This is a genomic window from Kocuria sp. UBA5001, from assembly GCF_002398425.1.
GTDB classification, from domain to species: domain Bacteria; phylum Actinomycetota; class Actinomycetes; order Actinomycetales; family Micrococcaceae; genus Kocuria; species Kocuria salsicia.
Genome location: NZ_DGYR01000017.1, coordinates 57,672 through 101,888, shown reverse-complemented (window position 1 = coordinate 101,888; position 44,217 = coordinate 57,672). Strand labels below are relative to the sequence as shown.

Annotated in this window: 40 protein-coding genes, 1 tRNA gene and 1 pseudogene (1 of these 42 cut by a window edge); 17 read left to right on the top strand and 25 right to left on the bottom strand. The window is 70.1% G+C overall.

The genetic code is table 11. The annotated features are described in order from the left end of the window. Positions 1–16: 16 nt before the first annotated feature. The 3 genes from B3G12_RS10735 to B3G12_RS10725 all read right to left on the bottom strand — a co-directional run bounded on the left by B3G12_RS10735 (position 17) and on the right by B3G12_RS10725 (position 2,802). Positions 17–835 (bottom strand): DDE-type integrase/transposase/recombinase, encoded by an 819-nt coding sequence (locus B3G12_RS10735; RefSeq protein WP_290500294.1) that lies wholly within the window; start codon positions 833–835, stop codon positions 17–19. Between the two features lie 19 nt (positions 836–854). Next, positions 855–1,487 (bottom strand): recombinase family protein, encoded by a 633-nt coding sequence (locus tag B3G12_RS10730; RefSeq protein ID WP_058857604.1) that lies wholly within the window; start codon positions 1,485–1,487, stop codon positions 855–857. Positions 1,488–1,740: 253 nt separating this feature from the next. After that, positions 1,741–2,802 (bottom strand): AI-2E family transporter, encoded by a 1,062-nt coding sequence (locus B3G12_RS10725; protein ID WP_290500291.1) that lies wholly within the window; start codon positions 2,800–2,802, stop codon positions 1,741–1,743. 405 nt (positions 2,803–3,207) lie between these two features. Between B3G12_RS10725 and B3G12_RS10720 the strand changes: the two genes are divergently transcribed. The 4 genes from B3G12_RS10720 to B3G12_RS10705 all read left to right on the top strand — a co-directional run bounded on the left by B3G12_RS10720 (position 3,208) and on the right by B3G12_RS10705 (position 6,831). Next, a complete protein-coding gene (locus tag B3G12_RS10720) occupies positions 3,208–3,804 on the top strand; it encodes a recombinase family protein (protein ID WP_144943290.1) in 597 nt (198 codons plus the stop codon). 7 nt (positions 3,805–3,811) lie between these two features. Then, entirely contained in the window at positions 3,812–5,209 is a 1,398-nt protein-coding gene (locus tag B3G12_RS10715; protein WP_145011128.1) for a Mu transposase C-terminal domain-containing protein, read from the top strand. After that, complete coding sequence (locus B3G12_RS10710) at positions 5,206–6,024, top strand: AAA family ATPase (protein WP_145011125.1); 819 nt, start codon at positions 5,206–5,208, stop codon at positions 6,022–6,024. The genes B3G12_RS10715 and B3G12_RS10710 overlap by 4 nt, the downstream gene beginning before the upstream one ends. 252 nt (positions 6,025–6,276) lie before the next feature. Further along, positions 6,277–6,831 (top strand): DUF2617 family protein, encoded by a 555-nt coding sequence (locus B3G12_RS10705; protein WP_144943293.1) that lies wholly within the window; start codon positions 6,277–6,279, stop codon positions 6,829–6,831. A 143-nt stretch (positions 6,832–6,974) separates the two neighbouring features. Here the strand turns inward: B3G12_RS10705 and B3G12_RS10700 are convergent, their stop codons facing one another. Next, a complete protein-coding gene (locus B3G12_RS10700; protein WP_145011122.1) occupies positions 6,975–7,451 on the bottom strand; it encodes an acyl-CoA thioesterase in 477 nt (158 codons plus the stop codon). A 118-nt stretch (positions 7,452–7,569) separates the two neighbouring features. On the opposite strand from B3G12_RS10700, the gene B3G12_RS10695 reads away from it, so the two are divergent. The 3 genes from B3G12_RS10695 (at position 7,570) to B3G12_RS10685 (ending at position 9,440) form a co-directional block, all read left to right on the top strand. Then, entirely contained in the window at positions 7,570–8,208 is a 639-nt protein-coding gene (locus B3G12_RS10695) for a YdcF family protein (protein ID WP_232300204.1), read from the top strand. A gap of 98 nt (positions 8,209–8,306) precedes the next feature. Further along, a complete protein-coding gene (locus B3G12_RS10690; protein WP_145011119.1) occupies positions 8,307–9,170 on the top strand; it encodes a metal-dependent hydrolase in 864 nt (287 codons plus the stop codon). A 186-nt stretch (positions 9,171–9,356) separates the two neighbouring features. Continuing rightward, a tRNA-Leu gene (locus B3G12_RS10685) sits at positions 9,357–9,440 on the top strand. A 213-nt stretch (positions 9,441–9,653) separates the two neighbouring features. On the opposite strand, the gene B3G12_RS10680 is transcribed toward B3G12_RS10685, so the two are convergent. Further along, complete coding sequence (locus tag B3G12_RS10680; protein ID WP_290500286.1) at positions 9,654–11,435, bottom strand: hypothetical protein; 1,782 nt, start codon at positions 11,433–11,435, stop codon at positions 9,654–9,656. Next, on the bottom strand, positions 11,365–12,342 hold the full coding sequence (locus tag B3G12_RS10675) for a hypothetical protein (protein ID WP_144943297.1): 978 nt from the start codon (positions 12,340–12,342) through the stop codon (positions 11,365–11,367). The genes B3G12_RS10680 and B3G12_RS10675 overlap by 71 nt, the downstream gene beginning before the upstream one ends. 211 nt (positions 12,343–12,553) lie before the next feature. Between B3G12_RS10675 and B3G12_RS10670 the strand changes: the two genes are divergently transcribed. Further along, on the top strand, positions 12,554–13,711 hold the full coding sequence (locus B3G12_RS10670) for an IS30 family transposase (protein WP_144943298.1): 1,158 nt from the start codon (positions 12,554–12,556) through the stop codon (positions 13,709–13,711). On the opposite strand, the gene B3G12_RS10665 is transcribed toward B3G12_RS10670, so the two are convergent. Beyond that, positions 13,673–13,984, bottom strand: a complete 312-nt coding sequence (locus tag B3G12_RS10665; RefSeq protein WP_145011116.1) for a transposase — start codon at positions 13,982–13,984, stop codon at positions 13,673–13,675. The two genes, B3G12_RS10670 and B3G12_RS10665, sit on opposite strands and share 39 nt — an antisense overlap. Before the next feature lie 636 nt (positions 13,985–14,620). Next, on the bottom strand, positions 14,621–15,109 hold the full coding sequence (locus tag B3G12_RS10660) for an Lrp/AsnC family transcriptional regulator (protein ID WP_145011107.1): 489 nt from the start codon (positions 15,107–15,109) through the stop codon (positions 14,621–14,623). 165 nt (positions 15,110–15,274) lie between these two features. Between B3G12_RS10660 and hisC the strand changes: the two genes are divergently transcribed. From hisC to B3G12_RS10645, 3 genes are read left to right on the top strand one after another with little or no spacing between them, the layout of a single operon-like run. Beyond that, entirely contained in the window at positions 15,275–16,444 is a 1,170-nt protein-coding gene (gene hisC / locus B3G12_RS10655) for a histidinol-phosphate transaminase (protein ID WP_290500282.1), read from the top strand. Positions 16,445–16,450: 6 nt separating this feature from the next. Further along, positions 16,451–17,893 (top strand): amino acid permease, encoded by a 1,443-nt coding sequence (locus B3G12_RS10650; RefSeq protein ID WP_290500280.1) that lies wholly within the window; start codon positions 16,451–16,453, stop codon positions 17,891–17,893. A 12-nt stretch (positions 17,894–17,905) separates the two neighbouring features. Further along, the gene (locus B3G12_RS10645) at positions 17,906–19,603 is read left to right on the top strand and encodes a thiamine pyrophosphate-dependent enzyme (RefSeq protein ID WP_144943185.1); all 1,698 of its coding nucleotides are present in this window, start codon (positions 17,906–17,908) and stop codon (positions 19,601–19,603) included. Between the two features lie 131 nt (positions 19,604–19,734). On the opposite strand, the gene B3G12_RS10640 is transcribed toward B3G12_RS10645, so the two are convergent. From B3G12_RS10640 to B3G12_RS10620, 5 genes are all read right to left on the bottom strand, one after another. Beyond that, positions 19,735–21,246, bottom strand: coding sequence for an LGFP repeat-containing protein (locus B3G12_RS10640; RefSeq protein WP_290500279.1), 1,512 nt, complete (start codon positions 21,244–21,246; stop codon positions 19,735–19,737). A gap of 211 nt (positions 21,247–21,457) precedes the next feature. Next, on the bottom strand, positions 21,458–21,775 hold the full coding sequence (locus B3G12_RS10635) for a hypothetical protein (RefSeq protein ID WP_290500277.1): 318 nt from the start codon (positions 21,773–21,775) through the stop codon (positions 21,458–21,460). Beyond that, positions 21,775–22,200 carry an arylamine N-acetyltransferase gene (locus B3G12_RS10630; protein WP_186367312.1) on the bottom strand — a complete coding sequence of 142 codons (426 nt, stop codon included), beginning with the start codon at positions 22,198–22,200 and terminating at the stop codon, positions 21,775–21,777. The genes B3G12_RS10635 and B3G12_RS10630 overlap by 1 nt, the downstream gene beginning before the upstream one ends. Beyond that, positions 22,187–22,360 carry a hypothetical protein gene (locus B3G12_RS10625; RefSeq protein WP_290500275.1) on the bottom strand — a complete coding sequence of 58 codons (174 nt, stop codon included), beginning with the start codon at positions 22,358–22,360 and terminating at the stop codon, positions 22,187–22,189. Before B3G12_RS10625 ends, B3G12_RS10630 begins: the two co-directional genes overlap by 14 nt. Positions 22,361–22,411: 51 nt before the next feature. Continuing rightward, positions 22,412–23,563, bottom strand: a complete 1,152-nt coding sequence (locus tag B3G12_RS10620) for a DUF808 domain-containing protein (RefSeq protein ID WP_290500273.1) — start codon at positions 23,561–23,563, stop codon at positions 22,412–22,414. Positions 23,564–23,883: 320 nt separating this feature from the next. Between B3G12_RS10620 and B3G12_RS10615 the strand changes: the two are divergent. Further along, a pseudogene (locus B3G12_RS10615) lies at positions 23,884–24,989 on the top strand (type I restriction endonuclease). A gap of 55 nt (positions 24,990–25,044) precedes the next feature. Here B3G12_RS10615 and B3G12_RS10610 read toward each other — a convergent pair. Further along, positions 25,045–25,653 (bottom strand): class I SAM-dependent methyltransferase, encoded by a 609-nt coding sequence (locus B3G12_RS10610; protein ID WP_145011087.1) that lies wholly within the window; start codon positions 25,651–25,653, stop codon positions 25,045–25,047. Positions 25,654–25,855: 202 nt separating this feature from the next. On the opposite strand from B3G12_RS10610, the gene B3G12_RS10605 reads away from it, so the two are divergent. Continuing rightward, entirely contained in the window at positions 25,856–26,605 is a 750-nt protein-coding gene (locus tag B3G12_RS10605; protein WP_290500271.1) for a sulfite exporter TauE/SafE family protein, read from the top strand. 156 nt (positions 26,606–26,761) lie between these two features. Then, complete coding sequence (locus tag B3G12_RS10600) at positions 26,762–28,201, top strand: MFS transporter (protein WP_414672752.1); 1,440 nt, start codon at positions 26,762–26,764, stop codon at positions 28,199–28,201. Between the two features lie 269 nt (positions 28,202–28,470). Here B3G12_RS10600 and B3G12_RS10595 read toward each other — a convergent pair whose 3' ends face one another. Continuing rightward, complete coding sequence (locus tag B3G12_RS10595) at positions 28,471–29,697, bottom strand: MFS transporter (RefSeq protein ID WP_144943178.1); 1,227 nt, start codon at positions 29,695–29,697, stop codon at positions 28,471–28,473. Positions 29,698–29,779: 82 nt separating this feature from the next. Next, positions 29,780–30,535, bottom strand: a complete 756-nt coding sequence (locus B3G12_RS10590; protein WP_290500268.1) for a rhomboid-like protein — start codon at positions 30,533–30,535, stop codon at positions 29,780–29,782. Between the two features lie 207 nt (positions 30,536–30,742). Between B3G12_RS10590 and B3G12_RS10585 the strand changes: the two genes are divergently transcribed. After that, a complete protein-coding gene (locus B3G12_RS10585; RefSeq protein ID WP_144943176.1) occupies positions 30,743–31,282 on the top strand; it encodes a gluconokinase in 540 nt (179 codons plus the stop codon). Between the two features lie 30 nt (positions 31,283–31,312). Here the strand turns inward: B3G12_RS10585 and rlmC are convergent, their stop codons facing one another. Further along, positions 31,313–32,449 (bottom strand): 23S rRNA (uracil(747)-C(5))-methyltransferase RlmC, encoded by a 1,137-nt coding sequence (gene rlmC, locus B3G12_RS10580; RefSeq protein WP_144943175.1) that lies wholly within the window; start codon positions 32,447–32,449, stop codon positions 31,313–31,315. Between the two features lie 123 nt (positions 32,450–32,572). Here rlmC and B3G12_RS10575 point away from each other — a divergent pair, with 123 nt between their 5' ends. Both B3G12_RS10575 and B3G12_RS10570 read left to right on the top strand, forming a co-directional pair. Then, a complete protein-coding gene (locus tag B3G12_RS10575) occupies positions 32,573–33,568 on the top strand; it encodes a hypothetical protein (protein WP_244944831.1) in 996 nt (331 codons plus the stop codon). 597 nt (positions 33,569–34,165) lie between these two features. Next, a complete protein-coding gene (locus tag B3G12_RS10570; protein ID WP_290500264.1) occupies positions 34,166–35,929 on the top strand; it encodes an alpha/beta hydrolase in 1,764 nt (587 codons plus the stop codon). A 72-nt stretch (positions 35,930–36,001) separates the two neighbouring features. Here B3G12_RS10570 and B3G12_RS10565 read toward each other — a convergent pair whose 3' ends face one another. The 8 genes from B3G12_RS10565 to B3G12_RS10530 all read right to left on the bottom strand — a co-directional run. Beyond that, complete coding sequence (locus tag B3G12_RS10565) at positions 36,002–39,007, bottom strand: hypothetical protein (RefSeq protein ID WP_414672751.1); 3,006 nt, start codon at positions 39,005–39,007, stop codon at positions 36,002–36,004. Next, positions 39,004–40,092, bottom strand: coding sequence for a DUF1839 family protein (locus tag B3G12_RS10560; protein WP_290500260.1), 1,089 nt, complete (start codon positions 40,090–40,092; stop codon positions 39,004–39,006). The genes B3G12_RS10565 and B3G12_RS10560 overlap by 4 nt, the downstream gene beginning before the upstream one ends. Then, complete coding sequence (locus B3G12_RS10555) at positions 40,089–41,030, bottom strand: hypothetical protein (protein ID WP_290500258.1); 942 nt, start codon at positions 41,028–41,030, stop codon at positions 40,089–40,091. Before B3G12_RS10555 ends, B3G12_RS10560 begins: the two co-directional genes overlap by 4 nt. Then, the gene (locus tag B3G12_RS10550; protein ID WP_144943171.1) at positions 41,027–42,232 is read right to left on the bottom strand and encodes an acyl-CoA dehydrogenase family protein; all 1,206 of its coding nucleotides are present in this window, start codon (positions 42,230–42,232) and stop codon (positions 41,027–41,029) included. The genes B3G12_RS10555 and B3G12_RS10550 overlap by 4 nt, the downstream gene beginning before the upstream one ends. Next, complete coding sequence (locus tag B3G12_RS10545; RefSeq protein WP_094393431.1) at positions 42,225–42,476, bottom strand: acyl carrier protein; 252 nt, start codon at positions 42,474–42,476, stop codon at positions 42,225–42,227. The genes B3G12_RS10550 and B3G12_RS10545 overlap by 8 nt, the downstream gene beginning before the upstream one ends. A 127-nt stretch (positions 42,477–42,603) precedes the next feature. Next, on the bottom strand, positions 42,604–43,014 hold the full coding sequence (locus B3G12_RS10540) for a holo-ACP synthase (RefSeq protein ID WP_290500255.1): 411 nt from the start codon (positions 43,012–43,014) through the stop codon (positions 42,604–42,606). Beyond that, positions 43,011–44,177, bottom strand: a complete 1,167-nt coding sequence (locus B3G12_RS10535; protein ID WP_290500298.1) for an alpha/beta hydrolase — start codon at positions 44,175–44,177, stop codon at positions 43,011–43,013. Before B3G12_RS10535 ends, B3G12_RS10540 begins: the two co-directional genes overlap by 4 nt. Beyond that, positions 44,174–44,217, bottom strand: partial view of a hypothetical protein gene (locus tag B3G12_RS10530; RefSeq protein WP_290500253.1) — the 3' end only. Its footprint extends 1,600 nt past the window's final position; 44 of the gene's 1,644 nt are visible here — the last part of the coding sequence; its start codon lies off the right edge, out of view; the stop codon is at positions 44,174–44,176. Before B3G12_RS10530 ends, B3G12_RS10535 begins: the two co-directional genes overlap by 4 nt.

The following is a 44,217-nucleotide window of genomic DNA, read 5'->3' as shown; positions in this document are numbered from 1 at the left end:
TTAATGACGCGCGACACTAGGTGGTGATCGTACCGTAGAAGCGTTCGATCTTCCCCCGACCCTGCGGGACCCCGACACGGGAGTGGATCAGCCGGATGTGGGTGTCCAGGCAGACCCGCTCCAGCCGGGTGCTGGTGAAGTCGGCCCCGTGGTCGCTGTAGAGCACCTCGGGCAGCCCCTGCACCGGCCACCGCGGGTCAGGCTTGGCCCGCACCGCCTGGTGCAAGGCCAGGGCGGTCTGCTCGGCATTCGGGGCGCCGAGGAAAACGGTGTAGCCCGCGACCGCGCGGGAGTAGTCATCGAGGATCACGGTCAGCCACGGCCGCACCGGGCGTCCCCGGTGCTCGAGGATCTCGACGTCGAGCAGAGTGTGGTCGGCCTGCCACTGCTCATTGGGCCTCACCGCCGACCGCCGGTGCACCAGCTCGAACCGGTCCCGGTAGGCGGTGTCTCCTTCCAGGGCCAGGGTGCGCAGCCCGGGGTCGATGGCGGCGATCACACTGCGCACGCTCGAGTAGCTCGGGGGCGCCCAGCCGCGCTCCGGGGCCAGATCGCACACCCGGCGGTGGATGAACGTGGTCGTCGGTGCCGGCCTGCGCAGTGCCAGGGCCTCGATCACCGCGATCAGCTCCTGAGGCAGCCGGCGGTGACCGCGGTCGCTGCGGGCCTTGCGCTGCAGACCGGCTGCGGACGAGTCCGTCCGGTACTCGGCGGCCCAGCGCTGCAGGGTGCGGACCGAGACCTGGGCGTGGGCGGCGAGCCGGGTCAGCGGCACCCCCTCATCGAGGTGCTGGCACAGCAGTGCCGCCTTCTCCTGCGGACTCAGCTGCACCACCACCATCACCCCACGGGGGTCAGTCCGCCGGACCGGGCTCGAGCTCGGCGGCGGTGACCGACCCGGCCGTCACCGGCTCCGACGGACGCGGCGGGAGATGACGGTAGAGACTGGTGCGGGTGATCCCGGTCTTGGCCACGATCTCCGCCATCGTGTGCCCGCTCTCGCGCAGATGCGCCGCGTAGGCCAGCTTGTCCGGGTCCACCACCGACGGCCGCCCGATCCGCCGGCCCTTCGCCGCGGCCACCGACCGGGCATGAGCAGCGCGCTCGAGCGTGTACGTGCGTTCCATCTGCCCGAACAACGCCAGCAGCACCACCGCCAGCTGCGCCATCGGATCATTCGGGTTGGTGGAGTCCACCTTGATCGGATCCGCCAGGTTGCGCACCCCCACTCCCCGCTCGGCGAGGTCATGGATCAGGTTCAGGGTGTCGCGCACGGTGCGCCCGAGCCGGTCCAGGGTGTGCACCACGATCACGTCGCCCTCCCGGGCGTAGGCCACGGCCGCGGTCAGCCCGGGACGCTCCGTGGTGGCCCCGGACTTCTTGTCCACATAAATCCGCTCCGGCGCGATCCCGACCTGCCGGAGGGCATCGATCTGTCGATCGAGGTCCTGTTTGGCCGTCGAGACCCGCGCATAGCCCAATTCCATGCAGCCAGCGTACCGGAAGTCGACTCCGTACGGCTTAAACGAGACAACATTATGGGTCTAGCTTTTGGGACTTCAATCGCTATCCATAGTCCACAAGGAGGGATCTCGTCGCCGAGTGTCCCAGTACCTAGGAAGTGGGACGGCCAACGGGGGCCGGTCAAACCAGTGCTCACCTTGATCCGGACCCGTGGATGTCTGTCTCCTCATGGGGACGCCGAGGCGGCCATGTTGTGCGTAGCCGAGCTGATGGCGCTCAGGTGGTGGTGGGTGCCTCCGGGCTGGGTGGATCCGGCAGCACAGCACCTGGGCGCGCATTTTTTCCGGATAGAGCGTCCGGGGCTCTGGATGCCGGGAACCAGATCTGGATCAAGGCCCACCCCACGGCGGTCAACGGCACGGCCAGCACAGCGCCCACGACGCCGGAGAGAATCGCTCCGCCAGCCAGGGCGAGCAGCACTACCAGTGGGTGCAGGCTCAGTGCTCGACCCAGCACCATGGGTTGGAGCACCCTTCCGTCGAGCTGGTTGATGGCCACCACCACCGCCACGACGACCAGTGCGACCACGGGGCCGTTGGCGACCAGGGCCACCAGGACCGCGACGGCACCGATCAGAGCCGCTCCGACGATCGGGATGAATCCGCCCAAGAAGATCAGCACGGCCAAGGGCAACGCCAGCGGCACCCGCAGCACCACGAGGGTCACTCCGATGACTACCGCCTCAAGCAGGGCCACCAGGGCGGTGCCGCGCACATAGCCGCCCAGCACGTGCAGGGTCGTGGTACCCGAGGTCAGTAGCTTCTCCAGGTTCTCACCGTGGAAGCGGCACAGGAAGAACGCCCAGATCTTGGCCCCGTCCTGGAGGAAGAAGTAGAGGATGACGGCCACCAGCACCGCTCCGGTGATCACCTGGGTGGCCGCGAAGATGCCCAGCAGCGCCCCGGCGCCGAACTGGGGGCTGGACGTGAAGTCCACGACGGCGGTGATGGCCTCGTCCAGGGCCTTCTGGCCGATCGGGATCGGGCCCGCGACGATGAACTGACGCAACCGTTCCAGCCCACCCACCGCGGAGAGCACCAGTTCGTCCCATTCGCTGCGCACGGCGAAGACGATGCCGGTGACCACTCCGCCCAGCACCACGATCGCGGCCAGGAAGGTGATCCAGGTGGCCAGCGCCCCGGGCACGCCCCGCCGGCGCAGGAACCCCACAACAGGGTGCAGCGCCGCGGCGAGGATCAAGGCAATCAACAGTGGGATGACGACCAACTTGAGCTGGATCAACCCGTAGACCACCACGACGGTCGCAGTCAGCAGCACCAGTCCCTGCAGCGCACGTATGGTCGCCCGCCCCAACGCATCGGCCCACAGATCACGGGCGTGCGAGACGCTGCGGTGGCGAGGGCTCGTCATGGGAATCCGCCTCCCAGAGATCCTTCGACGACCTGGCTTCAGGATGCGCCCGAGGACAGCGATTGCCAAGCACCGGAAGTCACCGAGGCCATCCGAAGACTCTCGGGACGGCGCCGGGACGGGCCCTCGATCATTGTCCCGTGACTGTTTCGTGGAGGCTCGGTAGTGCCGAAGCCGCCATTTATTTCCGTCAGAAGGCCGCCATTAACCTCCAACAGCCACAAGGAACGACGGCACGCGTAGCGGGCTGTCCCGTAAGACCCGTCCGGTGAACCGTCCGGTGAAGGGAGGCTATGTGACACACTGGGGAGCATGTCCCCGTTGAAGGTCGGCTATGCCCGAGTCTCCACCGACGAGCAGGACCTGACCGCGCAGCGTGACGGACTCGCGGCGTTCGGCGTCGATCCCAAGCGCATCTACGTCGATCACGGGCTCACGGGCCGCAACGCCGACCGTGAGGGCCTGCGGCAGGCGCTGGCTGCCTGTCGGGACGGCGATACGTTCGTGGTCACCAAGCTCGATCGGCTGGCGCGTTCGGTCCGTGATGCCCACCAGATCGCCGACGACCTCGCGGCGCGGGAAGTGAAGCTGAGCATTGCCGGATCGGTGTATGACCCGACCGACCCGATGGGGAAGCTGTTGTTCAACGTGCTGGCGATGGTCGCCGAGTTCGAAGCCGACCTCATCCGTGCCCGCACCCGCGAGGGGATGAAGGTCGCCAAGGCCAAGGGCCGGTTGCGCGGGAAGTCACCGAAACTCACCCCCCGGCAGGAGGCTCACCTCGTCCAGCTACATGCCGCCGACGAGCACACCGTGGGCGAGCTGGCCGAGCTGTTCAGCGTGAGCCGCTCCACGGTCTACCGCGCCCTTCAGCGCGCCGAGCGCGGGCGCGAGAACGTCGTGCAGTAGGTGCATCGTGGACGCTCAAGCGCGGTGGCGAATCCTCAGGCTCCACGTCGAGGACCAGGTGCCCCTTGCGCGCTTAGCTCGCGAGACCGAAGTTGGGCTGCGGACCCTGGAGCGCTGGCACGCCCGCTACCGCGCTGACGGCTACGCCGGACTGGAGACAGCCTCACGGGCGGACGCCGGGACCCGCCGCCTTCCATCCGACCTCGTCGACTTGATCGAGGGCCTGGCACTGAGCAAGCCGCGGCCGGCCATCGCCACGATCCATCGCAAAGTCACCGGCATCTGCGCCGCCCGGAGGTGGCCGGTCCCCTCCTACTCGGTGGTGTGGGACATCGTGCGGACCCTGGATCCCGGCATGGTCACCCTCGCCCTAGAGGGCGCAGCGTCCTACCGCGACAAGCACGAGCTGGTGCTGCGCCGGCAAGCAGAGCTGCCCAACGCGATGTGGCAATCCGATCACACCATGCTCGACATCCTGGTGGTGGGCACCGACGGCAAGCCCGCACGGCCATGGCTGACAACGATCCTGGACGACTGCTCCCGGGCGGTCTGCGGCTACACAGTCTTCCTGGGCGCACCGTCAGCGATGAACACCGCCCTGGCGCTGCGCCAAGCGATCTGGCACAAGACCGACCCGGCCTGGCCGATGTGCGGCCTGCCCGACATGCTCTACGTCGACCACGGCAGCGACTTCACCAGTGACCAGCTCGCCCACACCGCCGTCGACCTCCATATCCGACTGATCCACTCCACCGTCGCCCGACCCCAGGGACGGGGCAAGATCGAGCGGTTCTTCGGCACCATCAACACCGAGCTACTCGCCACCCTGCCCGGACACATCACCGAAGGGGACCCCTGGCCGACATCGAAACTGTCCCTGGCCGACCTCGATAGAGCCCTGGAGGCGTTCTTGGCCACCTACAACGACCGCACGCACAGCGAGCTCGGAACCTCCCCGCGCAGCGCGTGGATCGCCGATGGCTGGCTGCCCCGAATGCCCGACAGCCTGGAAGACCTCGACGGATTGCTGTTGACCGTCGCCAAGACCCGCGTCGTGCGCCGCGATGGCATCCGCTTCCAGGGCCTGCGCTACGTCTCGCCGACTCTGGCCGGCTACGTCGGACGTTCGGTCGTGATCCGCTACGACCCCCGCGACATCACCGAGATCCGCGTCTTCGATCACGACGAATTCGTCTGCAAGGCCGTCAACCAAGAGCACCACGACCAGAAGGTCAGCCTCAAGGAGATCCAGGCCGCGCGCAACGCCCGCCGCCGAGCGCTGCGAGCCGGCATCAACGAACGCATCGCCCTCGTGGCCGCACCTACCGAGACACCACGGATCACCGAAGCACCGACTCCGGCGCCGAGGTCGGCGTTGAAGATCTACAAGGAGGACCTCAGGTGAGTCAGCGCTTCATCGTCACCAAGGAGCACCGCCGCTTCACCGAGTTCGCCGACGCCGTGCGCCGCGGGCACACCATCGGTTTGTGCTTCGGATCAGCCGGCGTAGGAAAGACGCTCTCCGCGCGCCGCTACGCACACTACGAGAAGGCTCATGACCTGCTGACCTACTGGGGGCCGCGCTCCGACAACGACGCCAAGATCTACGCCGCCTTGAACCGGAGCCGCACCGTGCTCTACACCCCCAGCGTGCTGACCACCCCGCGGACCCTGAAGGACGAGCTGACCCAAGCCATCACCCGCACCAACATGTGCATCGAGCAGCACCTCGTACCTCCCGGCACGGCCACTCCCGAGGCCTGGGGATGGCGAGACGGCAGGAACTACGTAGAGCTGATCATCGTCGACGAGGCCGAACGTCTGCGCCCCGCCGCGCTGGAACTGCTGCGCGATCGCTACGACCGCGACGACATCGCCCTGATCCTGATCGGCATGCCCGGCCTGGAGAAGCAGTTCAGCCACTACCCCCAGTTCTACAGCCGAGTCGGCTTCGCCCACCAGTACCGGCCCCTGGGACAAGACGAACTGCTGTTCATCCTCGAGCGACACTGGCGATCCCTCGGCAAGACCCTCGACCCCGACGACTTCACCGACGCCCAAGCCATCGCAGCCATCGCACGGATCACCCGCGGCAACTTCCGGCTCCTCGAACGCCTCTTCCCCCAGATCCAGCGGGTCCTGAAGATCAACGAACTCGACACCATCACCAACGACGTCATCGAAGCCGCACAGAGCACCCTGGTCATCGGTGTCACCTGACCCCGCCACGAAGCGACCGAAGAACTCCGCCATTCAGCAGACGAAGTCACACCCGGCGGACCGTGGCGAGAGGGCTCGAGGTCCCCGCGCCGAGGCCCCGCGGCGCCGACCACGGGAGCGTCCCACCGTCACCCAACAGTGACCCGGCGGTGCTTGCTTGTCCCCCTGCCCGGGGATACTTTCATGTGTAAAGCAAGTGCGGTGGGTTGCCACAGGGCCTTGCCGCGGTGCCAACAGGAAGACAGTGCCACCATGGAGCATCTCTGGCTCGCCCGCACGCCCGGGCACGTCGTGTGCCGCCCAGAGGAGTTTGGCTACCGCACGGACCTCCCGGCGCGCGAGGCACCCGCCAGCCGTAGCCTGCGCGTGGACAAGAACACCGAGGTGGAGCTGCGGGTTGGCCCCGGGCACCACCAGTGCGTGGTCGGCCACCACGGGGACACGTGGATCGAGACCGTGGACGTCTTCGAGGACGCCGCTGCCGGCCTGCCGGTTCTGCGCTACGAGGCCCACCCCACACCCTTCGCCTCGCGCGTGGAGACCGGCTGCATCGTCACCGAGCACTCGCCCCGTGGGCTGCGCAAGGAGCTGCGGCGGCTGTGGGAGACGCTCGAGGCCGCTCCCCTGGCCCTGGCGGTCCAGGATCCCCAGGAACCCGCAGCGGTCACCGCTGCCACGTGCCACGCGGACCTGGTCTCCCGCGCACTGATGTGGTGGACGTGGCGCGTGCTGCCAGAGAGCGGCCACATCCTGCGCACCCGCGCGGAACTGCGGCTGGCGAGGTCGACGGTGCGAGCGGCCGCCTGAGCCCGCGGCACCACTTCTTCACCGTCTTCACCGCGACGTTCCGCGGCCCTGCCCCGCTACCCTGGGCCCAGGGCCGGCGCTCCCGCTCATGCAGGCCGAGCCGGCACCGCCCGGGGCTCAGCTGTCCCGCGGGCGCGCCGGCCTCAGAACGGCGAGGGCGCCGTGTACGGCTCCAGGAGTTCCCGCTGCTCGCGGGTGATCCGCAGCACGGTGCGCGTGGCCGGGACAAACAGCGCGAGCTGGGTCTGGGCGCGGACCACCGGGGCGCCGTCGTCGGAGTCGAGGATCTCGAAACCCAGCACAAGTGTGGCCGCCCTGGCCGAGACCACCCACACGCGCACGTCCACGGGCACGTTGCGGTACTCCAGCGGGCGCAGGTACTTGACCCGGTGCTCCGCGATCAGGGCCTGGGTGCCCTCCGGGAGGACCGAGAACAGCGGGATCCGGGCCGGCAGCACCTGCTCGCCCGTGCCCACGGGAACGCCGAACGCCGCGATCCGCGCCTCCTCCAGCACCCGGATGACCTCCACGTTGTTGACGTGGCCGTAGGGGTCCATGTCTCCCCAGCGCAGGGGAACCTGGCAGGTCACGGCGCGGTCGAGGTGCTCATTCGAACGCATGGGCTGTCTCCTTGCTGGGCGTTCGCCCGGTCGTCACGCGGAACCGGTGTCCGCGCTGCCACTGGGTGAGATGATATCGGCGGCAGATTCGCCGAACAGCCCACGCGGAAGGAACACCTTGGCAGAAACGGCGCCCGGAGAGGGCCCCGCGACGAGACGACGGTGGCCCCTGGTGGTGGTGATCGCCGTGGTGCTGCTGATCGTGCTGTGGCTCGCGGTGTGCCACGCGGTGCTGGACGACCCCCGCGTGGAGCGCCCCGGCGCCTCGGACGCCGTGCTGGTGCTCGGTCCCCCGGACCCCACGCGGGTGGAGTATGCGCAGGACCTCGTCTACAACCAGCACATCGCCAAGACCCTGGTGATCTCCGTGCCGGACGCGGAGGCCTACGACTCCCCCGAGACCGTGGCCTACTACGAGGCACGCTCGTTCTGCAACGAGCACGACGGTGTGGAGGTGATCTGCTTCAAGCCGGACCCCTCCACCACCCAGGGCGAGGCCATCGAGCTGCGCTCCCTCGCGCAGGAGCGCGGCTGGGACACCGTCACCGCGGTGACGTTCACGCAGCACGTCAGCCGCTCCCGGTTGATCCTCTCCCGCTGCTACACCGGCGAGCTGCGGATGGCCTCCGTGGACTTCCACCTGACCGGCACGAGCCTGCTCATGCAGTACGTGCACCAGAGCGCCGGGTTCGTGAAGGCCTGGCTCACCCCCGGGTGCGACCAGCAGCTGCCCGGAAACCCCAAGTCCTCCTCCTGAGCCGGCGGTCGCTTATGCGGGTCTGAGCCCCTTCCTAGCCTGGGGTCCTCTCCTTCCCCGAGGTCTTGAGAGGACCACTCCATGCCCAGGTCAGCCCCATGATGGGTCCCAGTCACGCCGCCTGCGGTGCCGCCGCGTGGGTGGCGCTCACCGGCACCTACACCGTGCAGCTCGCAGACGTCTCCATCCCCGTGGGCCTCGGCCTCATGCCCGTGGGCAACGCCGGGGTGATCACCGGCTCGCTGATCTGCGCCGGTGCGGCCCTGCTGCCGGACCTCGACCACCCCGGCGGCACCGTGGCCCGCTCGCTGCCACCGCTGTCCGGGTGGATCGCGAAGGCCACGAGCACGCTGTCAGGGGGTCACCGACGGGCCACCCACTCGCTCGTGGGCCTGGTGTTCGTGATTTTGCTCGCGGTGCTCTCCCAGCGCGCGTCCATCCCCGTGGGGGACGCGCTGCGCTGGCACTCCTTCTCCTGGCCCGGCACCGGCGGCGAGGCGGGTGCGGCCCCGGACGCCGCCGCGTCGCTGCCCGGGCAGGTGTGGCCACTGGCAGCGGTGCTGTCCGTGCTGCTGATCGCGTGCGCCGTGAAGGTGCTGGCGTTCGTGCCGGACCGGCTGGCCCACGCCAACTGGGTGGTGGGCATCCTGCTGGGCGCGTTCGTGGCCACGCACCCGCCCGAGGACCCGCGCTGGTTCGTGGTCGCGGTGGGGCTCGGGTGCGCCGTGCACCTGCTCGGGGACCTGCTCACCACGCAGGGCATCCACCTGCTGTGGCCCCTGCGGATCCCCCTGCCCCTGCCGATCACGTTCTACCGCCGCAGCGCGTTCGTGCGCCTGGCGGTGCTGGGAAACGCCGGTTCCGCACGCGAGATCGCGGTCATCGTGCCCGTCACGCTCTACGCCCTGGCCGGGCTGTGCTGCGCGGCGATCTCCTGGGCGGGGCTGACGGTGAGCGTGTGACGACGGCGCCAGGGTCTGTTGGCGGTTCAGCCGGCCGCGCCGCACGAGGGGACTGACGCGCGGTGGTGGCGGCGCCTCGTCGTCGTGCCCTCGTGCTCTCCCGCGCGGGGTGCCGATTCGCCAAGGTGGCGGGCATCGGGTATTGTTTTCGACGTTGCTCGCAGCCGAAGGCTGAGCGGGCAATGAGCGCGAGTGGCGGAATAGGCAGACGCGCACGGTTCAGGTCCGTGTGCCCGAAAGGGCGTGGGGGTTCAACTCCCCCCTCGCGCACCGCGGGAGGTTCACTTAAGTGTGTGCCTCCAGTTCACAGAACTCCCGATCAGATGCCTCTGATCGGGAGTTCTGTGATTCCGAGCCCGCCTGACACCCGCCCGCACGCCAGTCGCGGTTGCCGAGGCCCGCCAGATCTTCACTCGCACGTGATTTTGGCCATGAGAATGCCCCTGCCCGGGGTTTCCGGGCAGGGGCTATTGCCAGGTGGTCTCAGCACTTGTGGGCCTTGGTGGCTGGCAACCAGTCCGTCGTGTCAGTCGGCGTCCGAGGCGGTGGGTCCTTCGCCCGGTGTGGCCCGGTGCCGCGTTTGGGGGTCCGGGGTCGGCGTGGTGTTCGACCGGCACGACCAGCAGCTTGGGGCTGTGGGTCTGTTGTGTTGGGTGGAGCGGGGGCGCTGATGTCACGGCCGTAGGCCTCGGTGAGGATCCTGACGTTGGTGGCCGCCAGGACCAGTGCTGCCAGTAGCCCAGTCCGCTGAAGGGTTTGCACCCGGATTCCGCCCCGTCGCAGGCCGCCATGGTGAGTTTTGAGGCTGGCGTTGAGGGATTCGACGTGATTGCGTCGACCGTAATCCTTGGCCCATTTCGTGGTGCCATAGAGATGGTCCTGTCGTTCCCGCAGAAAATCATCGGGACCAAGAGTGATGGTGCGCGAGCAGTAGCATTCCCGACCCGCGCAGTTCGTCGTGGGTCTCGACGCGGGATCCAGTCGCATTGAGGCCGGATTGTTCGGGCATCGCACTTTCCCCGTCACGGCCGGGCCGCGGTACCGCTGAGTCCCTCGTTCCCGATCGGGACGACCCAGCCTTGAGAACGCGTAAGGAATTCGATTGTCGTATTCGGCGATGCGCTTCAGTCGATCCTCGACGGTCTGCATCTGCGGAAAGCCCCCTGGATCGCGCATGGATCGGGGAAGGGAATCGATGAAAAGGTGCCCGTCAACGAAGATCGTGCCTGGGACTGGGCCGGGATGGGTGGTCCGTTGGGTGCGATGCAAGTCGATGGTCTGGTCAATACCCCGACGCTGCAGTTCCCTTGCCCAACCCATTGCCAGGCGATATGAGTACCCACGGTCTACGCAAATCCGGTTCACGGCAGCACCTTGTCGTGTGAGGGCATCAATGACCTGGAGTCCGGCCCGGTCGCTGTCGGCACCTGCCGGGCAGATCACCAGCCCCTGGGCCAAAGCTGCCTGGGCGCGTTCCCCTTCTGGCGGGACACCGACGGCGATATGCAGGTTGTATCCGAAGAACGTTTCCTTCGGCTTCAGGTTCTTGCCCGCCCGGTAGCCTTCCCTGGCATCAGGGTCGACGGTGTGCTGCGTTCTTCCATCAGCCCCAAGGATGGGCAGGTCTCCGCCCTTACGTCGCCTCGGGGGCTTCGACGACGGATCTTTCGCGGTTGCTCTCCCTTGCGGCTTGGGGACGCCCCTTTTGGTGTTATTGCGTCCGTGGGGGCTGTAGTGCGACTCCAAATCGGTGGCGTCGATTGCGACGTTTCTGCTACCGAGGAGGTCGTCAGGGATCGGCGCTCGGACGAGGCTCGTGAGCAGATCACTCAGGGGCACACTCGAGCGCAGTTCACCTGTAACCGGGTCAGCCGTTTCGGTTGCGGCGCGGCCGAGTGATTCCACCGCGCCGGTGAGTTGCCGGTATGTCAGCCGCTGGCTGAGCCCGACCCTGGCCCGCTGACTAGGGCTGAGGCGATGGGCGACGTCGCAGGCCCGAGTGCAGTGCAGCTCCCCTGGCCGCTCGAGGGCGTCGATGAGCATCACGGTCAACAGCGTGCGCCAGGAGTGTGTACGACGGCGGCCTGTTGAGGCCGTCATCCGCTGCTGGAGCTCTTCCACGAGCGGCGCTTGCATCATGGTCACCGCGCGGTTGACGACCTCGTTGGCCACACTGTCCGCCAGCTGCCGCTGTTTACGAGGCACGCGGGCCACCCCGTGGGGACAGGCCGGCTCCTGCCAGCAGGTACCGGTCTTGATCGTCACGGTCCGCGACGTAGGGCAACAACTTCTCGAGCACCGAACCGCTGGACAGCCCCGCGATCGTCATGAACTCCGTGATCCTCACATCCATGGACAGCAGCTGCACCATCCACGTGGTCCGCAGCTGGGCCTGCCGCAACGGAGGCAGGTAAGACGGGATCTCCAGGCTCGAACGCAGCTTGCCCACAGGGTCCCGGGCGTGCGTGTTGTGCGGACCGATCAGCGGGCCCTCCGGGTACTTCTCCGTCAGACGTGCCAGTGCCGGCACGTACTCGATCAATACCGGCACCGTCCGATCACTGAGCACGACGACCCAGAGGCGGGAGTCCTGGGGGTGGACCAGGACATCTGCAGCCGTGACGTGCAGGAGCTCCCCGGCTTTCACCCCAGCCCCGAGTCCGAGGGTCAACATCGCGGTGAAGACCCGGGTCCGCGCCTCGGTCGCCTGGACCTCGGCTGCGGCCCAGTAGCTGGCGATCTCTCGGGCTGTATACGGCGGGGCGATCGGACGCGCCCGCCCCGCCGGGGTGGGCAGCCCGTGCCAGGGCGCCTTGGTCGTGGCATGCCAGGCCAGCCGATGCAAGTAGGACGCCGCCGTAGCGCGGCCGGCCTCCGACCAGCCCGCACCCTCGGCGGTGAGGAACGACTTCACATTGTCCTGGGTGAACACGGCCTCAGGGTCCAGCGGCTGGCCGAGGCGATAGGCCCACACGAGCATGCGCGCGGCGTACCGCAGCGCCTGCCGGGCCGACGACGGCGCCTCATACCCGGCCGCCCTGGTCGCAGCGATCGCGATACCCCGTACATGAGCCCACTCGCCCGAGGAGATCAGCTCAGGATCCGGCGCATACGCCTCAAGGACTTCCTCGGCAGTGCCCGCGACGCCGCCGGCGACTCGGATCGGCCTCACCACCCCCACCACCCGCGCAGATCTGCATGGGGTTGAGGACTCATGGCGACCGGTCGCGAGGAAACTCTGCGACGGTCTATGGGAAGAATTTGGGTACGCGCAGACCACGCGCCCCCTTGCCACCACCGAGAACGAGCATTATGGCGGATTCAAGCGGTCAGTGCAACGAGTCCTGTGAGATGAGGCAGTCACTGATCACAGGAGGATCCGGATGCAGGGCAGGCACGGTCATCTCCGCCGGGAGCAGAAGCAGCTCGCGCTCAGGCTGCACGGGAAGGGCTGGCGGCTGGTCGACATCGCGAAGGAGATCAGCTGCAGCGCGCCGCTGGTCGGCATCATGGCCCGCACCGGCAGGCACCTTGACGCCAGGCCGTTTGGGTGGGAGCCACGTCAGGGCTGTCTGACGATCGACGAGCGCGAGCAGATCCTGCTCGGGATCAATCGCGGCGATACCTTCACCGCGATCGCAGAGCAGCTGGGGCGTGCGGTGTCGACCGTCAGCCGTGAGGTGAAGCGCGGTGGGGGTCGCTGCGGCTACTCGGCGTGGCGTGGTCATGAACGTGCCCGCGATCAGGCGCGTCGACCGAAGCCGTTCAAGCTTGCGTCGGGCCGGCTGCTCGAGGAGGTCGCCAGCCGGCTGGAGCAACTGTGGTCACCTGAGGAGATCGCAGCGCGCCTGCGGTTGGATCACGCCGACGACCCGGAGATGCGCGTGAGCCACGAGACGATCTACCAGTCGCTGTTCGTGCAGGGCCGAGGCGAACTGCGCCGTGAGCTGGCGCGGTGCCTGCGGTCCGGAAGAGCGGCCCGCAAGCCCCGCGGAACCACGGACGGTCGCGGCCGCATCCCCGGCATGATCATGCTCAGCGAGCGCCCCGCAGAAGCCGACGACCGCGCCGTGCCAGGCCACTGGGAAGGAGATCTCATCCTCGGCGAGGGCAGCCGCAGCGCCATCGGCACGCTCGTTGAGCGCTCGACGCGAATGACACTGCTGCTGCACCTGCCCGACGGCAAGAGCGCCGAGCAGGTCGAGGCCGCGATGCGCGCCGCAATCAGCAAGCTGCCGTCCTCGTTGATTCGAACGATCACCTGGGACCAAGGCGCGGAGATGTCCAAGCACGCCGCGTTCACCATCGCCACAGGAATCCCGATCTACTTCTGCGATCCCTACTCGCCCTGGCAGCGGGGGAGCAACGAGAACACCAACGGCCTGCTGCGCCAGTACCTGCCCAAAGGCACCGACCTGAGCGTCGTCAGCCGCGAGGAGTTGGACGCGATCCAGGACAGCCTCAACGGACGCCCCCGCAAGACGCTGGGCTATCTGACACCATCAGAGAAGCTCGCAGAGTTCCTTGCGCCCACCGCTTGAATGCGCCATCTCATTGGCGCGGCGGGCTTCGGCGAGTTCTCGACGCAGCCTGCGATTCTCTTCGCCCAGGCTCTCGTCAGTGGCGGGTGCCGGTGTCGCCTTGCTTGCTGTGATGGCTTGGTTGCACCAGGCGCGCAGGGTCTCTGGGCCGCAGCCCAGCGACTCGGCCACGACTCGGATGGAGGCCGCGCGTGGTCCGCCCTCGGTGGCTTGGCGGTCGAAGACCATCCGCACGGCGCGTTCGCGGAACTCGGGGGTGAACTTCTTGGGCATGATCCGATTCTCCTTCAGGAAGCTCGGAACCAAACCCAGGGCGCTTCACTTGGCCAAGAACGTGGTGTCGATCCGAGGTGCCAGCCCAGCGACAAGGGGAAAAACCTCGCCTCGCGTTTCATTCGAGTCATCCACCGCATGGAACCCACGCGCAAGACGTATCCCCTTGGACCACACGTGTGTTCGGAGCCTCATGCCCCTCATCAGTGCGACTCCATGATCCCCGATGAACACGGCTGTCCCGAACCCAAAGTAGGGCGAGGCCCCTTGCTTCGTTGCCCCGCCATAATCCAAATTGCCGGTCTCGTCGGCGTATAGATACACGTCCATGAAAGAGACTCTATGGCACGCACTGAACAGCTCAGGTTTGCTTCAGCCGCCGACGAGACCCATGACCCAGTTTTAAGCTGACGTCACCAAAGGCGCCATCCGGAGGCCTGGTCACTCGCGAGGGGGCTGCCTCTCCCGACTGAAGGTGTACAAAATCGGGCACGATGCCTGTACAACAGCCGCCAAGCAGGCGCCTGGATCCGCTTGCCTACGGGTTTCGTGAACCTCCCACCGCAGAGAGATCTCGTTCGACCGGAAGGTCGGGCGGGATCTTCTCATGTCCGGAGCCGGTCCCGCCGCCGCGGTTCACTCCCCCATGACGTCGCCCGCTCCGCCCACCCGCGCGAACAGCGGCAGCAGCCGGTTCTGGAAGTGGGTCTGCAGCACGACGACACTGCGGGTCCTGTTCACCGCGCCGGTCACGGCCACGGCGTCGAGCACGCGCTGAAGGTCGTCGTTGGACTTCGCGACCACGCGCACCATGACGTCGTGGTCCCCCGAGACGGTGTACATCTCCACGATCTCCGGGATCTCCTTCAGCGCCGTGCCCACGGCGATGTGCCCCACGCCCTGGGCGATCTCGATCGAGACGATCGCCATCACCGGGTAGCCGAACTCCGCCGGGTTCAGCAGCGGGCCGCTCGACTCGATCACACCCGCCGCCCTGAGCTTGTCCAGGCGGGACTGCACCGTAGGCCGCGCGACCCCCAGTTCACGGGACGCGGCCAGTACTCCGATTCCGTCCTCGCGACTGAAGAGCTCGACGATACGCACGTCCAGGTCATCGATCTTCATTCGGGCTCCTCGTGGTCCGACCTGAAAAGCATGACAATCTGTACAGCGACTCACCGGTAGACCGGCGAAGAGTGAGCAGTGTGCTCGAGTTTCGGATGACTGGTTGTCAGCCCAGGAGTCCTGTGCCACTGTGACTCCGACCACAATGCCGTGAAGGAGCCATCCGTGACAACTCAGCACCCCGAGGATTCGGCCCAGTCCGCCGTCACCCTGCGGGCGGCGCTGCGTTCACTTCCCCCCTACAAGCCGGGGAAGTCCGCCGCCGCGTCCGACGTCGTCCAGTACAAGCTCTCGTCCAACGAGAACCCGTACCCGCCGCTGCCGTCCGTGCTGGACGCCGTGAACCAGGTGTCCCCGGAGATGAACCTCTACCCGGACATGACCTGCCAGGCGGTCACCCAGGCCGTGGCGAACCGCTGGGGCATGGAACCGTCGTCCGTCAGCTTCGGCAGCGGGTCCGTGGAGGTGGCCTCCCAGATCATCCGCGCCGTGTGCGAGGAGGGCGACGAGGTCGTCTTCGCGTGGCGCTCCTTCGAGGCGTACCCCATCCTGGCGGGCCTCGCCGGTGCCACGGCCGTGAAGGTCCCCCTGGACGAGAACGAGCGGCACGACCTCCCCGCGATGGCCGCCGCCATCACGGAGCGCACCAAGGTGGTGCTCGTGTGCACGCCCAACAACCCCACGGGCACCTCCGTGGGCACGGACGAGCTGCACGAGTTCATGGCGCAGGTTCCCAGCAACGTGCTCGTGGTGGTGGACGAGGCCTACGTGCACTTCAACGTGGACCCGGACGCCGCCCGCGGCATCGACTTCTTCCGCGAGTACCCGAACGTGGTGGTGCTGCACACCTTCTCCAAGGCCTACGGTCTCGCGGGGCTGCGGATCGGCTACGCAATCGCCCCGGCTCACGTGAGCGCGGCACTGCGCGCCGTCGCCATTCCGTTCGGCGTGACCAACCTCGCCCAGCAGGCCGCCCTGGCGAGCCTCGCGGCGGAGAGCGAGATCGAGGAGCGCATCACCGCGCTCGTCGAGCAGCGCGACCACGTCCACAGCAGGCTCACCGAGCAGGGCTGGGACGTCCCCGAGTCGCAGGCGAACTTCGTGTGGCTGCGCACCGGCGCGAAGACGCAGGACGCAGAGGAGGCCTTCTCCCGCCACGGCGTGATCGTGCGCGCATTCGGGGACGAGGGCATCCGTGTGAGCATCGGCTCACCCGCCGGCAACCAGGCCTTCCTCGTGGCGGCGCAAGAGGTCCTCGGCCTGGTCCGCGGCACGTCGAGCACCGCGGACTCTGCGGGCACCCCGGGCACCTCGAACACCCGGAACGGGGGCTGATCCGCGATGAACGCGCAGCGCGCACCCCGGAAGACCTCCGCCCAGATCCCCCTGGAGTCCACCTCGACGGTCCGCGGGCTCAAGCCCCGCCAGCTCACCATGATGGGCCTGGGCGGCGCGATCGGCGCGGGCCTGTTCCTCGGCAGCGGCAAGGGTGTGGCCGTGGCCGGCCCGGCCATCCTGGTCTCCTACATCGTGGCTGGTGCGCTGGTCATCCTCGTGATGTGGATGATCGGCGAGCTCTCCGCCGCGAACCCCACCACCGGTGCGTTCTCCGCGCACGCGCAGAACGCGTTCGGCCCCGTGGCGGGCTACACCGTGGGCTGGCTGTACTGGGTGCAGCTCGCCGTGGTGACCGCCGCCGAGGCCAACGGTGCCGCCACGATCCTCACGGGCATCCTCAAGAACACCATGGGGGACGTCACCGTTCCACCCACGTGGCTGCTGAGCCTCGTGTTCATGACCCTGTTCACCACCATCAACATGTTCGCGGTGAGCAAGTACGGCGAGTTCGAGTTCTGGTTCGCGTTCATCAAGGTGGGTGTGATCCTCGCGTTCCTGGCGGTCGGTGTGCTCATGCTGATCGGCGTGGTCCCGGGCCACGAGGGTGGCCTCTCCAACTTCGCGGACTTCGCGCCCACCGGTGTGGCCGGTGTGGGTGCCGGTCTGCTGATCGTGATCTTCGCGTTCGGCGGCACCGAGATCGTGGCAATCGCGGCCGGCGAGACGGCCGATCCGCAGCGCAGCGTGGCCACCGCCATCCGTACCGTGGCGTGGCGGATCTGCCTGTTCTACATCGGCTCGGTGTTCATCATCGTGGCGGTGCTCAAGCCCTCCCAGGCGGATCCGCCCGAAGGTCCGTTCGCTGCGGTCCTCAACGTGGCGGGCCTGCCCGCCGCGGGCAACATCATGGCGCTGATCGCCGTGTTCGCCCTGCTCAGCGCGCTGAATGCCAACATCTATGCTGCGTCGCGCATGATGCACTCACTCGCCCAGCGTGACTACGCCCCCGCCGCGATCAAGCGCACCGCCCGCAACAGCGTGCCGCGCCGGGCCGTGCTGCTCACGGTCTCGTTCGGGTTCGTGGCGAGCATCCTGGAAGCGGTCTTCCCCGGCAAGGTCCTGGACACGCTGCTGTCCATCGTGGGCTCCACGATCATCATCATCTGGATCTCCGTGGCGGCCTCCCAGATCACGCTGCGGCACCGGCGCGAGCGGGAGAACCCCGGTGAGCGGGCGAGCACCTACCGCATGCCGCTGTTCCCGTTCCTGTCCTACCTGACGGTCGCGCTGCTGGCGGTGATCGTGGTAGTTGCGCTGTTCGACCCCGCGGCCCGCACGCAGCTGCTGCTCACGGTGGCCGCCACGACCCTGATCGCCGTGACCGGCGTGTTCGTGACTCGGCGCACCACCCAGCCCGCCGCGGTCCACGCGAACCTCGACGAGTAGGGGAGAACCCGCATGAGCACCACCTCCGCCCCTTCAGTACCCGCTTCCACGTACGCCGACGCCGCGCAGCCCCCGGTCCTCACGGCCGGGCAGGCCGCGGTGGCCGGGCTGCGCGAGCGCGGTGTGGACACCGTCTTCGGCATCCCCGGGGTCCAGACCTACGAGCTGTTCGAGTCCCTGCGCAGGGAACCGGGCATCGAGGTGATCGGTGCCCGCCACGAGCAGGCCTGCGCGTACATGGCGCTGGGGTACGCCCAGTCCACGGGACGGCCCGGAGTGTTCAGCGTGGTTCCGGGGCCGGGCGTCCTCAACGCGAGCGCGGGGATGCTGACCTCGCTGGCCACGAGCACGCCCACCGTGTGCGTGACGAGCGAGATCCCCACCGACTACATGGGCCGCGGGATGGGCCACCTGCACGAGATGCCGGACCAGCAGGCCACGGTGTCCTCGTTCACCAAGTGGGCGACCACGGTGACGGACCCCGCGGAGGTTCCCGGCGCCGTCGCCGAGGCCTTCGCCCAGGCGACGGGCGGGCGGCCCGGACCGTCCGTCGTCGCCATCCCGTGGGACGTGCTCACCCGGAAGGCGTCCATGCCGCCGGTGGAACTCGAGCCCACGCGGGCGCACGGTGCGGACGACGACGCCGTGGCCCGCGCGGCCCAGGCGCTGGCCGGGGCGCGCAACCCCATGATCATGGTGGGCAGCGGTGCCAGGCACGCGCGGGAGGGCGTCCTGGCGCTGGCAGAGACGCTGCAGGCGCCCGTGGTGTCCCTGCGCGGGGGCCGCGGGATCGTTCCGGACGACCACCCGCTGGGGTTCTCCAGCGCGGCGGGGTTCGAGCGCTGGGCGGACACGGACGTGCTGCTGGCCGTGGGCACCCGGCAGGAGCTCGTGTGGTTCCGCTGGCCGGACACGCCCGAGGGCCTGGTGACCGTGAACGTGGACATCGACCCGGCCCAGCAGGAACGGCTCGAACCGACCGTGGGGCTCACCGGCGACTCGCGCCTGGTGGTGGACCAGCTGCTCGCCGCCCTGCAGGACGCTCCGCAGCGGCCCTCGCGGCACGAGGAGCTGGCGGGGATCAAGGAGAAGGCGCGGCGTGAGATTGCCGAGCTGAAGCCCCACGCCGACTACCTCGCGGCCATCCGGGAGGTCCTTCCCCGGGACGGGTACTTCGTGGAGGAGGTCTCGCAGATCGGCTTCGCCTCTTACTTCGCGCTGGACGTCTACGACCCGCGGCACTTCATCACGTGCGGCTACCAGGGCAATCTGGGCTACGGCTTCCCCACCGCGCTGGGCGTGCAGGCTGCGCACCGGGACAGCGTGGTGGTCTCCGTGACCGGTGACGGCGGGTTCATGTACGGCGTGCAGGAGCTCGCCACTGCGGTGCAGTACGGGCTGAACGTGATCACCGTGGTCTTCGACAACGGCGCGTTCGGCAACGTGCAGGCGGACCAGGTGCGCATCTACGGCCACGGCTCCGGCACCGAGCTGCGCAACCCGGACTTCGTGGCGATGGCCGAGTCCTTCGGGGCACTCGGACTGCGTGCCACCACCCCGGAGGAGCTGCGCTCCGCGATGGCCGAGGCGGTCGCCGCGAAGCGCCCCACGGTCATCACGGTCCCCATGCCGCTCTCGCTCGAGCAGAGTCCATGGTGCTTCATCATGCCGGCGAGCCGGGCGAGGACGGCGGAGCCGGAGCGGGACTGAGGGTGGCGTCGTCCCCCCTCGCACATCTGAGGCGCGACATGCCCGTTGGGAGACGGTCCCGGTGGGCATGTCGCGCCTGAGATTCTGCCGCGGGTCGCGGAGCGGTCCCGGCGGGCGACGACGGAGCTCGCTCAGCCCTTCGCCACCGTCACCTTCCCGGTGGCTCGGTGCCAGGTGGCCACCCACCCGTTCGAGAACTTCTGCGCCACGCCCCCGTTCACGGCGTACTCCTCCGTGGTGGGGAAGCCCCAGCCGTGCTCGTGACCGGCCTTCTGCCACGCGGTCCCGATGCCGCCACTGAGTTTCACCGCGTGGGTGCCCGTGCGCGGGGAGTAGATTGCCCGGAAACGCGCGGTGCCCCGGTGGAAGTCCTGGTACGCGCCGTTGGCGAGGGCCCGTTCGGCGATCACCGGGTACCCCCACCCGCGCTCCAGGTCTGCGACGCGGTAGGCGTTGCCGATGCCCGTGCCCCACCGCACCGGATGCGCTCCCGTCTGCGGGCTCCAGTAGTAGGTGCAGTTCTTCGTGAAACCCTGGTACACGCCGCCGTGCACCCCCGTGGGCTTCTCCGCCGAGGTGGGCTGGCCGTACGTCGCGGCCCCGCCGGTGGCAAGGTAGTCCGCCCGGATGGCGCCGCGCAGCAGGGAGGAGGGGGACGACGTCGCCGGGGCGGGCGGCAGCGTCGCCAGACCCTTCGAGATCAGGCCCACGATGTCGTAGTCGTCGTGGCTGAGCCCCGGCAGCGTGGTCAGGCGGGTACGGGTGAAACCGTCCCGGGCGTAGCGCTGCCTGCCCTGGGCCGCGGTGGCGGACGCGGACCACGTGGCCGGGGTGGTGCTGCCCGCCACGTCCTTCGACCCGACGAACCAGGTCAGCGACAGCGAACGGACGGCGGCGCTCGGCGCGGTCTGCATGCCGTCGGACCCGCCCCCGCCGATGATCGTGGCACCGCCGCCCTGGAGCCAGCCCTGTCGGTCCGCGAGCAGCTCGTAGGTGAGGAACTCCGCCCCGCCCGAGTAGCCGGCCAACCAGGTGCGGGAGGCGTCCAGACCGTAGTTCGACGTGAGACCGGCCTGGAGGGCGCGGAACCAGTCGCCGTTGCCGTCGGCCTCCTCCCACCAGGTCATGCCGTTGCCGGACGTGTCCGTGTCCGGGGAGATCGGAACCACCAGGACCATGTTCTTCTTCCGGGCCTCCGCCGCCATGGCCGTGAGGTGCGTGCCCCCGGGGTTGTGGACCCAGGTCTCCTTGACGCTGGTGTAGTCGCCACCCAGGTAGTACAGCACTCCCACGGCCTTGGAACGGTCGAGGCCGTCCGCATAGACGTGATACGTGGAGGTCTTCCCCGCGCCGGTGAAGGAGCGGTGGTAGCCGGTGGTGGGCAGCGCCGCTGCTCTGGGGGCCGTTGCCTGCAGCATGCTGGCCGACGACGCCGAGGCACCCGTCTGCACGGCCCTCGCCTGGGCGGTGCTGGTCTGGGCGGCGCCCTTCTGGAGGGTGCCCAGGTGGGCGGTGGTGCTCGGGGCGGTGCCCGCCGTTGCAGGGCTCATCAGTGCGGGGCCGATCAGAACGGGGACGAGAGCCGTCGCGGCACTCAGGACGAGGGCCGCCGCGGGCACGGAGAGATGACGTGAGAAATGCATGGGGGGTGCTTTCTGAGGGGGGATGTGCAGTTGTCCCGCGCCCGGTCAGCTCGGTTCCGGGCACGGCAGTGGCCGCGCATGCGGGGGAGGAATGCCTGGCCAGAGCCCGATCATTCCAGTCGAGGGCACCGCGCGCACGGAGACCCTCCGGGCAGCACCCTGAATCTGAGGAGTGGAACTGCCCTCCAGAGCGGCCTCCCGGCGGGCTTGCCTACTCCTCGGACTGTGCAGCTGAATGGGCACGACGGCGCGGGCCGGGGTGCCGACGATGCAGTGTCACCGCGCCCGGTCGGCTTCGCAGGCCCGCCACGATCCGGGCGAGCTCCTCCGCCTCCGCGTCCGAGACCCTCACGTCCAGCTCCCGTACGAGGCCGACCACCCGGTCCACCCCGAGTTCCTCGTGCGACCTCCGTTGCCCTGGCCACCGCACGGTCACCCCGCCCTCGGTGACGGTCACGTGCCCCTGCGGGGTGTGGCGCATGACCATGAGGTGCTGGCGGAAGACGGAGTCCTCGCCGGTGGAGGTCATCAGGTGGCGCATCCGGACGTCTGCCGGGTGCACCGTGGACTCGTCCAGCAAGTGCTCCATCTCCCCGTCACGGTTGAGGGATCACAGCGGCCAGCCCTCGCCCGGGACCCGGCCCACGGAGAAGGTACGCCCCCCTCCACGCGGCGAGCGCCGTCGTCGAGGGCAATGGGGCCGGTGATGCTGAAGCCGAACCCGGGATCGCACAGGTACCGGGCGCCGTCGAGGTCCACGAGGACCGTCATGTGGGTGCGCGCACTCTGCAGCGAACGGACCCGGCCCAGCGCGCGGCGCACCGTGAAGCCGAGCGTCTGCAGTGCTGCGGAGAAGAGCTGCGAGTGCTCGAAGCAGTACCCGCCGCGGCGGCGCACCACGACCTGGTCGAACACGGTGGCCGGCTCCACGCCCGGGTGCTCACCCAGCAGCACCTCCCACCTTGCTGAACGGAAAGGTGGACACGTGGGCGCGGTGCAGATGTTCGAGCAGGTCAAGGTTCGGCGGCGCCGCGGGTTCCACCCTGAGCGCGGCCAGGTAGGCCGGCACGTCCACGGCGTCGATCTGCCACTCCTGGGCGGTCGCGTGGGTCATGCGGTCCCTCCGTGTCGACGGGCGTGGCGACGCGTCAAAGGCGGACGGTGCTCAGTCGGTACGGTCTGCCGCGGTCGAGCCGCCCTCGGCGCTCCCGGCCCCCGGGGCCCGTGACTCCGGGGTGCCGCGGTCCGAAACGTCACCGCCCGGGGCACCGTCGTCCGGGGTGCTGCGATCCGAGGTGTCGACAACCGTGCCTGCCGGCGGCGCCGCGCGCTCAGCTGCGGCCGCGTCACCGTCCTGGGCCGCGGCGTCGTCGTCCGCGCCTTCCCCGTGCTTCTTCCCGAACGGCAGCACATGGACGATACCCACGATCACGCAGCCCCAGATGACCCCGAGCACCAGCGCGAAGAACGTCTCCACGATCCACGCGAGCGCCGGACCCACGCCCGCCACGTGGTGGACGGACTCTCCGAGGTGGTGCACCCAGTCGTAGACGGGCGTGAAGCCGAGATCGTTCATGCCCGTGAGGATGATGTGCCCGCCTACCCACAGCATGGCGAAGACGCCCACCACGGAGATGACCTGCAGCACCGCAGGCATGGCCTTGACCAGTCCGCGGCCGAACTTCTGAGCCCCCTCGGAGTCCTTCTTCGCGAGCGCCAGCCCGATGTCGTCCATCTTCACGATCACCGCCACCACCCCGTAGACGAGGATCGTGATGAAGATGGCCACCGCAACGAGGATCAGGGTGCGGGAGAGCAGCGGCTCGTGGGAGACCTCGTTCAGGGAGATGACCATGATCTCCGAGCTGAGGATGAGGTCCGTGCGGACGGCGCCGGAGACGATCTTCTTCTCGGCGTCCGGGCCGCGGTTCGCCGCCGGCTCTTCCTCTGCGTGCTTGTTGGGGGAGAAGCGCTCGATGACCTTCTCTGCACCCTCAAAGCAGAGATATGTCCCGCCGAGCATGAGCAGCGGCGTGAGCAGCCACGGCGCGAACTGGCTCAGCAGCAGGGCCACGGGCAGGATGACGAGCAGCTTGTTGCGCAGCGAGCCGATCGTGATCTTCTTGATGATCGGCAGCTCGCGTTTGGGGCTCACGCCCTCCACGAACCGGGGTGCCACGGCGGTGTCGTCGACGACGACGCCCGCGGCCTTCGCGCTCGCCCGCCCGGTGGCCCCGGCGACGTCGTCCAGGCTCGCCGCCGTCAGCTTCGCCAGTGCCGCGATGTCGTCCAGCAGTGCGGCCAGTCCAGCGGCCATCCGCTTCCCTCTTCCAGGTCGTCCACCAAGGATGTGTTCGGGACAAGACTAGAGGGTGCAGAGGACGATCAGTGGCTCGCGGTCGTGGTTCCCAGGGCGCGCGGCCGAGGACTGCCCCGTTCGTCCGGCTCCCCGCTCACCCCCTGGCCACCTCCAGCACCGCCACCAGGAAGTCCCCGCCCTCGCGCCACGGGCGCGTCCGCGCGAATTTGCTTTGGCGATCAGTATGGTGGGTTTAATTTTGCAGAGACCCCGCCCCGGTGCTCCAAGCCCGCGGTCCCGGTGAAACAAACTCACCCAACAGCCCCACGGAGGTCCCCATGGATTTCACCGAACGTCTGTCGGCTCTGGCCAACAAGGTCGCGCAGCAAAAGGCGTCCCTGGAAACGGAGGAAGCGACCAAGAACGCCTTCGTCATGCCCTTCATCTCCACGATCCTCGGCTACGACGTCTTCGATCCGTCCGAGGTGGTTCCTGAGTTCACCGCTGACGTGGGGGTGAAGAAGGGCGAGAAGATTGACTATGCGATCGTCCAGGACGGGCAGATCCAGATGCTCATCGAGTGCAAGCACGTAGGTGCCCCCCCCTCTCCCTGGAGCACGCCTCCCAGCTGTACCGGTACTTCGCGGTGACAAACGCCCGCATCGCGATCCTCACCAACGGGGCGAAGTACCACTTCTACACGGATCTCGACGCTCCCAACCGCATGGACGCGAAGCCCTTCCTGGTCCTGGACCTGCTCGACATCGACACCACAGTGATCCCGGAGCTGCAGAAACTCAGCAAGACCGAGTTCGACCTCGACTCCATCATCAATGCGGCTGGCGAATTGAAGTACGTGGGGGAGATCAAGCGGGCAATCGCTGCGGAGTTCCGGGACCCCTCCGTCGACTGGATCAGGTTCTTCACGAACCGGGTCTACGAAGGCTCGTTCACCCAGAAGACCCGCGACCAGTTCACCCCGTTGGTCGTCAAGGCCTCGCAGCAGTTCCTCAACGAGCAGGTCAACAACCGCCTGACGACCGCGCTCGGGGCCAGCTCCGTTGCGCCGGTCTTCCCCCAGGACGACGACGCAGCGGTGGAACTCACCAGTCAGCCCGAGGCGGAGAAGGACCTGCAGGAGAGCGAAGACGGGATCATCACCACCGCCGAAGAACTCACGGCCTTCAACATTGTGCGAGCGATCGTGTGCAACCAGGTGGACATCTCTCGCGTCTCGTACCGGGATGCCAAGAGCTACTGCGCCATCCTCCTGGACGACAACAACCGCAAGACGATCGCTCGGCTGCACTTCAACCGCAATCAGAAATACGTGGGCATCCTCGACGAGAACAAAGCCGAGACCCGCCACGCGGTGGATGCTCCTGAGCAGATCTACGGCCTCAGCGACACACTCCGCGCCACTGTGGATCGCCTCCTGTCCTGACTCTCGGCCGGAAAGCGTTCCCTCTCCGCAGAGCGCGGGGAGGGAACGCTCTCTTTCATGCTGTTCTGGACACTCCCAGCACCGCCACCAGGAAGTCCCCGCCTTCGCGCCACGGGCGCAGGTCCCAGCTGCCCAGGGTGACCTCAGGGGTGAGACCGGCCGCGGCGGCGTCGTCGAAGAACACGGACACCGGGTAGCCGCGGCCCGTCCCGAAGCCCACGACCGCTCGACCCTCCGGAGCCAGGTGCGCGCGGAAACCGCGCACCACGTCCCGGCGGGTGCTCTCGGCGAGGAACGTGACCACGTTGCCCGCGCACACGATCGCGTCGAAGGGCGCACCGAGGTCGAGGTCCGGGAGGGTTGCCAGGTCGGCCACCTCGTAGCGCGGACCGGGGTGGTCCCGCTTCGCTGCGGCGATCAGGGCGGGGTCCACGTCCACGCCGGTGACGTGGTGCCCCACCCCATGCAGGTACCCGGCGAGCCTGCCCGGGCCGCAGCCGGCGTCCAGGACGCGGGCGCCGCGCGGCAGCATCGCGTCCACCAGCCGAGCCTCCCCCACGATGTCCTGCCCCTCAGCGGCCATCGTCCGGAACCGCTCCACGTACCACTGCGAGTGCCCGGGGTTGCGCTCCACCTGTGCCATCCACTTGCTCTGTTCCACCATGGCTCCAGGCTATGACCGTCCCGGGGACGTGGGGAGGGCTGGGATCACACCCTACGGTGGAAACTCCGTCCACCGGGCCGCTCCCCTGCGACGGCGTGGGATGATCGTCCCCTCACATGCGACGGAGCTCCCCGAACCACACCGCCCCAGCGGACGGCGCGCCCCAGAATCCGCGCGCACGCACCCCTTCGAAGGAGCCCCCATGACCGTCCTGCTCGCCGCGCTGGCCGCGGTCCTCGTGGGCACGGTGCTGCAGCGCGTCTCCGGCACCGGGGTGGGGCTAGTGGTGGCCCCGGTGCTGTCCCTGCTCATGGGTCCGGGCGCCGGCGTGCTCGCCACCAACGCCGCGACCACATGCTCCGGGTTCCTCATCACGCTCTCGGTGCGCCGGCTCGTGGAGTGGCGCCATGCGGCGGTGCTGGTGACCTCCGCACTGCCAGGCATCATGGCGGGCGCACTCGTGGTGCGCTGGGTGCCGAGTGCCTGGCTGCAGGTCGCGGTGGGCGCCGTGGTGCTCGCGGCGCTGACCATCACCCGCTTCTCCCCCGCCACCCCGCGTGCCTCCCGCCGGGCCGCGGTGGCCCCGGCCGGTCTGATCGGCGGGTTCTTCAACTCCACCGCGGGTGTCGCCGCGCCCGCCATGGTCGTCTACTCGCGCGTGACGCGCTGGGACCAGGTGCGCTTTGCGGCCACCATGCAGCCCGTGTTCATGAGCATGGGCATCCTCTCCACCGTGTCCAAGCTCGCCGCCGGGGTGCACTTCACGCTGCCTGTCCCAGCCCTCGCCGCCCTCGCGGCGCTGGTGGCCACCGTCCTCGCGGGCATCGTCGCCGGGACCTGGCTCGCCCAGCACCTTTCGAAGGCGACGGCTCAGAAACTGGCGATGGCGCTCGCCGCCGCCGGCGGCGTCGTCGTCCTGGCCCGTGGGGCGGCCACCCTGCTCCTCGGCTGAAGCACCCGTCGCGCCGCGGATGCGCGTCATGACGCGCACGTCTCCCACGCGCGATCCTGCCCACAGGCAAGGCGTTTCTGTGAAAAACCTGGGTACGATGGCCGTTCTTCCCACCGGGCCCCGGAACGGCCCACGACCACCCGAGAGTTGGACCGGATGCCCCCTGACGCCTCCAGCCCGCAGACCACTGTCGCGGACACCGCCACTGCCAGGACCATGTCGCCGCTCACGCGGTGGATGGCCGCTCCGTCGCCCGCCCCGCGCCTTCCCGAGGACGAGGTCCAGCGGCGCTATCCCCGGCTGCGACTGCAAGTGTTCATCGGGATCTTCCTGGGCTACGCGGGCTTCTACCTGATCCGCAACAACATTTCGCTCATCGCACCGCTGCTGCTGGAGCAGGGCACCATCAACACGGTGGGCATCGGCATCATCGGCAACGCCGTGCTGCTGGCCTATGGGTTCTCCAAGTTCTTCTCCGCAACCATCTCGGACCGTTCCAACGCCCGGTACTTCCTGCCGATTGGCCTGGCGCTGTCCGCGGTGGCCAACCTGGTGGTGGCGTTCGTCCCCGCCGTCTCCGCCTCGGTGGCCCTGTTCGCCACGGTGATGTTCCTCAACGGCTGGGTGCAGGGCATGGGGTGGCCCCCATGCGGGCGCGTGCTCGTGCACTGGTTCTCCACGAAAGAGCGCGGGTGGAAGACGGCCATCTGGAACACTGCGCACAACGTGGGCGGCATGGGCGTGGGCGCGCTGGCGGCCCTGGGCCTCGCCATTACCGGCGGCTCCTGGCAGTCCGCCTTCTGGGTCCCCGCGGTCGGCGCCCTGGTAGTGGCCGTGCTCGCGTTCGTCATGGTCCGGGACCGCCCCGAAGCCGTGGGCCTTCCCCCCATCGAGGAGTACCGCGACGACCCCGCCAAGGTGGAGGCGGACGCGAGCGAGCTGGAAGGCTCCTCCTACTGGGGCATCGTCGTCAAGCACGTGCTGCTCAACCCCACCATGGTGTTCCTGGCACTGGCAAATGTGTTCATCTACTCGCTGCGCTACGGCGTGCTGAGCTGGGCGCCCACCTACCTGGCCGAGCACCACGGCATGTCCCTGGCGCAGGGCATCGCGGGCTTCTCCCTGTTCGAGCTCGCCGGCATCTTCGGCACGCTGGCCTGCGGCTGGGTCTCGGACAAGGTCTTCCGCGGCAACCGCAGCTGGACGGGCATCACCTTCATGGTGGGCGTGGGCGTGTTCCTGGTGGCCTACTGGCTCGCCCCGGTGGGCACCCCGTACTGGCTGCTCATGGTGTTCCTGTTCTTCATCGGCGCCTTCATCTACGGTCCGGTCATGATCATCGGTCTGCAGGCCCTGGACATGTCCGCGCGCAACGTGGCAGGCACCGCCGCCGGCTTCACGGGCCTCTTCGGCTACGTCTTCGGCGCCACCCTGGCCTCCACGGGCATCGGCTGGGTGGTCCACGAGTTCGGTTGGAGCACGACCTACGGTCTGCTCACGATCTCCGTGGTACTGACCATCGTGCTGCTGCTGTTCGTGCTGCCGCGGGAGAAGAAGCTGATGGCCCACCACAGCGGTCTCAGCACCACGAAGTAGGGCGACGGGATCCGCTCCTGGATCCCACCGCCCATCCCGCGCCGCCGTGGGAGCCGGGCGAGGGGTGCCGGGGCCACCGTCCGAGGGCCGGGGCACATGCCCCGGCCCTCGGCATGTTTGCGACCGGGCGGCGTCGTTGCCGAGGAGCCCGCCCGGGGCTGGAGCTGGCACGTCGGGGACACCGTGGCCGTGCTCGGAACCCGCCATCTTCCTGGCGGGCTGGCTGAGCATGGCACTGAGCGCCTCGCTGACCGCCGGCGCTGTACCGGCTACCGCGTGACCGCGGCGGCCTCGAGGGCGTCCAGGTCCCGGACCTCGTGGCGCCGCCCGTAGGCCATGATCCCCAGGCACAGGGTGGCGATCACGGCACCGGAGACGAAGAGCCACGGGTAGCTCGTGAACCGGGAGACCAGGGCGAGGACCATGGGGACGAAGAACCCCACATAGGTCAGGGAGTAGAACACGGCCGTGAGCCCGGCGAGGTCGTCCGGGCGCGCGATCCGCTGGACCTCCTGCAGCCCGGAGACCAGCACGAGTCCGTACCCGCAGCCCAGCACCGCCGAGGCCACCAGCACCACGGCCAGGTTGAGGGTCGCGGCGGCGATCCCGGCCGCGAGCATCCCGAGGATCACCGCGCCCATGCCCACGGCGAGCGAACGGATGGAGCCGTCCCGGTCCAGGCGCTTGCCCAGGGGCTGGATGAAGAACCCGAATCCAAGCCCCACCAGGCACATGAGACCCGAGAACGCGATGCGGTAGCCCGGACCCACCACGTCCGCCATGAGCGCGGGCAGGATCGCGTACGCGGAGGCCGCGCAGCCGAAGACCCACGGCGCGGAGGGCGCCACCACGAACCAGAAGCGGTGCTGGCGGGTGGCCGGGATCCTGAGGTCGGAGAGCAGGGACCCCTGCGGGGCGGTGGCGCGGCGCGTCTCCGGCGCACCGGCCACCAGGATGACCGATGGCACGCAGATCACAAGGTTGATGACGTACGGCAGCACGGTCTGCAGCGGTGCGAACTGCGCGAGGGCCGCGGCCGCGGCCGCGCCGAGGGCGAAGCCGGCCGTGAGGGACAGCGAGGCTCTCCGGGCACCGGAGACCTTTTCGGGGTGCGCCTCGTGCGGACGCTCCGAGAGCTCTTTGATCCACGAGGTGCCCACGGCCATGCCGAGGCCCAGGGCGAGTCCCGAGAAGATCCGGCCCACGAACAGCAGCACCAGGCTCTCGGCGCCCACGGCCAGCAGCACGCTGCCCACCATGGCGAGCACGGGCGCCGGAATCATCAGCGTGCGCCTGCCGTGGCGGTCCGAGAGCGGACCTCCGATCAGCAGCGCGGGCACGATGCCCAGGACGTATGCCGCCAGCAGCATGTCCACGGCCACCTGCTGGTAGCCCTCCACTGTGCGGTACATGACCAGCAGGGGGGTGAACTCGTTGCCGCCCCACGCCACGGCCAGCAGTGCGGAACTGACCCGCATCCAGGGTTTCAACCTCATGACACCATCCCCTCGTCGACGCGCTCATGCTAGAGGACGAGAGAGACAGGTCCCAAACCGGTGAGTAACTTGGTGCGGGTGCTCAGCGCCCCATCTGCTCCTGGTAGATCCGCCGCGCGCGCACCCGCGCCTCGTGGTGCACCGCCGCCGCGGGCCGCACCAGGCGGAACGCCGCGAAGCCGATCAACGTGGCCACGGCGTGCCCGATCGAGGACCAGTCCAGGTCGAGAACGAGTCCCACGGTGAGCAGCGCCACCAGCCCCGCGGCCCAGAGCACACGCCGTCGCCGGCTTCCCCGGTACGTGGCCAGTGCGGCGAGCGCGCAGAACCCGTAGCTCGCGCCCACGTCGATCAGCACGGGTGACGGGACGGAGAGCTCGGCGGCCCGGAGGAGCGTCACCTGCAGCCAGGCCACCGCCACGGTGGCCCCCACGTGCCCGATGACGAACCCGGTGAGCACGCGCTGCCACCCGAAGCGGTGCTCCAGGGGTGCCACTACCAGGCTGAAACCCACCCACCAGATGAGCAGCTCGAGGGGCGAGACGTACATGGCGCTGCGCACCAGGACGGTCACGGGGTCGGTGCTCAGCTCGTGCAGGTTGGTGGACTGCTCGGCGAGGAACATCGTGCGCACCCGGGGATCCGCGTTGGCGAGAAGCCACGTGGTGAACGTGAGCAGCACCAGGTAGAGGTAGGTCAGCGGGGCGCGCCGGATCCAGTCCTTGACGGGCTCACCCCACCGCAGCCACCAGGCCCCGATCCGGCGGAAGCACGGCCACGAGTGCTCCACGGCGTAGCTGAACGCCACGAGCAGCAGGAGCAGCAGCAGAGTGATCACTGGGAAAGTATGCGCCCGCCGGACCCTGGCACCGCATCCGAGCGCGCGTCGGGCGAAAGTGGCATGGTGATCCCCGGACCGTTCGTCCACCGCAGGAAGGAAACCCATGAAGACCACCCGCACCGCGACCGTCGCCGACGCGTCGCTCCGCAGGGCCCGCACCCCGGTCACGACGTCGTGCCCCGAGTTCTCCCCGGAGGCTGCCGCATGAGCGCCGCGGCTCCGGCACCCGCCCCGCTCGTGGTGGTCATGGGGGTCTCCGGTTCGGGCAAGACCACCATCGGCACGCTCGTGGCCCACGAGCTCCAGGTGGAGTTCATCGACGGGGACAGCCTGCACCCCATCGCAAACGTGGAGAAGATGGCCTCCGGCACGCCGCTGGACGACGACGACCGCGCGCCCTGGCTCGAGATCGTGGGTCGCACCCTGCATGAGCACGGTGAGCGCGGGGACGGTCTCGTGGTGGCGTGCTCCGCGCTGAAGGGCATGTACCGGGACCAGATCCGCTCCCAGGCTCCCGCCGCGCTGTTCCTGCACCTGAGCGGTTCGCTGGAGGTGCTGACCCGGCGCATCGAGGGCCGCAGCGGCCACTTCATGCCCGCCGCGCTGCTGCAGTCGCAGATCGACACGCTGGAACCGCTCGCCGGGGACGAGGACGGCTACGTGCTTGACATCAACCAGCCGGTGGCGGAGATGGTGCGCGAGGCCGTGGTGCACCTGCGCGAGCTCGTGACCGCGCGCAGCTGAGCGCCCGGCAGCCAGTGTGACGCCCGGGCTTCACCCGCGCCGCAGCAGCACTGCGGCCTCGTAGTGGCCGGTGTGGGGGAACATGTCCAGCAGCCTGGCCTCCACGGGCCGCAGGGACGGCATCCGCCGCAGGTCCCTCGCCAGGGTCTTCGCGTTGCAGGACGAGTAGACGGCGTGGCCCACGGCGGACCCTTCCAACCACGCGCACAGGGAGGCGTCCAGACCGCGGCGCGGTGGGTTCACGATCGCGAGCTCCGGGGTGCCGGGCAGGTCCGCGGGTGTCGCGGCGGCGTCGTCGGCAAGGAAGCGAACGGAGCCGGGGCCGGCCTCCGGCAGTCCCATGGCGCGGGCTGTGTCCCGGGCGGAGGCCACGGCCTCCGGGGAGATCTCGGTGCCCACCACCTCGCGGGCGGGGTCCGCCACGTGCAGGGCGAATCCGCCCACCCCGCAGTAGAGGTCCCACACGCTCACGGGATCCGCAGCGCTGACCCACTCGGCCACCTGGGCGTAGAGCCGCTCCGTGACCGCGGTGTTGGTCTGGAAGAAGGAGCGCGGGCGCACCCGCAGGCCGATCCCGTTGACCGTCATGACCAGTTCGGACCGCTCGGTCAGCAGGATCTCCTCGGGTCCCTCGATCACGGCCTTGTGCTCCGGCTGCAGGTTCACGGAGACGACGTCCGCCGCGGGCACGAGCTCGTGCAGCAGGTCCATGTTCTCGCGGATCTTGGGCAGCTGGCGGGTGCTGCGCAGCATGAAGCGCACCATGAGCCGCCCCTCGGGGCTGCCGGTGACCACCACGTGCTTGAGCTCGCCGCGCCGCTTGGCGACGTCGTAGGGCAGCAGCCGCACCCGCGAGATGAACTCCCCGAGCGCGTGCAGGGCGCGGGTGACCGGTGCGGGGTACAGCGGGCAGTCCCGAAGGTCCGTGCCGCGGGTGCCGTCCAGGATTCCGAGGGTGGGCGCGCCCACCTCCCCCGCGACGACCATCTTGGCCTTGTTGCGGAACCCCGCCTCCGCGGACGCCACCGGCGCCAGCCAGCGTGGGCTCCCGAGCGGGTCCACCAGCCCCCGGACCAGCTCCTGCTTGCGCTCCAGCTGCCGCCCGTAGGCCACCTCGATCGCGGTGCACGAGTGGCACAGGTCCCGGTTGTAGTATCCGCACTCCATCCGCCCGAGTGTACGGCGCAGTGCCGGTGGGACCGGGACGCCGCCCGCGCCTGGCATTCGCCCCGGGATCGTGGCACGGTGACATGGACCTCCAGCCCCCTCTCCCAGCACAGGACAATCACCATGAGCACCCCGCGCCCCACCCCCGCCGTGATGCGCGGCCGCACGGACCCCGCCCGCAGCGTGCGCCCGGTGGACTACACGTCGTGGCGCCCGTCCCCCGCCGCTGCCGGTGAGCAAGGCGCGGGCGGTGCGGAGCCGACGTCGTCGTCCAGCGGTGGGCAGGTCCCCGGTGGCGCGCGCAGACCATCCCCGCCCGCGGGTGGGCCCCGGCCGAAGGGTGCGCGCACGACGCCGCCCGCATCCTCCGGTGGGCAGCCCCCGGCTGACCGCAGGGCGCCGGGTGGAACCCCGAAACCGGGGCCGGGCCCACGGTCCGTGCCTTCTGCGGGCGCCGACCGGACGGAGACCGCAGGAAACGCGGACGGGACGACGACCCCGCAGCTCACCGTGGACCCGCAGCTTGCCCGGTTCGTGGAACGGCTGCGGGCGGGGATGGCCCCGGAGACCGGCACACCCGAGAACGCGTTCTACACCGTGGACTCGGCCACCACGGAACCGTCCGCACTGGACGTCCCCGCCGAGGGGGTCCACGCGCAGGGAGTCTGGGACGTCAGCGAGCAGGCGCTGCGGGCTGTGGTGGCCCAGCCCGAGGACACGTGGACCGCGGACCTGGGACGCACCGACTACTACGTGCGCGGGCAGCTGTGCGTGCAGGTGATGCGCGCGGAGCACCGCGTGGTGGGGATCTACCGCAGCGGCTGGGCGATCGCCCGGCGCCCGGACGAGACCTGGGCGGATACCGCCGACTCCCTCGAACGCACCGGCGCGAAGCCGGGCGGCGGGGGCACCCGCTACCCCACGAACCGTCGGGAGCTGCTCGAGCGGCTGCGCGGCGCGGGCTTCGAGGTCACCACTTCCGGGCCCACCCACGGGAAGATCACCCACCCGGACGCCCCCGGCCGGTTCCTGCCGTTCTCCTCCACGCCCTCGTCCCAGCGCTACGGCCGCCACGTGGTCACCGCGGTCAAGCGCGTCTTCGGGATCGACGTGCGGTGAGACGGGAAGGGCCCGGAGGAACGTCGTGCTCCTCCGGGCCCTTCGAGGTCGCCGCTCTCCGCCCGGGGTGGGGCAGCGCGGCCGTGTCGTGGATCAGATGGTGGATGCCGACTCCTCCTATCGACGGCCCCGGCGATCGTCACGGAACGGATGCCCTCGCCGCCCCGTGTTCGACGCCAGCAACGGGCCGATCAGCGCCCACTGCGCATCTGCCAGACGACGAGTTGGAGAAGCAACAGCAGCAGCCACACGCCCACAATCGCGCGTCAATCAGCAAACTCATGGGAGACACCCCAGGTGACTGCCGCACACACGAGGGGCGGTCACTCGGCGATGCCACCCGCCGGCTCGGGCACGAGAACGGGACCCGTGGAAGGGCTCCCCGGGAGGTACCCGCAGGCGGGGTCCGAGGGCACCCTGTGCGGGTGCACACCAAAGTGGGGGCGAGGACAGGGCGGCCCCGGCTCGCCCCCGGCCGCTAGGATGAGGACAGAAATGTGCTGTCGGGAGCGAGTTTTCACGGCCCCGGGGGAGATCGGTGAGGGGTCACCGACGGCGGGGTCTCGACGCACCACGATCACGGGGGAGAAACCATTGTTGACGCTTTCAGGTCTCGGCCGCGCCCTGCGGCCCGTGCACGGCTCGGGGACGGACGGGGCAGCCGTCGTCGAGACACCCGTGAGCCACGGCTGGATCCCCGCGGGGGACCGTCTGCTCGCGGTCGACGTCCACGAGCCCGCCGCGCCGGCGCGTGGCGCGAGCATCGTGCTAGCCGCCCCTCCCGGGCGTGAGCGCGTCACGCTGACCCGCACGGTCCTGCACACCGCGCGCGCCCTAGCCGCGGACGGCTGGTGCGTGGTGCGCTTCGACTGGTCCGGCACCGGGCAGAGCCCCGCCTCCAAGGACGTGACGGACGCACAGCACTGGTCCGAGGACCTGACCGCGGTGCGCGACTGGGCGGGCCAGGGCCAACCGGTCCACGGTGTGGGCATCGGCGTGGCCGGCGCCTACCTGGCGGCGGACGATGACGAGGGCTGGGCGCAGCGCGTGGTGATGGCGCCGGTGTCCGGCAAGCAGTGGCTGCGCCACCAGAGCGCGCTGCGCCGCATGGCCGGGCAGAGCCTGCCCCCGCGCGTTGCGGGGGGCACCGAGCTACTCGACCTGCACCTCACGGCGGAGGGAGCCGCGGCCGTCAAGACCGTCCCCGCTCCCGCGGCGGACCCGGCGCGGGGCATCAGCATCCTGGGCGAGGAGGAGACCGGCCCCCTCCCGCTCAACGTCCACCCGCGGGTGGCCACCGTGCCGCCCGGCGTGACGGGCGCCGTCGTCGCTGCCCTGTCCGAGCACGCACCCGCCCACAACGAGGACACCACTGCGCCGGAGCCCGCGCAGCAGGCCACTGTGGAGATGGACGGCACCACCGTGCGGCTGCGCCGGACCACGGTCGGCGCGGACCGGCGTCCGGGGATCGTCACCGAGCCGCTGGAGCGCGCCGCGGACGCGCCCGGGCTCGGCCTGGTCTCCCCCGGCTCGGACGTCATGGAGGCGGCGGGTGGACTGTGGCTGAACACCGCGCTGCTGGCGTCCTCCCGCGGGGCCGTGTGCCTGCTCGCCGAGCGAACGGACACCGGGGAGCTGGTCCGCTCGGATCGTTCCCGCAACCCAAATCCCTACGACCGCCGCACGGTGGCCGAGTGTCGGGAGCTCATCCTGCACGTGGCCTCCCTCACAGATGGCCCCGTGACCGCCGCCGGGATCTGCCTGGGCGCGTGGGGCCTGATGGCCGCCGCGCGTGAGCTCCCCGCGCAGATCAGCGCCCGCACCACCCTGGACGTGATCAACAACGTGGCGTGGCAGCGTCAGCCGTGGCGCTACTGGCGCCAGGGCCTCACGGAGGGCCCGCTCGCCCCGCGTGTGCCGGGCGAGGACCCCACCGCGGACGCCGTCCCTGCCGCGTCCTCCGCCGACGCCGCCGCACCGGACGCCTCTGCCCTCGGCTCCCTGCGCCGGACCCTGACCACCCAGGTCGGCAACGTGGCGCGCACGGTGGTCCGCGGCACCCGCGCGAAGGCGCACGCGGCGTCCCCCCGAGTGAACTCCCTCGCGGCGACCCTCGGGATCATCGACGTCCCGCAGCCTGAGCTGCGCCGCCTGGAGCGCGTCCCGGGTCTCACGGTGAACGCGGTCTTCGGCACGCTGGACGCCGAGTTCTGCGGTGCCGAGACCGGGCGGATCGGCCCGCGCTCGGCCGTGGTGGTGGTGGACTCTCTGGACCACTCCATGTTCTCCACCGCCGCCCGCCGCGCCATGGCGCAGTTCACGGTGGAGCAGCTGGCGGCCACCTCCGGCGTCTCGCACTGAAAACGGCACTCACGGGCACGGTCCCGGTTCCCGCGGCAGAGTTGTTCAACCGCCACAGGAGCCGGGACCGGCTCAGTTCTCGCTGACGGCCACCGGGTCAGTGCCGAGGGCTCGCACGCGCGTCGCCGCGCGAACTGACCCGGTGACCTCGCCGCCCACGGGCAGCACCACGATCTCGCCGGGCAGCACGTGCACGTAGCCGTCCTCGGCCACCGGGTCCCGCTCTTGCCACGCGTCCGCCGTCACCGCTGTCGTCCCCGTGTCGACTCTGTCCACGGCTGGCTGGTCCGTCACTGCACCCGTCCCTGGGGCCGTTCTCGCGGCACCCGCCCCTCCCGCCCGAACGGGCAGGTCCAGTGCGAGGAAGCGGGCGAGCCCCTCGGCCGTGACAGCCACACCCCATCCGTCAGACCCCGTGCGCACCCACCGTGCGCTCAGTCCGGGGTCCGCGGCGTCGTTGCGGCGGGGTCCACCGCTGAGGTGCGCGTCCCGTGCCAGCACGCGACCGTGGGAGTCAAGAAGAACGGCGGACACGGCGTCGTACTCCCGGTCCCCGAAGCCGTAGGCGTTGTCGAGGTCCCGGAACGTGCCGTCCGCGAGGTCCGCGCGCACCACCGTCTCCCCGTGGGCCGGGACCGTCACGGGAACGTCGACGGCGGGCTGGCTGCCCCCGCGCACGGTCGCCACGGTCAGCCGCAGGGTTGCCTCCAGCGTCCGCGCCCGGTCGTTCCACACGTGCACGGGCAGCCCGTCCCCGCCCGCGGGCACGAACGAGACCGCCACCGGCGCGCAGGCCCGGCGCATGCCGTACCACGCGGCCGTCGGGCGGCCGGTGACGTCCAGGACGCCCCATCCGGCGCCCGGTGCGGTGGACGCCGCCGAGAGCACGAGCGCTCCGCGGCACGGCGAGTCCGAGGAGCGCCACTGAGCGAATGTGCGCTGGAAGACGTGGGCCAGGGTGGCCCGCTCGAGCTCCAGGCGCCGCGCGTGGCCGCGGATCGAGTCCTCGGGGACCGGGCGCGCGGGTACGGCGAGGCTGGCGTCCGGATCACTGTCCCGGTCCAGGAAGAGCCGGTGCACGTACGTGCTGGTGGTGTCCGCGAAGGTCCAGTCGGCGCCGGGATCGTGCGCGAGGCCCGCGCGCCACGCGGCCTCGGTTTCCTCGCCGTCCAGCGGGGCGTCCGTGCCGAACTGCGCCCGCACCACGGCAGGCTCCGGCGGCACCGCGAACGCGAGCGACTCCGCGGCGAAGCGCACACCGCGCGTCACGGTGTCCTCGAGCGAACGCCCGTAGGCGCCCACCCCGAAGTAGTGGCACACGCCGTCCGCGGCATCCACGGGAGAGCTCTGCGGCACGGCCGGGGCGGCAGGGGTGGCAGGGGTGGGCGGGACGAACGAGTCGTGCGCGTCCCCGCTCGGGCCCCCGTCCTCGTCGCAAACCCCGCGGGGCAGCGCCAGAACGGCCCGCACCCGCTCGACCACGGCCTGCGCGACGTCGAGGTGGGCGTCGGAGCACGGGGACGAGGGGACGACCACCGCGTCCGATCCCGCCTCCGCGACGGTGGCCGGGATGTCCCGCAGGAGCACGTCCGGAGTCCACTGCTCGGCGGGTCGCCCGGCCAGCACCGGGGCCTGGATGACCTCCGTGCCTCCGGAGATCACCACGGTGGAGGGGTGCCCGGCGAGGCGCGCGGCGAGCGCCCGTACCTCGTGGCGCAGTCCGGCCCGCCAGGCGGGGTCGTCGGGCGGATCCAGAGGCCCGAGATCAACGTCCTGCCACACCATGAGCCCCAGCTCGTCGCACGCGCGGTGGAAGTCCTCGGTCTCGTAGCAGCTCGTGCCGGGGATGCGCACCATGGTGGCGCCAGCGTCCCGCAGCCTGCGGAGCATCCGGCGGATGCGGCAGGGGTCGGCGGCGACCTCGTACGGGTCCGCCCCCGTCCACACGGTCCCGCGCGCGAACACGGGCACGCCGTTGACGCGCAGCGCCAGCCCGCGGTGGGTCGCGTCCCTGGGCTCTGCAATCACGGTGCGGAACCCCACGCGGGCGTGCAGTTCCTCGTCCCCGGCCCGCACGCGCACGCAGTACAGCTGCTGGGCACCCATCCCGTGGGGCCACCACAGGAGGGGGTCGGCCACGGGGACCTCGACGGTTGTGGTTCCGGCGGCCGCGAGCTCCGCGGCGCTCACGACACGCTCGACGGCGCCGCCTTCCGACGCGGTCACGCGCTGAGCGGGGGGATCGTCCTCTGCGGGCCGGAGCGGTTCGACAAGCACCCGGCAGCCCTCGGCTCCGACGGCGATCTCGGCGAGGTCCACGGCCACCACCCCGTGGACGTCCTGGGTGACCCGGGCGCGCACCGCGGACGGTGGGAGAGGGCGGGAACGGGCGGGGGCCGCGGCGGCGGCGGCGTCGTCCGGGGAAACGGGCGGGAGGGCAGCGGGAGAAGAGGGCACAAGAAGGGGCGAGGAATCTCTCCGAGAGGCGGACGGGGAATGCGTGGCGCCGTCAGGAGACGAGGTGACCGGCGTGGCGGCGAGCCCGCCCCAGGGCCCCACGACGGGGCGAGCGCCGGGCCAGTCGATGGCCCCGACGAGCGGCGTGCGGCGCCAGCGCAGGGATCGGTCGGAGACCAGCGGGGAGAGCCAGCGGGCGCGCGGCTTGCGCGGCACGGCCACGCTGGACAGGGGCAGGACGCGCAGGGCGATCTCGCACTCCCCCGGCGGCAGGGTGACGGTGACGTCCCACGGCGCGAAGGCGCTGTCGCACGCGTGCACGGTCTCCCCGTCAACCATCAGCTCGGAGACGGTGGCCACGCCCGTGGAGACGAACAGGTGGGGCCCACCCACGGTGGTGACCCGCGTGCGGTACTCCCAGAAGGTCTCGGGGCCGTCCGCCGCGAGGACGGCGTCCACTGCCTCCTCACCCAGGGCGTCGCGCAGTGCCCCGGAGACTGTTCCGGGAACGCGCGCGGGGATGCCGAGGGCCAGGGTGTCGCCCGGACCCTGCGTGGGATCGGAACGGCACAGGATCCAGGTGGCGCGCTCCAGCACGTCGGCACCGCTCAAGCCCGTCACTCCCCGAGGCCCAGCGCGTCCCGCACCGCGACCATACCGGCGGTGTGCCCCGCCACGAACGCGTCCGCGGACGTGTCCACGCGCGCAGTCCGACCCCGCGCGGCGCGCGCGAGCTGGAACTGCAGGGTCTTGGCCGCCCCGGCCGCGGCGTCGAACGCCTCGGCCGCCTCGATCAGGAGCTCGGCGTCCAGGTCGCTGGGCCACCGGGCGGCGCCCGCGGCGAGGTACCGGCACGCGTGCGCGGCCAGCCCTGCGGTGAGCCCCGCCTGGCGCGTGGTCGCGAACGAGTACAGGTGGAAGTAGTCCATGCCGCGCTCGGCCAGCACCGGCAGGTGCTCCCGGATGGCGGTGACGAGCCGCTCCGCGGGGCCCTGCGACCCGGCGGAGGATCCCGGCGCGCGGCGCAGGTGGTCCCGCACCAGCTCCACCGTGTGCTGCCACAGCTGCTGGGCCTCCAGCCGCCGCACCCCCGCCACGCGCACGAGCTCCACGTAGGGGTACGGCACCCGGCCGCTGCGCGCGCCCGGACCCAGGGTGTTCTCCAGGTCCTCCCCGCGCAGCACGTGCACGCCGTCGTTGTGCAGGTAGAGCAGCTCCCCCGCCGCCGGGTCCAGCCGCAGCGGGACGATCGACGTCTTGGTGTGCTCCAGCCCGTAGGAGACGCCCTCGGTGTCCGGGAGGTGGAACGCGTCCACCTCCACGATCAGGGCGTCCCCGCGGGACATGGCCAGCTGCAGGTGCTCGCCCAGGGGCCGCCACGTGTCGTACTCCCCCACCGCCAGGCCGTAGAGCACCTCGAGGTCCTCCTGGCGTGGTTTCAGGAACTCCCACTGGTCCCCCAGGAAGTCCGCACTGAACGCGGCGCCCAGCATGGGCACCGGGTCCAGACCGAGGGCGGCGGTGAGCCCGATCCACACGTCCATGTAGCAGTTCGTGGGAGACCACGGCTCTGCGGGATCGTGCAGCACGGACCGGGGCACGGTCGCCGCGGAGAGCGACTCGCACCCCCGCACCGCGAGGACCTCGGTCCCGAACGGGGCCTCGACGGCCGCGGCGGCACCGGTGCTCTCGGCGACGGCGGTCATGACAGACCCAGCTCCTGGCGCACGGAGGCGGGCCACGCGGCGACGTCGAAGCCGTGCTTGGCGGCGAGCGCCAGGGCCACGCGCTCCAGGCCGAAGCCGAAGCACGCGGAGTGGGCCACGGCATCGTCGGCGGTGCGCAGGTCGAAGCCCTCGCCGAAGTGGTCCTCGTGCAGGTTCGCCGAGGCGATGGCCGTGGGGTGGCCCGGGTAGACCTCCGTGAGGATCTCGAACTTCAGCTGCGCCTCGCGCTGGCCCGCGCTGAGCAGCTTGCCCGCGCGGCCGAAGAACGGGTCGTTGGCGGTGTCCGCCTGGACCTCCAGGCCCAGGTTGGTGAGCAGCTCGGTGCCCGCGGCGAGCCACTTCTCACGGTGCTCGGCGGCCTCCGCGGGGGTGCCGATGCGCACAGCCTCGAACATCCGGAAGGTCACGAAGCGCATGGGGTCCGGGCTGGGCTCGTGGCGGTAGCACTCGCCCACGAGCTCGAAGACCGTGCCGTCCACCTGCGAGCCCTCGAGGTAGGCGTAGAGCGGGTGGCAGACCGCCGGGACCAGCGCGTGGCCGGCCGGGGTGAGCTGCGCGGACCAGTCGCCCTGCTTCTCGTAGGTGGCCAGCAGCTGGCGGTGGGCCTTGTTGTCGCCCTCGAACGCGGCGATCGTGCCCAGCAGCTGCGGGAACGAGGCCACGTAGTCGGTGCGCTCCAGCAGCCGGGTGCCGTTGACGGGTGGGAAGCGCAGCCGGCGCGTGCCCGCCTCGGGCGAGAGCCGCGCGGCGATCCCGCGGGCGGCCGACGCGATGCCCTGCACCACGTCCTCGGCCTGCGGGCCCAGCCCGGTCACACCGTCGCCCAGCGTGGGCAGCAGCCAGTCGTTGGCCTCGAGCCCCTCGCGGAACGTGTCCTGCTGACGGGTGAGGTCCTGCTCGATGTCGGTGGTGGTCATCGCTGTCCCCTCGAGACGAGTTGCATGGTGGCGGTGTGGAGCAGAATGCGGTCGTTGTTGACCATGACGGACGGGCCGATGCTGTCCCGGTAGAGCCGTGCCAGGCTCACGGGAGAGCGGTTGGCGAACCCGGAGATCCCCACGATCACCAGGGCGTCGCCCACGATCTGGCGCACGGCCTCGGCCCCGTTGACCTTCAGCGTGTTCATGGCGATCGCGAACTGCATGGACTCGCAGGTCTCGGGGTCCTCGTAGGCGGCCTCGTAGCGGGCCACGGAGGAGCGCACGACGTCCGTCATGGACTGCAGCTGCACCTCCAGCTCCGCCAGCCGCAGCGCGGACGGCGGAGGCGTGCCCGGGGTCTTGCGGGCGGCCTTCTGCACCACGGAGCGGGCGGTGAGCCCGGCCTGGGTGGCCATCCCGAGCCACGCGGAGGCCCACAGGCAGTGGGCGCCCGGGAGCATGGTCTGCGCGGAGATGGTCTCGAACGGGACCCGGAACATGGCGTCCTCACTCGTGGTGGCGTCCAGCTCGAAGGACTCCGAGCAGGTGCCGCGCATGCCCAGGGCGTCCCAGCCGCGCTGGCGCTCCAGCTGCAGGTCCGCCGCCTCGACCACGAGCACCACCTGGTCGCTCGACGCCGCGTCCTCGTTGCGGCGCGCGGTCACGAGGATCGCGTCCGCGTACGCGCCGTAGGAGATCACGGGGCAGGTCTTGTGCAGCGCCACCCGGCCGTCACCGGCGGGGCGCACGGCGCACGTGGAGGTGCGGGTGTCACCGCCGATGTTGACCTCGGTGGTCGCGGAGGCCAGCAGCAGCCCCTCGGACGCCACCTTGCGGGTGAACTCCCGCAGCCACTCGGTGTCCGCGTGGCGGGTGAGGCACAGTGCCTGCGAGTAGTGCATGGCCAGGATCATCGCGGAGGAGGTGCACTCGCGCCCCACCCGCTCCAGCAGCCGGCACAGTTCCGTGATGCTGTAGTCCAGCCCGCCGTCCGCCTCCGTCATGGGGGCGGCCAGCAGGCCCTGGGCGCGGGCCTCGTCGATCGTCTCCCGGGGGAAGCGGGACTCGCCGTCCACGGTGTCCGCGTACTCGCGGGCCACCCTGGCCACGGCCTCCGCGCGGGCGGCGGTGCTCGCCGCCCGGTCCGGGTGCTCCGCACGGGTGCGCGGCTGCTCTGTCAGGACGCTGTTCTCAGTCATGGTGGATCGCTTCCACGGCCTCGGTGATGGACGCGACGGACGTGAAGGTCGCCTTGGTCAGGCGCTCCTCCGGGAACTCGATGTCGAACTCGTCCTCCAGGCCCAGCATCACGTTCACGGAAGCGTGGGACGTCATGCCGGCGCGGTAGAGGTCCGCGTCCACGGCAATGCTCTGCGCGTCCTCGGAGAGCTTGCCCTGCTCGCTGAGCACGGATCGGACGGTCGCTTCGATGGTGGAGTCCATGGGACACCTTTCTGGGTTGTACTGTCGATTCCTCTGAACCGCGGGTCAGCCGATGTGCGGTGCCCCGCGGTGGTCCTGTTCCCGACGTCGTGCGCCGGGTGGTCTCACGGGTGCGGCGGGTGCCGGGTCACGAGGCCGTGGCGAGCGCCACGGCCAGGGCGAACCCGCCGTCGTGGGAGGTGCTGATGCTCCAGCCGCCCAGCCCGGCCTCCCCGGCCAGGCGCGCCGCGGTGCCCCGCAGCTGCACGCTCGGTGCGCCGTGGGCGTCCGTGCGCAGCACGATCTGCGGCCACGGCACGGCGTCCTCCGGGCTCGGGCGCAGCACCTTGAGCACGGCCTCCTTGGCCGCGAACCGGCCCGCGACGGATTCCGCCGAGGGCTCAGCCGCTCCCGAACGGGTGAGCTCCGCGATCTCCTCCGGGGCGAGCACGGCCCGCAGGTAGCGCTCCCCCTGACGGGCGATCGACTCGGCCACCGGTGCCACGCCCTGCAGGTCGCAGCCCACGCGGGGCGCCACGGCGGCGTCGACGGCGCTCACGACGTGCCCTCCGAGGTCACGGCCTCGAACGCCGGGTCCACGGCTGGCGCGGAAGTGGTGCGCTTCAGACCCAGCCGGTCCGCCCAGCGCCCAAGAGCCACCACGGCGGCGGGTTTCCAGCACTCGAAGGTGTGCCCGCCGTCGCACGTGCCCTCCTTGCCGTACTCCGTGTACTGGTAGTCCACGCCCTTGGTCCCGAGCTCCGAGGCGAAGGACGCCGTGGAGTCCCGCAGGGCGGGCTCGATGTCCCCGTTCTGGCCGTTGCCGCTGCCCGCGAAGAGCTGCACGGTCACGTCCTCGAGGTCCCCGCTCTGCGTGAGGGGGTCGTTGGCCAACCACTGTGCGTCCGTGGTGGTGGTGCCGTTGCCGAAGATCGCGGCGGGCTCCCCCGTGGACTCCTTCGAGGCCTGCTCGAAGTTCTGCTTGGCCTCCGGGGAGGAGACGTCCAGCAGGCCCGAGAAGCTCACGGCCTCCCCGAAGAGGTCTGGCCGCTCCTCGGCGTAGCGCACCGCGCCGTAGCCACCCATCGAGTTGCCCATGATCGCGCGGTGCCCCCGGTCCTTCTGCGTGGCCAGGTGCGAGTCCACCCACGGGACCACCTGGTCCAGGTGGAACGTCCTCCAGTTCTGCTTGAGGGTGTCCTGCTTCGCCCAGTCCGTGTACCAGCCCACCTTGCCGCCGCTCATGATCACGGTGATCACGGGCATGCCCGCGGTGAGCTGCTCGGCCTGCCCGCCCTCGTACCACTGCAGGGCGGGGGCATCCGTGGAGCTGCTGCCCGGGAGCATGTAGACCACTGGGTAGGTCTTGGCGGGGTCGTAGCCCTCCGGGGTGATCACCACGAGCGAGTTGCGCCCGCCCGGTGCCTCCGGGGAGACCGCGTCCGTGCTGACCGTGAGGTCCACGGCCCGCTGGGACAGGGCGCGGGCGCCCGTGACGGTGATCCCGTTCGACTCCTTGCGCAGCTCCTGCGGATCCTGGAACCCCACCTGCTTCGCGGCGTCGGCGTCGAAACTGATCGTGGAGCCCGTGCCGGAGGTCGCGGCGGGGTCCGTGCCCCCGGAGCCGCAGCCCGTGAGCAGCAGCGCCCCCAGGGTGCACCCGGTGAGCACCCGCGGTCCGAGCGATCGCGTGCCGCCCGCCCGGGCGGTGTCCTGGTTCATGCGGCGCACGTGGCCACCTCTTCCGCGGGGTAGTGACTCA

Excerpts from the sequence above, each read along its gene's own strand:
- B3G12_RS10730 (WP_058857604.1), bottom strand. The coding sequence starts at position 1,487 with ATGGAATTGGGCTATGCGCGGGTCTCGACGGCCAAACAGGACCTCGAT.
- B3G12_RS10720 (WP_144943290.1), top strand. The coding sequence starts at position 3,208 with ATGTCCCCGTTGAAGGTCGGCTATGCCCGAGTCTCCACCGACGAGCAG.
- B3G12_RS10705 (WP_144943293.1), top strand. The coding sequence starts at position 6,277 with ATGGAGCATCTCTGGCTCGCCCGCACGCCCGGGCACGTCGTGTGCCGC.
- B3G12_RS10700 (WP_145011122.1), bottom strand. The coding sequence starts at position 7,451 with ATGCGTTCGAATGAGCACCTCGACCGCGCCGTGACCTGCCAGGTTCCC.
- B3G12_RS10690 (WP_145011119.1), top strand. The coding sequence starts at position 8,307 with ATGATGGGTCCCAGTCACGCCGCCTGCGGTGCCGCCGCGTGGGTGGCG.
- B3G12_RS10670 (WP_144943298.1), top strand. The coding sequence starts at position 12,554 with ATGCAGGGCAGGCACGGTCATCTCCGCCGGGAGCAGAAGCAGCTCGCG.
- B3G12_RS10665 (WP_145011116.1), bottom strand. The coding sequence starts at position 13,984 with ATGCCCAAGAAGTTCACCCCCGAGTTCCGCGAACGCGCCGTGCGGATG.
- B3G12_RS10660 (WP_145011107.1), bottom strand. The coding sequence starts at position 15,109 with ATGAAGATCGATGACCTGGACGTGCGTATCGTCGAGCTCTTCAGTCGC.
- B3G12_RS10650 (WP_290500280.1), top strand. The coding sequence starts at position 16,451 with ATGAACGCGCAGCGCGCACCCCGGAAGACCTCCGCCCAGATCCCCCTG.
- B3G12_RS10645 (WP_144943185.1), top strand. The coding sequence starts at position 17,906 with ATGAGCACCACCTCCGCCCCTTCAGTACCCGCTTCCACGTACGCCGAC.
- B3G12_RS10640 (WP_290500279.1), bottom strand. The coding sequence starts at position 21,246 with ATGCATTTCTCACGTCATCTCTCCGTGCCCGCGGCGGCCCTCGTCCTG.
- B3G12_RS10635 (WP_290500277.1), bottom strand. The coding sequence starts at position 21,775 with ATGACCTCCACCGGCGAGGACTCCGTCTTCCGCCAGCACCTCATGGTC.
- B3G12_RS10625 (WP_290500275.1), bottom strand. The coding sequence starts at position 22,360 with ATGACCCACGCGACCGCCCAGGAGTGGCAGATCGACGCCGTGGACGTG.
- B3G12_RS10620 (WP_290500273.1), bottom strand. The coding sequence starts at position 23,563 with ATGGCCGCTGGACTGGCCGCACTGCTGGACGACATCGCGGCACTGGCG.
- B3G12_RS10610 (WP_145011087.1), bottom strand. The coding sequence starts at position 25,653 with ATGGTGGAACAGAGCAAGTGGATGGCACAGGTGGAGCGCAACCCCGGG.
- B3G12_RS10605 (WP_290500271.1), top strand. The coding sequence starts at position 25,856 with ATGACCGTCCTGCTCGCCGCGCTGGCCGCGGTCCTCGTGGGCACGGTG.
- B3G12_RS10600 (WP_414672752.1), top strand. The coding sequence starts at position 26,762 with ATGCCCCCTGACGCCTCCAGCCCGCAGACCACTGTCGCGGACACCGCC.
- B3G12_RS10595 (WP_144943178.1), bottom strand. The coding sequence starts at position 29,697 with ATGAGGTTGAAACCCTGGATGCGGGTCAGTTCCGCACTGCTGGCCGTG.
- B3G12_RS10585 (WP_144943176.1), top strand. The coding sequence starts at position 30,743 with ATGAGCGCCGCGGCTCCGGCACCCGCCCCGCTCGTGGTGGTCATGGGG.
- rlmC (WP_144943175.1), bottom strand. The coding sequence starts at position 32,449 with ATGGAGTGCGGATACTACAACCGGGACCTGTGCCACTCGTGCACCGCG.
- B3G12_RS10575 (WP_244944831.1), top strand. The coding sequence starts at position 32,573 with ATGAGCACCCCGCGCCCCACCCCCGCCGTGATGCGCGGCCGCACGGAC.
- B3G12_RS10560 (WP_290500260.1), bottom strand. The coding sequence starts at position 40,092 with ATGACCGCCGTCGCCGAGAGCACCGGTGCCGCCGCGGCCGTCGAGGCC.
- B3G12_RS10555 (WP_290500258.1), bottom strand. The coding sequence starts at position 41,030 with ATGACCACCACCGACATCGAGCAGGACCTCACCCGTCAGCAGGACACG.
- B3G12_RS10550 (WP_144943171.1), bottom strand. The coding sequence starts at position 42,232 with ATGACTGAGAACAGCGTCCTGACAGAGCAGCCGCGCACCCGTGCGGAG.
- B3G12_RS10545 (WP_094393431.1), bottom strand. The coding sequence starts at position 42,476 with ATGGACTCCACCATCGAAGCGACCGTCCGATCCGTGCTCAGCGAGCAG.
- B3G12_RS10535 (WP_290500298.1), bottom strand. The coding sequence starts at position 44,177 with ATGAACCAGGACACCGCCCGGGCGGGCGGCACGCGATCGCTCGGACCG.